The organism is Flavobacteriaceae bacterium GSB9 (genome assembly GCA_022749295.1).
In the GTDB taxonomy this organism is placed as follows: domain Bacteria; phylum Bacteroidota; class Bacteroidia; order Flavobacteriales; family Flavobacteriaceae; genus Flavisericum.
The window spans coordinates 2,364,532-2,422,202 of sequence record CP062007.1 but is presented as its reverse complement, the minus strand read 5'-3'; the positions used below and the strand labels follow the sequence as shown (position 1 = coordinate 2,422,202).

The following is a 57,671-nucleotide window of genomic DNA, read 5'->3' as shown; positions in this document are numbered from 1 at the left end:
TTTAAGGTCTTTAACAGAAACAAGGATTTTTTCTATCGTTCCAGTACGTTCAAATATGGTTTTAGAAGTGTCTCCGTCGAGTTTTAGGCTGTCGAATTTTTTTGTTGTTCCGTCGCTGTAAAACACTTCTAAATTTTCAGAATCCGACAATTGATACCCTACTGGCACTTGGCAGTAAGTAAAACACAATGCGTTCTGGTTTAACTCAATTTGCTTCTTATCGCCATTTATATCGATGTAACTGAATGTCTTTGGTTCATTTATGAGTTCGCTTTCCCTAAGTAAACATGGGTTAAAAACAATGTTACCTTCCTCCACAAAAACACCCAGTTCACCAATCCTGCATAAAATATCTTCTTTCACCTGGCCCGTCATACCGGGTTGTTGTGCACCTTTAGTTGCTGGGGTATGGGAGTAGGGATCTGTTGGAAAAGCTCCGTATAATTCTGGGGACTTATGTACCCCTATTCCAGCTTGTATTTCGTAGTAATGTTCTAATAGCCTACCAATAGTTTCATCACTTTCATTAGAGTTAATGGCCAGCAAACAGTTTTCCTGAACGGCCAAAAGTAATTTTGAAACCATGTGCCAATAAATAGAGCCTAACCCTTCGTAACCATAAAATGTGCCCGAACGGCCTGTGAATGCTTTATGGTTAAATACGTTTTCAAAGACATTTAAAATCAATTTAGATTCGGCTTCAACTAATGGTTTGTAATCGCTCGGAAGTTTATTTAAAGCTTCTTTTACATTATCAGCATTATTGAAATTACCGTTAAAGTGATAATGGCCATTTACATCCTTTTCTATAATTTGGGTATTGCCATCCTCAACCAATTGTGTTAGTAATTTTGAATGTTCTGCCTCATCACTTGAGATATTATTCTTTTTGTCAAAACGAGGTAACTCCTTATTAGGATATAAAATATAGCTGTATTGATCTGGCCTAAACAATGCACTATTTTTCAAGCCATCTAATAATTGTAAGGCGTCTTGTGGCGATAAATATCCTGAGCTTAGCACAGCCACTTGACCTTCTAACATTTCTGGTAAATAGGAAATGGAAATTTCCTTATCGTTTTCTATCGTCATTAAATTATAGGCATGGTACATGTTGTCTGCACGCTTGTTAGCAATAATAGATTGCTGCAAATAAGCTCGTGTAACCGCTAAGAATTCTAAAACATCTACTTTATTTAATGTGTCTTTTTCACCCTTAAATCCGTTGTTGTAAATGGCTAATCGGTAATCGCTTGCTGCTGTACCAAGACCATCTAAAACGGTTTTTCTATCTTCATTTGAGATAGTGCGGTTTAAAATGTCTTTATTCGCATCAAGCGTTGTACAAACCGCTTTAAAAAAGGCAAGTAATTCTGAAGACAATTGCACCGACTCGACATCCGATTTTGTTACCACATCTTCGAAAAACGTTAAAAACCGCTCTAAATAATACAGGGTTACCATAGAAACCCCATTACCAACCAAGGCATTATTCGCATCGTTCCATTCGGGGCGTTGTGTATTTAACCAAATACCTGCCTCTGGGATAAAATTGGACACTTTTGCAAGTACAGTGGCTAGCAACTTTTCAATTAAATTAACTTTGTAAATGTTGTGGTTTTGGTCTTGTAAAAGGGCGCCGTCAGCACCTAACTTCGCTTTTTTCTCATTAATCTTTTGGTCTAGTTCATAATCAAAATCAATGGTGTCTTTCGAATTCTTTAAAATATCGTTGTAACTTTTTATTTTGTAAGGCACATTGGCGTACACAAATACATTTTCATTGAATAAATTCTCAAGCGCGTTAGGGTAGTGGCTTTCAATAAATTCTAAGAACTTAAGTAAATAAATAATTTGGTGGTCTCCCCAATAACCAATGTACGACCAAGGGTCATTTTCTTCAATAACTTCCCAGTCAAAACCATCTTTGGTTACTCTGTAGGGATTATAGCCATCAAAAGTTGTAGCGTTAAGAAACTTGTGAATCATACTCTCGATAAACTCAGGGTAAGCGTGTGCTAGGGCCTCCCAGTTTTGAAAAATATCACGCCAGTTTCCTTCGTAATCCAATATTTTAGAACCGTCTACTTCACTTTGTGTGTTGATGGAAAATTTATTCCATGGGCGACTGGGGTCACCATGTCTTCTACTAAATTTAAGGGGTAAGTACTCTAAACACAAACGTTTAAAATTGGTATCGCTATCGTGCTCTGCCACCCGCTTAATGTGGTTTTGTGTGAACTGATCCGGAAGCTTCTCAAGAACTTCCTTTTTACTTTCATAAACATTGTTGTTGGCTTTTTTTATGTATTTTAAAAAATCCCATTTTTCAATGTTGTAATCATCGTCAAAAATACCACCACGCATAATGTTAAATAATGTATTCGCAAAATGGCGGGTATTGGTCATGGCATCTGCCGTGAGTTGTAAGCCATCTGCAGCCGCTGCCAGTGCCTTTAGGTTTTCGGTACCGTTATCGATATCGTTATTAACAATTTTGCCAAGATTAGCTTGGTTACTTATTTGCGCTGCAAGGTTTTCAATTTGTGTTACCGACTGATTAACATTAGCCACAAAACTCCAAGATTTGGATTCGTTACCTTTAAGTTCAATGGTTTTACTAATAAAATAGGCTCCTTTTTCAGCTTTTACATCTTCTTCTTGCTTAACATCACCACCACGCCTAAACGCATCCAATTGCATAGACGATAATAAATATTTGGGCTGCTCCAAACCTAGAGACCAAACCACATTAGCTTTAAGGGCTTCACTAGGCTCTGCCTTATCTACGATTATGGAGCTAAGGGCATAAATACCAAGTCCCGAAGGCGTTTTGAGTTCGCTCCTTTTGTAGGCATCGACCAAATTACTTCTGGAGTTCTGTAATTCGGAACCAACGCCGTAGGGTATAATATTTTGTAATCCGTCGAGAAACGTTACTTGTAAAACCTCATTAGAATTATTAATTAGCATCGACCTTTTTACAAAGCCATAAGTATTACTCGAACTCCATTGATATTTAAATATTAATCCCAAGTCTTCATTGATTTCTTCAAAAACCACTTTGTTCCCGTACACATTCTTATAAAGATTACGTTGGATATTATAAATACCGATTTGACGTATTGAAAACGGTTCCCATATTAGGGTTTTTCCATTTTTTTTAATCTGAAAAATAGACTTACTACCAGTAATATCGGCCGATTCGGTTATTTTATCGTCGGTGTAATACGGAAATAAAGCATACTCAGCATTTTTTCTTCCAGCCGTAAGGCCACCGTTACTTGAAACAAACATCCAATGGTTAGAATCTGAAACGATACTCATGAAAAATGGACGCATGGCATCGCTATTTTCAATCTTGTAATAAGTTTCGTTTTCAAAGTTTACAAGACTTCCATTGATAACTTGTTTTTCTTCCTGTTCTCTATTTTGTGTGGTTGAAATCATTACAATATTTTAATTTTTAGGCATAATTATGGCCTGCTAGATTAAATTTTGATACTCTTTTACGGTTAGAATTAACTCTTTTGATTTGGAATTTATTCGTATACCCTCAGGTAATCAACTTCCATGGTTTGTGGAAATACGGTGTTTTCTCCAACTGCTCCTACATAATTGCCGCCTACGGCAACATTTAAAATGATGAAAAACGGTTGATTGTTAAATACCCATGATTCACCATCTAAATCATCCGGTGTAATTTGGTTATAAAGCACATCGTCTACATAATAATTGATGTAATTGGACCCCCATTCTATTCCGAAGATGTGAAAACCAGTGTCGAATCTATCATTTTCAAGTTCGTAGGCTTTAGTGACAGCATTGGCACCAGAGTAACCTGGCCCGTGAATAGTGCCATTAATTAAGGTTGGTTCTTGCCCTCGGTTTTCCATAATATCAATCTCTCCACAAAACGGCCAACCAACTTCATCAATGTTTGAGCCCAACAGCCAAAAAGCTGGCCATAGTCCCTGTCCCCAAGGCAATTTAATTCGTGCCTCTATGCGACCGAATTGTTGTTCGAATAAGCCTTTAGTTAAAATTCTACCCGAGGTATAAGACGCGCCTTCATAATCTTCTTTATGTACCACAATTTTTAGCACACCGCCTTCTACTAAAACATTTTCTGCTCTATCGGTATAATACTGTAACTCATTATTTCCCCAACCGTTTTCTCCTTGCCCGATATCGTAGTTCCAAATAGCCGGATTAGGTGCTCCTTTATAATTAAACTCCTCTGCTAAAACCATGTTTTTAAAATGAGTTACCGTTTGTGTTTCATCTGGGTTGCAACTTGCTATTAAAAAAACTAAGGCTACGGATAACACCTTATAAATAAAGGTGTTACTTATATTACTGTTTACTATTCTATTTATCATGTTAAGCAAGTTTTTATTGTTCGTTATAGAAGAATATGTTGTCTAAAGCCACATTAGCAATTGTACCATCGGTAACAAACAGCATCATGCCTACGGCGTCTCTTTCACTTAATCCGATGAAACTAGATAATGGAATATCGAATTGCACCCACTCGTTACTTTTTAAATCGGCACCGGAGATTGGGAATGTTCCTGACACCTCGGTAGCTTGTGTAAAATTATTGTGTAATGAAATATTGATATAATCGGATGCCTCAACAGACTCGTTTACTCTAATGTCTATATGCAAATGGGTCATTTCAGTGGCATCTATGGGCATTACAGCACTACCTTCTCTTCCATAAAATTCTATAGCGACAAAATTCAATTCTGTATAATCTATAATGTTATTGCCATTTTCATTAATGGCTCCTCCAAGTGTGGTTTGAAAAGGCTCATAAAAACCATTATAATTATCTACAGCAACATTAGCATAGGAATCGCTGAAAATTGAAATCACCTCAATATTAACAGCTTCAACCAAAAGCGACCCTAAAGCTTGAATACCAGCCAAGCTCGCTGTAATTGTAGCTGTATTGTCTATGAGCCCAGTATCAGGATTTATTTCACCCAAACCATCGATAGAAATCTCTCCTGTTTCATCCACAGATGCTACAAAAGGATTTGAAGTTTCAAAATCGAAATATGCTGGAGCAGCTAATACGGTAACATCTTGCCCGTTACTGAGGTTTGCGGTATAAGCTAAACCCGTTACCGGTAGTGTTGTACCAACATTACCCTGTGCCGTTTGGTTTTGACCACCAAAAATTGCCGGTCTTGGTTGCCCGATGGTGCCTAATTTTTCAAATTTTAATTCGTCTATCCAAATGGTATAGCCCATACCATTGGTATTCTGCGTTCCTGCGGAAAATAAAAACATGCCTTTTTCCTGCACTAATTTTGAAGGGTCTGGGATTGGAATAATATATTTTTTCCATTTTGTAGATAACTCTATGTTTTCTGATACAACAGCATATTTGTTTTGAACAAAATCAGTTCCGAAACCCACTTGATCAATGGTTGTTGTAGTCGAACCTTTGGCCCAAAACGTTAACGCATCGTAACCTGATAAATCTCTACCCTCTCCACGGTCTCTAAAAATACCGCCAACATAACCTCCATCGGGGTCTGTGGGTGTTGGTACATCAATTCTGATGGATGTTGTTCCTTGGTAGGCCTCATTCTCATCAACACCAAAGGCTTCTGTATTGGCGCCTGTGGCCGGATCGAAAGACTCAAAAAATTGATCTGTTAATCCAACGGGGTTGTCTGTAAAAATATCTGGAGTAACAGGAAACGTAGCTAGTTCAACATCATCCGAAAGTTCTCTATCACAACTTGTAATCAACACACACATAAAGCCAATTAAAGCAAACGTGATGTTATATTTAAAATTAATTCTTTTCATAATATAGTTTGTATTATTTGCCAATATTGATATGTATGTATGTTCTAATTTCCCATTCTGAGCCGTTAGGAAACCCAACAGGACTCACTATTGGTTCTGAAGCAAATTCTGCAGTTTGATTAGGTAAGTATCGCGGTGAGTTTTCATCAAGAGAGCGCCACATACCTCTTATTCCAATTTGTGTACTAGGTAAAATAAACCAATCTGGTTTGCCAAGTGTTGTAGATAGATCTAACATTAATTGTAGCGGAAAAGTAAGGTTGAAATCGCGATGATAATCGAATGGACCCCAATCGTTAACTTTTACATGAGACATTAACTTCATCTTCTTATAAATCATTCTTATGTCTCCACCAAAACGGGTGATGGTTCTTTGCGAATCACCATTTCCTTGGCCATTTCCATAATAGAAATTACCTATAATTCCAAGGTCTGGATTAAGTTTAGAAACGATTCGTGAATGCGCCTCCCATAAATCTTCAGCTGGCGCAGATTCACCAAAGGCAAAATATTGACGATTTGCTAAAAACCCGATATGTGCATCTTGCGTAGTTGGTAAGTGACGGTATGTGAAGCCTAAGTTCATTGCAAATTTTGCGTCCTCGGCTCTATCATTGTCCCATTCATACATCCAGGTTCCTGGCGTAGGGTCGAAAGTTAGTAATAGTTCCCCAGCTGTTGTCTCTCTGTTACCTGCGCGTACAGCAAACGGATCGTCTATAACATTCCTTAAACGCCCAGGAGCACCTACACCATTTGGCATGGGATCTACTATAGGCTTTTGATACATAAAATTAGGTGCAATTTGAACTTTACCAGCCGTAAGCGCGAAACCTGTTAGGAAATTGGTCATGTTTCCGCTTCCTGAATCCTTAAGTTTCCAACCGGTAAACGTTCTCGTTTGGTCTACACCTCCATTGGCGACTAAGCCCATATAAGAACCTTGTGCATACCAATTAAAGGGTCCTTTTTGATAGGTAAGCTTAGCTTTTGCCCCCCAATTGTCTTTACTATTAACTTTGTCGACAACCACGACATCATTGTTTGGTAAGTACATTTGGAACAAACTTCCGTTTAACGGGCTTCCACCCCAAATACCTCCAAGCGTAATTCCAAAGTAACCAAAATCTCTTTCAAGAGCAAGCGTTGCTCTTTCTGTTGGCCAAGGCGGTATAACACCACTTGACACTTGATTAGGGTTTAAAATACGCCTACCTGTTTCGTCAAATTCTAAGTCAGTATTAAGATCTCTGTGATAAATTCCTGTTACATCCCATTTTAATATGTTTTTTGAATATTTAAACAACATGGTTGGATTGGCTCCCCACCATAATTGAGGTCCAAAAGCTGCTTTTAAACCATCTAAGTCGCCTTTTCCATCAAATTCTAAACCTAGAATTTCACCGTTATAAATATCTAAGTTAGGGCCATAATTAGCTTCTGGATATAGGTTAAAAAAGTCGCCTTCGTAAGCCCAATGGTAATGCCCTGTTCTGTAAAATCCCCGTACATCAGCTACTTTTCCTTTCCATTCAAACTCGGCATTATAAACCCTTACGCGATTGTTGTCTGTAATTGTAACCTCTTCCCCTTCATTATTGATTACGGTGACTGGGCGGCCAACATTTTCGTAAAAAATTTCATTTATTGGATTTGCTGCTACATTTCCTAAAATGTTAAAATTAACGTTAGCACTCATGTTGGGTGCTGGATTTGCTCCAATACCTACATAATATGATTGCATATGATCAAAACCCAATTGATTAGGGTAGGTTTGAGCATCATCAGGGTTTGCGGTTTCTGGCGTAGTAATTAAACTGCCTCCGGTATTGAAAGTGGTAAACTCGGCTCTTAAAGTACTAAGATGAAGCTTTTCGTTTCCTCCCATGGCCGCTTTATCGCCTCTGGCTCTTAGTACCGCATCCATAAGATTTATGTTCTTAAAGTAGTTGTTTAAAAAATTGGTGTCCATACCATCTGCGTAAACATCCAACTGATGTACTTCTTTAAGTGCGTAATACGCTGCACGCGGATAAAGTGTGTAAAGCCCTCTGGCGTTTGTTGGCCCCTTGGCACAAATACCAAACCACTCTTCGTTCATGTTATTTTGTCCTTCTTTATGGTCTAGGTAATATCCTCCATTTTCCCATGATGCATTATTATCATGAACATCTAAATTTTTAGTTTGCCCATACTTCCACCAGCCATCACTAAATTGAAATGTAAATCCACCTATAGCGTTGTCTGCTCCATCAAATCCAGCAACATTTCGGTAAATATCTTTCCAGTTATTTACCATGTAAAACGCTTGCGATTTTTGATCTTCTTGGTTTTCGATGACATTAAAGGCATCGGCACCAAACTCTGTAAACAGTACTGGTTTATTAAATTTCTCTTTTACTGTATCGAACAAATCAGTGAAGGTTACGCCTCTATATGCATTAACGCCCAAAATATCGACGTCTTTGCATTCTTCAGCAATGATATCGATAAAAAGTGCATCGCCGTTACATATGGCCACTGGATGTGAGGCGTCTATATTTTTCATTTTTATGGCCGCATCGTTCATTAATTTGTACATGGGCCTACCTCGCTTTTCTCCTACTTCCCTTTTTTGATCTTCTTCATCAGGAAAATCTTCGGTTTCAGCACCTGCCCAGAACAATCCATAGTTATTTTCGTTGCCCAACAAATAGAGTAATAATCCTGGGGTGTCTTTGTATTGTTCAGCTAGTTTTATAGCTTCGCTTAAAAGTAATTCCTGTGTAGCATCACCTCTATAATCTGTCACTGGCGTCCAAGCACCATTAATGGTCAATCCATAACGACCAAAAGAATGGTTGAGCATAGTGTAAATACCATAATTTTCGTAGATGTATTTGATCCACTTTGGCTGTACACCTGTATACATTCTAATGGCGTTTACTCCCATGTTTTGGAGCAGGCCCATTTCGGCATCAAGAGCAGCTTTAATTACATCATCTGACTGATTCCATAGACTATATGTAAAGTTAGTGCCAATTGGAAAATAATCCCAGTTCATGCCATTTACTATGAAGTTTTCGCCATTAACGATTAGTTTCATGCCGTCTTCATCATTTACCACGGTTACCTTATCTGCTTGCGCAAACAATACAGTAGTGAATGCAAAAAAGAGTATTCCTAAAAAAATGTTTTTCATATTCTTATTTAGTTAAATTAGTTTTGGTACCAAACTTTACTCGACAATCGAGATATAAATGTTCCGAGACTTATATTGAAATTAAAAACCATTTTTCAATCCATGGCTCGCTTGCTTACACCAAGGTAGTTGATTTTAGACTACTAAGCGGTCTCATTTTTAGCCCGCTTAGTAGTAAAATAGCCTGTATTTAAAATCTATGTTTAAGGAGTTATTACTGCTTTACGAGCTTAAATGACCAATATCCTCCATTTGCAATTTCTATATCCAGTTCTAAAGTATTTCCATCTAAAAGCGCGATATAAGTTATCGAGTCTGGTGCATCAGCCGGGTTTGCCAATTCGGCTCCATTAACAGCTTTAGCTAATCCAAGGTATGCCCCTTTTCCATTTAAGGTAATGGTTCCAGCATTTTCATCATACGTGTAAGTTGCCGAAGCACTTCCATCATGTGGAAATACTGGAGCTCCACATGCCTCAGGGTCTGTACCTTGCCATGGCTCCAGCCACGTTTCTGAGCCCAGCACATTTTGGAAGGTTCCATCTTCATTGAACACATATTCATCGTCAAATAAGCAAGCTCTATCTGTAACTGCCTCACTAGGGCTTGACCACCAAGACACATCATTTAGCGCTGGCCCTACACCAAGAGCGCCCGCTTCTGGAGCTAATTTCCAAGTGCCTACAACAGTTGGAGGAGCATCTTTTACTAATTTAAATGACCAATATCCTCCATTTGCAATTTCTATATCCAACTCCATCGTATTTCCATCTACTTTAGCGATATAAGTAATAGAATCTGGGGCATCTGCTGGGTTTGCCAATTCGGCTCCGTTTACCACTTTTGCCAACCCGAGGAAAGCGCCTTTACCATTTAAAGTAATAGTGCCTGCCATGGCATCGTATATATAGGTTGCATTAGCACTACCATCGTGAGGAAACACTGGTGAACCACATGCCTCTGGATCTGTGCCCTGCCATGGCTCCAACCACGTTTCTGAGCCTAAAACATTTTGGAAGGTTCCATCTTCATTGAACACATATTGATCATCAAATAAACAGGCTCTATCAGTAACAGCCTCACTTGGGCTTGACCACCAGGATACATCGTTTAGTGCAGGTCCTACACCTAAAGCGCCCGCTTCTGGAGCTAAACGCCAAGTTCCTGCTATTGGTGATGGTGCTGGTGGTGCTTCTTTTACTAATTTAAAAGACCAATATCCTCCTCCAGCAATTTCTATATCTATCTCCAAAGTTGTTTCATCATCTGAAAGTGTAGCTATATATGTTATTGAATCTGGTGCATCTCCTGGTGAGGCTAATTCTGAACCATTAATTACTTTTGACAAACCTAGAAAAGCACCTCTACCATTAATGGTTATTGTGCCCGCACTTGCACTAAAGGCATATGTAGCGTCTGCACTTCCATCATGAGGAAATACAGGTGTACCACATTCTTCTGCAGCTGCACCTTGCCAAGGTTCAATCCAAGTTTCTTCTCCTAAAACATTTTGAAATGTTCCGTCTTGGTTAAATACATATTCATCATCAAAAAGACAAGCTCTCGTAACTACATCTTCGGCAGAGTTAGACCACCAAGACACATCGTTTAACGCTGGCCCAACACCTAGTGCACCAGCCTCTGGAGCTAATTTCCAAGTGCCAACAATAGGTGGTAAATCACCTGGATCAACTTCAACTGTAAATACCACGGTATGCTCTTTTGTTATAGAAACATCTTCTTTACCAGACAAAGAGGCCGTTACAGTTATACTGTAAGTTTCCGATTCTTCTGGATATGTGTAGTTAACCATTGGACCACTGGTCATTAGTACATCATCGGTAGAATTTGGGTCTCCAAAATCTACTGTATAGACAATTCTACCATCTGGTGGTACTGTAGATGGTAACACTCCTACCTTGTTACCCTCAGGGTTTAGCTGGGCTACTACAAAATCTAAACCCGCTATTATATTCAAATCTTCTTCTTGCTCACAAGATGTTATAAAACCTACCAATAAAACTGATAGAACATATATTCCTTTTTTTAATAAATCCATCTTTTTAGTTTTTTATTTTAATGTTTTAGTTTAGTTATTAGTTGTATATCCTGGGTTTTGTCCCCATCGTTCTTCAGCTAAAGCTAATTGTAATTCAATCAACGGAATAGGGAAGACCTCATTTTTATTTACAGTGAAATTGATAGCTTCAAAATCATCTGGTTTATTGGCATTATAAGCATCGAACGCTGCTTTTGCTGTTCCTGTTCTTACTAGATCAAAAAATCTATGACCCTCTCCTGCCAACTCTTTTCTACGTTCTTGCCATATAGCCTCTACCAAAGATCCTTCTGCTGCAGAATAATCATGACTGGTATCTCCATAGGCACGAGCTCTTACACGATTAAGGTAAGCTTCTGCATTTGGCCCACCACTTTGGGCTTCGGCTTCTGCGGCCATTAACAATACATCGGCAAAACGTATGGCGCGGTAATTATTTTTATGCACCAACTCTGCTACACTTTGGTTTCCTGACTTGTCTGCTTTTCTAGGCATATACTTGTGGTTATAGAAACCTGTATCTTCTCTAGGCGACGAGTACAAAACACTACTATCATCTTCTTTTTTTGCTTTAAGATCTCTAAGATCAAAAATGGTAACATCCCTTCTTAAGTCATTATCATCATACAAATCGTATAATGCTTGCGATGGTAACAAGAAGCCCCAACCGGCGGCATAAACAGGGTCGTCAAAAGGAGATCTTGGACCATTAAATTGAACAAAATAAGAGCCCTCGCTACAATGTATACAATCCCAACTTGCACCTTCTACATTAGTGTATTGGATTTCGAAGACCGATTCAGGCCCGTTTTCGCCCTGAGTTAAAAACATATTTTGATAGTCTACTCCAGTAGTCAACTCATATACGTTACTATTGATAACTTGGTTAAGTACTGTTGCCGCATCACTATATTTGCTATCGTACAAATAGGCTTTTCCCAATAATGCTTGGGCCGCACCTTTAGTTACTTTATAAGGTTGGTCTTGAGTTACAGGTAAATTAGGTATAGCTTCTTTTAAATCTTCTTGAATTAAACCATAAGCAATTGAAATACTTGCTACTCTTTCCATAGAAAGTTCGTCTCCAGCCAATACCTGTGAGTCTGCAATTCTATCGACACCATTTCTTTCCTCAACCTTTAATGGAATATTTCCAAAAAATTTAACCAGTTCGAATGTATAATAAGCTCTTAAAAAGTAGGCTTGGGCAATGATTTGGTCTTTTCCGGCAAAATCAATTTTTCCTTTATTTTCCAACAAATAATTAGCACGATTCATGCCTGCATACATTAGTTGCCAAACGCTTCTTAATTGCTCTTGATCTGCAGGCGTTTGAATCATAAGATTTACATTCTGAATAACGGGCTGATCGTAGTTAAAGGCATCGCCACCTGCTCCAAAATCGTCTGAAGCTGATACCGCTACTAAATTGTTCCAAAATGTGCCCTGCAGTAAATCATAGGCTCCTATTAATGCATCTTCGTACTCTCCTTCTGTATTAAAAAAGTTATTCGCATTTGGTCCTATCGCTTCTATTTCTGTGTATTCATCACAAGAAGCTAAACTTATTAGCGCTGCGAAAAATATATACTTTAATTGTTTCATCTTTTTCATAGATTTAAAAATTTAAATTAACTCCTAGTAAGTAAGTGGCCGCAACCGGATAAAACCCTTTGTCGATACCTCCACCAATAGGTGCTCCTGAAGTAGCTGAAGGATCATAGCCTTTATAATCTGTTATCGTTAATAAATTATTACCTGATAGATATATTCTAATTTTGTCAACTCCTGTGTCTAGTAAGCTATTTGAGTCAATGGTATAGCCTAATTGAATATTTTGTAAACGCAAGAAAGAAGCATCTTCAACAACAAAATCTGAGAATAAATCTGTATTTATCGAAGCCCCTGATACGGCTCGTGGTACAAAATTACTTGTACCTGTTCCTTGCCAACGCTCTAGCATGTAGGTGCCTCTGTTAGCAAATAAATCTTTACGTTCGTAGTCTCTTATCATATCGTTACCAACCGATGCAAACGCATTCGCACTGAAGTCTAGGTTTTTGTATGAAAAGCCAATGTTAAACCCAAACGTAAAACCAGGAATGGCATCCCCTATATTGGTTCTGTCATCATCGGTAATTTGTCCATCACCATTGGTATCTACAAATTTTAAATCTCCAGGAGCAATATCTCCAACCGTACTAAAGGTTCCTGTTGGCGATGCTGCATTTAAAGCGTCAATTTCTTGTTGTGTTTGGTATATACCATTTGTTTTGTAGCCATGGAAATACCCTAAAGGCTCTCCAACCACCATTCTCGATATATCGTTTTGACTGATGCCTACACCAAACTCCCCTCCTGGAGGAACGTCGCGCCCATTTAATGAGGTCACTTCATTTTCTAAATACGTTACGTTAAAACTTGTATTAAACTTAAAGTCGTCTGAAAAGTTATCATCATAACCTATTCTAAACTCTACACCTTGGTTTTGCACCGTACCAGCATTAATAAAGGGTGAAGCCGCTCCAGGCGCTCCTACACCAATTATACCAGGTGCCTGAGGTTGGATTAATAAGTTTTTAGTTTGTTTTCTAAACACATCGGTTGTGATGCTTACTGTATTATTAAAAAGTCGTGCATCTAAACCAATATTAGCCGTTTCTTGTTCTTCCCACTTTAAATCGAGATTACCAATGGTTCCTGCTCCAACACCATTGAGTAAATCGTCTTCACTGGATGTATTACCAGAATCTACAGTAGCTTCACCATTTAACCTTGTGATATATGCAAAGTCATCTATTCTATCATTACCAATAATACCATAACTTGCTCTTAATTTTAAAGAATTAATCCAACCATCTGTATTAAAGAAATCTTCATCAGAAATATTCCAACCCAGTGAACCTGAAGGAAAGTAGCCTACATTGTTGTTGTTTACTGATGAAAATCTTGAAGATACATCTCTACGAATGACCCCTGAGATTAAATATTTACCTTTGTAACTGTATTGCACTCTTGAAAATATTGAGGATAAGCGGGAATCGAACTGATCACCGCCAACGGCTTTTGAGGCATCATTAATTCTATCTGATAGCACGCCTTCAACTCTATCTCCAATCCAACCATCAACAAAAGCATCGTTAACCGAGTTGCTTCCGTTTATTAACTGTTGGCCGCTTTGTCCATAAAAATGACCTCTTGTTCTAAATACCGAAGTACCTAATAAAACGGTTAGATCATGGTTTTCTGCGAATGTATTTGTATAATTTATGTAATTATCCCAAGTGTAGTCTGTATATAAATCACTGAAATCTTGAACTTCGTTTGTAGCTCTATTTGAAGTCTTTCCATTTCCATAATTTACAATAGGGAAAAACACATCATTCAGAACGTTTGAATAATTGATTTGAAGTTTAGAGCTTACGGTAAAATGCTCAAAAAAGGTATAGTCTAAACCAATGGTACCACTATATTTATCTACCCTTGTCATATTATGGGTATTTGCTATTTGTGATAGCGGGTTTATGATTTCTATTTGCGAGATATCATTTGCAAGTGAAAACTCGCCGTCTTCGTCATATACAGGTAAATCTGGATTCATATTTACTGCACTGTATAACACAGACCCTATACCACCTTCTGGTAAATTATTTTTTTTCGATTTTGTATATAATCCCGTTGCAGACAATTTTAGGTTTTCCAAAATATCATACTGATACCCCAATCTGGCTGTAAACCTTTCATAACCAGATTTACTGCCCCCTACAATGCCATCTTGATTAAGATACGATACTCCAAACGTGTAAGCCGATTTCTCTGTACCGCCACTACCACTAAAGTTTATATTTGAAATAGCAGCTGTTTTAAAAACTTCATCTTGCCAATCGGTACCTTTTTGAGGATATACAAAATACCTTGTTTCATCGGCCGCATCGTTTACATAAATGGCAAAATTTAATGGGTCTAATAGGTCTATTTTATTACTAGTTGTTTGAAAACCCGTATAAGCATCCAATTGAAATTTTAACTCCGAATTTTTTCTACCTGTTTTAGTGGTAATTAGAATAACACCATTGGCACCACGTACACCATAAATACCGGCAGTGGCATCTTTAAGTACGTTCATACTCTTAATATCGTTGGGGTTAATTACAGAAAGGTCTTCAATAACGTTACCATCAACCAGTATTAAGGGCCTATTGTCTCCATTAGTGGTTATACCTCGTATTCTGATGTTAGCTCCAGAACCAGGTGAACCCGAAGATGACGTTACATTAACACCTGCAATTTGACCTTGCAGTGCCTGCTCTACTTTTTGCGGATTAAGTTTTTCAATGGCATCAGAATCGACAACCGAAACTGCTCCTGTAACTTCTTTTTTTCGTTGCGTACCATAACCCACAACAACGACTTCGTCTAGTTGTGCTAAATCTTCTTCTAGAACAATGGTTAAATTTGACCCATTTGTAATAGTAAACTCTTTGGTTATATATCCAATATAACTAAAAGAAATTACCGATCCATTACTAACATCTGAAAGGGAAAAATTACCATCAAAATCTGTTACGGTTCCTTTTGTAGTGTTTTTTACTATAACATTAACTCCAGGAATAGGAAATCCTGTGTTGTCCTGAACCACACCAGATACATTATAATTCTGTGCGCCAGAATGTGCTATAAAAAATAGCATCAAAATCTTTAATAGTTTTTGTCTCATTACGAGTTTAGTTTTTAGTTTCCGTAAAACTACAGCGTAAGATTGCGATTTTGAAATTATTTGCCACAACAAAAAACATACATCTTAAAATATTAATCATTTTTTTAAGAATACTATAATAAAAACCTGTTATAATAAGCTTTTAGCAACGATTAGACTTTTAAAGAAAGTTTGTAAAAATGACTAATGTTGTGGTGATGTATAGGTAAATTTTAGAAATGTTGTATTATTAAATTTCTAAAATATAATCGGTAAGCCCAGATTCGTGCGGTAATTCGAGTTTTTTTCTTAATCGGTACCGTTTTACTTCAACACTTCTTGGTGAAATGTTGAGTAATGGTGCTATTTCTTTTGATGACAAATTAAGACGTAAATAAGCACATAACCTTAAATCGTTGGACGTTAATGTAGGGTGTTCGGCTTTCATCTTTTTTAAGAAATCTTTATCGGCGTTATTGAAGGCTTCTTCAAAGGTGTGCCAATCATCATTATTATTTAAGTTTCTATCTATGATTTTAATAACTTTTTTTACGTCCTTACCACCATCTAAATTCTTCAGCTCGCCTTTTATGCTATTTAAGAACTCATTTTTCTTAATCAAACTCATGGTCGATGTAGCCAACTCCCTGTTTTTGCTTTCTATATCCTGACGTAATTTTTCGTTATTAAAACGCATTAGCTGCTGTTTGTTTTCCAATTCTTTTAATTCCAGTTCGCGTTCAGTTTTCTTGAGTAATTTTTCGCGTTGTTTTCTATAATAACGCTTATAAACATTATGCATAAACAATGAAAAAAGTATTATAAGCAACACGTAAACCGCTATCATCTGTTTGGTTAAAAACCATGGTACCTCAATATTAAAGCTGAACGAGGCTGTGTTTTTTGAAATTTCGTTACCAATGCGCGAACGTACATGAAAGGTATAGTCCCCAAAAGGTAAATTTTCGAAAACCTCGGTAGAATTGGTTGACCAGCGACTCCATTCATCATAAATACCTTCTAATTTATATTGGTACTCGGCCACTTGATATTTATTGAATATAGGAACGCTATAATGAAACTCTAAGTTATTTTCATTGTTTTTAAACTGGCCTACGGTAGAGGCATCTATATACTTTAAATACTCAGCATTTTTTGAATTGGCGACTAATACTTGATTAATTTTTATGCTGTGTTCTCGGTTTATTAAGTTATTTAAATCGATTAACATATAACCCGATGAGGTACCATACAAATAGGTAGTTGCATTTATCTGATTTATATTTTCAAAGCCAACAACATCTTTTCTAACATCGTTTGGCAGTGGAATATTATTAATTTTTGGAACACCACTTAAACTGTTGGAAGTAATAAAATTTATACCTAGTTTATTAAAAGACCATAGTTTGTTATTGTTAGCATCAACAATCAATCTACCAGAAGTATAATTGTTGGTGTCAATCAAGTTGCTTAATATCGAATCTTTTACAAATTGATTACCTTCTAAATTATACCTAAAAACACCTTTTTTGTGCGCATACAATATGTTTTGGTTATACTTAACCAAACTGGTGCTTTCTCCTAAATTTTTAGAGTTTTTTACAGGAATTACACTAGCCTTTGTTAATTCGCTATTTAATGTAATTTTAAAAACACCCTTGTATTCGTGGTTTAAGAGGAGTGTTGTATCATTTATCATTTCAAAATATCTGCTGGACGTCTCAAAACCTTCTATTTTATTTTTTAAAGTCCATTTTCCAGACGTATCTTTTTCAAGTACATACAAACCATCATAATTACCTTGAATTAATGTATTATTTGTTTTTTTTAACGATTTAATTTCCCAAGTACCCGTAACATCGGCAATAAGATCAACACTATTGTTCTTTACTACAAAAGTTCCGGAATCATGCCCGCAAAAAAGTGTACCATTAATATTTTTTAGAGTCCAAACCGCACCTTGAGAACCACTTATAAATTTAAAAGGGGTGTTTAAAGACAGGGTGCGATAAAAAAGACCACGATTAGTACCTAAATACAAATTACCATTAAAAACTATAGATGCGTTCACAGAGCCTATTTTACCGTCGCTATCGTTAAAAATCCTAAATGGCGATTTTATATTTATACAGTTTATACCAAACTCTAACCCTAACCAGATATTATTATCTATATCCTCAAAGACCGATAGAACCGTATTACTGCTAAGGCCATTTCTCTGACTTATTTTATAATTTATTTTTCCTTCGGGGGTTAAGTGTAAAATGCCGTTGGAAATACTACCTAAAACGAAGCTACCATCTTGTAATTTTGTACTGCTGTAAATTCTATTACCCAAGAGCGTAGAAGCCGCTTCTATATTCCACCTTGACAACTCGTTATTTTTTAAAATATAAAAACCCTGGTCTTGTGTTTGTAAAAGTAAATTTTCGTTATGTTTAAACATATTAACCAAAAGATTTTCCTTTAAAATAATATCATTGGAAATTAACTTTGCTGAACCTTTTTGAATTTCATAAACCCCATCTTTAGATTTTTGAAAATAAACGCGGTTATCGACCTTAAAACTTTTACTAATTACAGTTTCTGAATCAATAATTTTATAGGTATTCTGCATTTCGTTATAAATGTATATGCGCCTTAAGGACTGAAATATTACAAAATCGTCTACATTGATAATATTCCATATTTCTTCGTCTTCAAGAAAAGGGATGTTGAGCTGTTTTGAAATTGAAATATAATTTAAAACACCTCGCTTGTCTCTCAACCAATAGCCAAATTCTCTGTAACAACCCGTATAAATGCGGTTATCAATTACATTTACAGCCCTTACAATAGTTTTATTTGGCGTTTCGTACAACCGCCATTCCTCACCATTAAATTCTAACAAACCTTTGTTATTACCTACATAAATTAATTTGTCTTGGGACTGAGAAATAGACCAATTTTGATTTTGGGAACCATAAACATCGGGGGTGAATATTTGAATAGGAGGAAGTTCTTGAGCCTTAATTTTTAAGGACATAAAAAAAAGGAACCCTATTAATAAAATCCTTAGCGGTCTCAATCTTGTTTGGTATTAGTTGTATAGGTACTAAGATAGTGAAAATATAGTCTAAAACAGTAATGGTAACGTCTTTGTATTGTTGAATTGAAACAAAAAAGCACCATAGCAGGTGCTTTAATAAGTTATTTATACTATTCTTTTACATTTACATTCGTGTAATAGTGCCGCCCAACATTTTACTTTCGTTTACTTCTTCGGGTTTTCCGTAAATGTAAATACTACCTCCAGCACGTACTTTGGCATCAACTTTTTTGGAGGCATTAACATAAGCCTCACCCGCTGCGCTAATCGATACATCGGTATTTTGGGTTTTTAAGGATTTGCCATCATACATTCCTCCTGTTAATAATGATACATTTTGCTTTTTTGAAACGCCCGTTGTAGTAACAGAACCGCCAGTAACTGCACGAACATTTGTATACTTTACATGTATAGGCACGTTAATAATACCGCCTTCTTGTGCTTTTAAATCAATTTCAAATTGCTCAATAATATCTTTAGATTCTACTTTCGACCCTTCGTTTACATCAATAATATCAATGGCTGTGTAATATAATACCACTTTGGTTTCGGCACCGTCAAAAGCTTCATTAAATTTCATTTTAATTTTTAGCTTTCCTTCGTTGTTAACAATAACAACGTCTTCTTTATTATCTCCTGTAATTATAGCTTTATTATGGTTCGCCTTTTTTAACTCTACTTGTATTAAATCAAAAACCTTGAGTTCGGTAAATTCTTCAATATCTTGTTCTATGGTATTTTGCGAAAATAGGGTGGTGGTAACAAACAGTACAAAAAATTTTACTAGTGTTTTCATGCGTTTTTGAATTGATTTATATAGTTAACGCAAAATTATCAAGAATTATTCCACAGTGCTTTTTTTTATGAAAACTTTATAATGCTATTCTAGCCTACTTTTACAGCCGTTCGTTATAAATACTAAAAGGTGGTATTGGGTACGGTTTCAAAATCAATACTTATGCCCACCGCGTGATTGGCGCTCAGTTTAATGGCATTTTCCTCTAGTTTTTGAAAGGCGTCTTCTTTAGCTTATTCGATATATCTTCTATATATTCTAAAAACTTATCTATTTTAGTTTTTGAGAATAAATATTACAATAATAAATACTATTTTGTTTATTTTACCGATGGGGCCACATGTAAAACCGATAAGACTAAATTAAAACTAAATGAACCAATTTTTAGAAAAGTGGGGAGAAGCAGCATATACCAGTTTGGGATTTTTTTGGATGGCAATGTGGGCATTTGTTCTTGGATATGCTATAAGTTCAATGATACAGGTTTTCATTACAGAAAAGGGAATGCAAAAAATAATGGGAAATAAAAGTGGAAAAAGTGTTCTTTTAGGTACTTTTTTCGGGTTTGTAAGTAGTTCTTGCAGTTTTTCAGCTTTAGCAACTACAAAGTCCTTATTTCAAAAGGGCGCAAGTTTTATTTCATCCATTGCTTTTTTATTGGCTTCCACTAATCTTGTGATAGAACTGGGAATCATAATCTCAATCTTCCTAGGTTGGCAGTTTGTTGTCGGAGAATATGTTGGTGGAATATTCCTTATTCTTTTTAGTTGGCTTCTCATTCGATTCATCAAGCCAGACCAACTAATAAAAAATGCTCAAAAAAATTTAAATGAATCTAAAAAAGAAGAGCAAACTGGACAAAAGCCTTTAATCGAAAAATTAAAATCCACTTCAAAATGGACAAAGGTAGGGAAACAATATGCTATGGAGTGGAAAATGGTTTGGAAAGATGTAACCGTAGGTTTTACTATAGCAGGAATTGTTGCTTCATTTGTCCCAGATTCATTCTTTCAAACTCTTTTTATTAACACGGGTAATGGTCAAGAATCATTCGGTTTTTTTACCTTGCTTGAACACGTTATTGTTGGACCGATTGCTGCCTTTCTAACCTTTATAGGCTCGATGGGTAATATTCCACTTGCAACATTGCTTTTCGGAAAAGGTGTGAGTTTCGCAGGAGTAATGGCATTTATATTCAGTGATCTCGTAGTGTTCCCAGTATTACGCATCAATGCTAAATATTACGGTTGGAAGATGTCCTTTTTTATACTGTTTTTATTGTTTGCATCACTTATAGCTACCTCTTTATTGTTGCATTATGGCTTCGATTTATTAAACCTCATTCCTGAATCAACTACAATTAGTATAACTGAAAAAGAACACTTTAAGATAGATTATACCTTCTTTTTAAACCTTGCCTTTGTTGCTTTATCGGGAGTTTTAATCTATTACGGTTTCTTTAAGGGAAAAGATGTGAAATACCATAAAGAGATGGCTCCAAAGAGTCAAATGCTTGAAAAAAGTTTGAAATGGGCAGCTTTTGTAAGCTATGTATGGTTGACAATTGGTATAATCTTGAAGTATGTACTCTAAATGCAAAAATTAAATAAAACAAAAAAACGATGTGCAAACTCCGGCTATTAATAAATATTTCTAACTTTCTTATCGGAAAGTCCTGCGGATTTTTATGGAACGAAACCATAACCAAACGTTGTACTCCATAATAAAAACCTAAAAAACCACTAGATAATTCTGTAACATTTTCCAATATAAAAAGCCTTTAAAAAAATGAGAAAAATTATTTTGTCTTTAACTATCGTTTTAGGCATAGCAACATTCTGTAATGCGCAAAACATTGAAATGGAGAAAGTCTTTGGTGGATACAAATACACCCAAAACGGAAGGCTCATGAAAATGAAAGATTTAGTAAAAACAATGAAGTCGAATGAGCAGGCTTTTGACTTTATAAAAAAGGCACAAACAAACTACACGATAGCTTCAATTTTTGGTGGTGCTGGTGGATTTTTAGTGGGGTGGCCCCTTGGAACTGCTATTAGTGGTGGTGACGCCAACTGGGCTTTAGCCGGTGTTGGTGCTGGCCTTATCGCTATAGCCATTCCTTTTTCATCAGGTGCAAATAAAAACGCCAAACAAGCTGTAGAACTATATAATACCTCATTAAAATCAACTTCCTTTTATGAATTTAAACCTGAATTTAACGTTATAGCCAACGGAAATGGCATCGGACTTTCAATGCATTTTTAATCTACATACAAATTTGTTGTATTTGGTTAAATTAACTATTTACCATCAATAGAAATATCGATTGTCTCCCTGAATTCTTTTAAGGGTCTCATAATAAAATGGTGTTTTAGAAACAACATGAGATGCTGAAACGAGTTCAGCATTACAAAAAAAATCAACCCTCTGGCTTTCCAACCAAATTAAAATCAAGGTGTTTTTTAACTAAATCTGTATTTTTTACTTTTACTATGACCTCTTCACCCAATTGGTACATGGTTTTGGTATTACGGCCTACCATAGCGTATAAATCTTGATCAAACGCATAATGGTCATCGGTCATATCGCGCACACTTACCATGCCCTCACATTTATTTTCAATAATTTCCACGTAAATACCCCAATCGGTAACACCTGATATAACGCCCAAAAACTCTTGGTCTTTGTGGTCTTCCATAAAACGGATTTGCATGTATTTAATAGAATCACGTTCGGCTTTGGTGGCCAGCATTTCCATATTACTGGAGTGTTGACATTTTTCTTCATAGGTAGCCTCGTTAGCACTTTTACCACCATCTAAATAATGCTGTAATAATCTGTGCGCCATCACATCGGGATAACGACGAATGGGCGATGTAAAATGACTGTAATAATCGAATGCTAAACCATAATGACCAATGTTGTGCGTGGTATATTCGGCTTTACTCATGCTTCGTATAGTCAAAGTATCAACCAAATTTTGTTCTTTTTTACCCACCACTTCCTTTAATAAATTATTAAGCGATGCTGAAGTGGTTTTACGATCCTTAAAGTTTAGTTTGTATCCAAAACGACCCACTACATTCTGTAAGCTAGCTAGTTTACTATCGTCAGGTTCGTCGTGAACACGGTACACGAAGGTCTTTTTTGGCGATTGTTTTCCAATAAATTCAGCTACTTTTTTATTGGCCAATAACATGAATTCTTCAATGAGCTTATTGGCATCTTTACTGGTTTTAAAATACACGCCCTCTGGGTTGTTATTTTCGTCTAAATTAAATTTTACTTCTACCTTATCAAACGAAATGGCGCCACTAGACATACGCTTTTTTCGCATGATTTTAGCGAGTCTATCAAGTACCAAAACGGCTTGGGCTATTTCTGGTTTGGTTTTATATGCCTTTTCGGTTAATGAAACGGCTTGTGGAATTTCAGAATTGATGGATGAGATTCCAGCCTTTGTAGGAATGATAAATTTAGGGTTGTTTTCAATAATCGCTTGGGCTTCTTCATAAGCGAACCGGGCATCGCTAAAGGTAACAGTTCTTCCAAACCATTGGTTTTTAATTTCTGCTTTATCGTTTAGTTGAAACACCGCCGAAAAAGTATATTTCTCTTCATGGGGTCGCAATGAACAGGCGTTATTCGATAATACTTCAGGAAGCATAGGTACTACGCGGTCTACCAAATAAATGGATGTAGCACGTTCATAGGCTTCATTATCCAAAACGGTGCCTTCTTTTACGTAATGCGATACATCGGCAATATGTATTCCAATTTCGTAAAGTCCGTTTTCCAAAACCTTAAATGACAACGCATCGTCAAAATCCTTAGCATCTTTAGGGTCGATGGTGAAGGATAGGTCCTGTCGCATATCACGACGTTTAGCAATTTCCTCCTTTGTAATTAAAGTATCTAAATTATTGGCATATTCCTCAACATCGTATGGAAATTCGTGTGGTAATCCATATTCAGCTAAAATAGCATGTATTTCGGTATGGTGTTCGCCAGGTTTTCCAAGTACTTTTATTACGTTTCCGTAAGGTGAATCGGCTTTTTCGGGCCAATCTTCCAGTTTTACCAGTACTTTATCACCATCTTCAGCTTTTAATGTTTTATTGATGGGTACAAAAATATCTGTGTACATTTTGGTACTATCTGGAATAACAAAGGCAAAATTTTTGTTTTTCTGCATTTGGATTACCCCTACATACTCCGATTTGGCACGTTTTATAATATTGGTAATTTCACCCTCCATACGTCCACGCTTTCGGCGTTTGTACACGTAAAATTCTACTTCGTCACCTTCTAAGGCTTTGTTGATATTATTCGATGCAATATAAATATCTTCATCGAAATCTTTTGAAATAACATAGCCAGAACCACGCGCCGATAAATCTAAAATACCAACATGGTATTCGGCAGTTACTACCGCTTTAAACTTACCTCTGTCAACCTGTTCTATCTCTTGTTTAGCTGCAAGTTTGGCTAGGGTTTTAATAATCTGGTTACGGCTACTGGCATCGTTAACACCTAATTTGGCCGCAATTTGTTTATAATTAAAAGCTTGGTTTCTTTCTTTTTTTAAAATACCAAGAATGGTATTTGTAAGATTGGAAATGCCTTTTTTTATGGATTTCCCTTTTTTCTTTTTACTCATTAATTTTTGTAATCTTAATTGAATTCCTAAAGTTAATTGAAATTCGGTTATTAAATAGCTATAATTAAGGCGAAGAATTTGCTATTTGTTTTTACAAAACTACAATTTATATGTTAAACCTAAGTTTTGTTAAGATTAAATTATAAAAAAAAAGACTTTCAAATAAATGAAAGCCTATCTTATTTTAATTTTAAAAAGATAATTACTCCACCACAATTTTTTTTGCAGACTTACCTTTACTGGTTTCCACATCCATAAAATAAACACCGCTTTTTAAGCTTTTTGTGTTGACCTTTTTGGTTCTAGACGAAAATAAATACTGCCCTTGGATATTGTAAATATTGACTTGTTTTAGTTCTAAACCATTGTTTAATTCGATGTTTAAAACGTCGTTTACGGGGTTAGGGTGTATTAAAAAACTATTTTCAGTTAAATTAACAACACCTAAGTTTTCACAATTTTCGCTAAAGCTGGCGGTTGCATCTTTTCCTGATGACCAATTGGTATCCATATAACTGCCATCATCTACTTCAATGCATTCTAGATTTAGGTTGGAAGTAGCATTAAAGGCATTTAAATTGGTATTGTTTCCATTTTTAATATTTAGACTATTTAAACCATTATTATTACAATACAACTCAATTAAAAATGTATTTGAGCCAATGTCCAAATTGCTTAAATTGTTAGAAACACAAGCTAACTTTTCTAGATTACTATTAGCAATTAAATTTAAACTACTCAAATTATTGACTGAACAATCTAAGATCTTTAAATCACTGTTAAAACTCAAATCTAAACTTGTTAAATTATTAGAAGAACAAAATAAAGTTATTAGAGTTTTACAGTTACTTAAATCTAAAGTTGCTATGTTGTTCCAATAACAATGCAATACATTTAAAGCAGGGCACGAGCTTATATCTAAGATTGTTAAATTGTTACTATGGCAATATAGCTCTTCTAAAGTGCTATTACCGCTAACATTTAAATTGCTAAGATTATTATTAGAATGACAGTACAGTTTTTTTAAATTATAACATGAACTAGCATCCAAACTACTTAAATTCATATTATAAGAACAACTTAAGATGGTTAGAGATTGGTTTGTACTAACGTCTAAATTTTCTAGGTTAACATTACTATCACAATACAACTCGGTCAGAGCAATATTTGCACTAACATTTAAGGTCCTTATTTGATTACTTGAACAACTTAACTTTATTAACGACTCATTTTTACTAACATCTATATTAGATATTTGATTAGATGAACAATATAATATTTCTAAAGCTGTAAAATCTTCAATACCAGTTAAGTCTCTAATTTCCTTATTATTAATATTTATTTTTTTTACTGCTGAAATATTTTCAGTAAGTACATAATTATCCAATACATCATCTACCCCTACATCAATTAAAAATTGTTCAAAGTTATCATCGGGTACGTAAGTTTGTTGGGCGGTTAGTAAATGACTAATAAATAATATAATAACGAGTAGGTAATTGTTTTTCATTTTGAAAACTTTTAATTATTGCTAATGCATTTATTACTCAACCACAATTTTTTGAGCCGATTTTCCTTTGTTGGTTTCCACTTCAACAAAATAAACACCGCTTTTTAAGTTTTCTGAGTCTATCGTTTTTGTTTTAACTGAATATAAATATTGGCTTTGGATATTGTAAATGTTGACTTGTTTTAACACTAAACCATTGTTTAATTGGATGTTTAAAACATTTTTTACTGGGTTGGGATAAAATGAAAAATAATTCTGTTTAAAACTTTCTGTAGATAAAACGGCCGTTAAATCGTAAACACGAACATGGCCCGAACCTTCACCATTCACGCCATCGTTACGAGAAGCTGAAATTGCCACAATGCTAGCATCGGAAGACAATGCTAAATAAACCCCAAACCAATCTCCCGCAGCTTCTCCTTCAATATCTAATCCTTTTTTTACCCAATTGCCATTATCATTTTTGTAAATGCGCACCTGACCAGCATCAACACCATTATCATCATTCCGCCAAGAACCTATTGCAACAGTTTTACCATCGGATGATAAAGAGACACTTTGTCCAGAGCCATCATAAGCAGCTTCTCCATTAATATCTTGACCTATTTGAACCCATTGCCATGTTTGATACTCATAAATCCTAACATGACCAGATCTAGCGGCATAGTCATCATTTAAAGGAGCGCCTATTGCAATGGTATTACCATCTTCAGACATAGATATGCTTGTTCCAAATTGATCCGGTTCTGCCTCACCTTCTAAATTCTGACCTATTTGATACCAATATCCTGTTTGATATTCAAAAACTTTTACACGACCTCTACTATTAGAATTACGTTGAGAACTAGCAGCTAATCTATGCCCGTCAGCAGATAAAGAAACAGCATAACCAAAATGATCAAAAAGGCCTTCTCCTTTAATACTTTGACCTATTTGCGTCCATGTTTCATTTATATTTTGAAATACACGAACATGGCCTGACAAATCTCCACCATTGTCAGTTGCTCCAATAGCTACAATATTTCCATTAGAAGATAAAGCTATAGCACTCCCAGATCGATCCTCCGCTGCTTCTCCATTGATATCTTGACCTATTTGTTTCCATGTATCATTTATATTTTTAAATACGCGTACATGACCAGACCACTCTCCATTTCCATTATTTCTGGAAGCTCCTATGGCTACAATACTTCCATCAGAAGATAAGGCAACTGGACCTGCTAGATCCCCTGCCGCTTCACCATCTATATCCTCTCCTATCTGTAACCAATTTCCAGATTCATTTCTATAAATTCGTACATGACCTGAATTTTCTCCATTACCATCATTACTTGATGCACCAATAGCTATAATTTCACCATCAGCAGACAAAGCTATTCTTCCAGAACCATCTCCGGCTGCTTCACCATCTATATCTTGGCCAATTTTCACTTGACCAAAACTCAATAAAGGGATTAAAATAAATAGTAAATTTTTTTTCATTTTATAAATGTATCATTTCCTACAATGTTACGAAATATAAATACAAAAGATGAAAAAATCTTACAATCAACCTAAAAACTAAACTTATCCACATTATATATTATAATATCTATTTCTTTTAAAATTTTAAAAAATAAAATGATGGTTATTATAGGCTGTTAATATCTGGAATAACTTTTTTAAGTTTTATTTTGATTACATTAAATTTACGTTCTGTTAAAAGGTAATTAACATGGAGAATTATTTTAAAAGGTTAATTTAGAATAGATTTCAAATTTTAATACACAGTTGTTAACAACTCAAATTAACGGTTTATAACTCATAACTTTTTTAAAATAGATGTTTATATCCATTACATTTTAGTCTGAAAACATCTCAAGAAATAATGAATTAAAAATTTGGATATTAAGCCGCTGTTTTTGTTTGAAAAAATTATTGAATAATCCCAATTTTAATTTTACAAAACTATCAACACTTATTAACAAGTAATGAATACATCCGTCCACAATGTTAATAATTGTTACCTTTGTATAAAGCGAACTTAATTTTAAAATAATGAATATTTCAATAGGTAACGACCATGCCGGAACCGACTATAAAAAAGCCATAGTTAAGCACCTTGAAGCTAAAGGATATAGCGTGCAAAACCATGGCACAGATAGTAATGATAGCGTAGATTACGCTGATTTTGTACACCCTGTAGCCAAAGATGTTGAAAACAAAGCGGCCGATTACGGTATTTTAATTTGTGGAAGTGCCAATGGTGTAGCCATGACGGCCAATAAACACCAAAAAATACGTGCTGGTTTATGCTGGAACAAAGAAATTGTACATTTAATTCGTAGTCATAATAATGCCAATATTTTGTGTATTCCTGCCCGATTTACAGCCATACAGCAAGCCGTTGAAATGGTTGATGTTTTCTTAACGACCGATTTTGAAGGTGGGCGCCACCAAAACAGAATTGATAAAATGCCAGTATCTTGTTAAATGGGGCACAGCCATTCGCATAGCCATAATCATAGCCATTCAGATTTAAAAGGTAGAAACCTTTTAATATCAATATTGCTCAACATCCTTATTACAGCTTCTCAAGTGGTAGGTGGTTTAGTTTCTGGTAGTTTGGCATTATTAAGTGATGCCCTGCATAATTTTAGCGATGTTTTATCTTTAATTGTAAGTTATGCAGCCAATAAATTAGCAAAAAAAGAAGCCTCACTACATAGAACATTTGGGTATAAACGTGCCGAAATTTTAGCAGCTTTTGTAAATGCTTCTACTTTAATAATCATTGCTATTTTATTGATTATTGAAGCGGTAAAACGTTTCCAAAATCCAGAAACCATTAAATTTGGATTAGTTATTTGGCTATCGCTGTTGGGGATTGTGGCCAACGGATTAAGTGTACTGCTGCTTAAAAAAGAAGCCAACAACAATATTAATATGCGCAGTGCTTATTTGCACCTGTTAACCGATATGTTGGCCAGTATTGCCGTTCTTATTGGCGGTCTTTTAATGAAATATTTACAACTGTTTTGGGTCGATAGTGTACTTACTTTTTTAATTGCGTTTTATTTGATTTTTGTGGGTTATGATTTGTTAAAAACATCTACTAAAATGATTATGCTGTTTACTCCTGGTCACATTAATATTGAAGAGGTGGTAGAGACCGTGAATAAACTTCAAAAAGTAAAAAAATTGCACCACGTTCATATTTGGAATTTAAGCGATAATGAGCTGCATTTGGAAGCCCACCTGGATTTGATTGAAGATTTAACGGTTACTGAATTTGATGCCGTTTTAGATGAAATAGAAAATGTTTTGCACGAACAGTTTAACATCAACCATGTTACCATTCAACCTGAGTTTAATAAAAATGATGATAAGGGCGTGATTGTTCAAGATTGATTTGTCTTTTAAAAATTTTTAGTTTTTGTCAAGTTGAAGCTAGGAGACATCACATTGTATTAATACGATTTATCACATCCGATTAAAATAGCTTAACTTTTATTTTATCTATCATGTTAACCACTACAGTTAAATCTTTCGAAGAACTCACCAAACAAGAATTATATGAGTTACTGCAACTACGCAGCGAAGTATTTGTGGTTGAACAAGATTGTGTATATCAAGATATTGACGGAAAAGACCAAAAAGCACTTCATGTTTTAGGGGTTAAAAACAATAAACTAATTGGTTACACCCGAATTTTTAAACCGGGCGACTATTTTAAAGAGGCTAGTATTGGTAGGGTAGTGGTAAGTAAAAACGAAAGGCATCACCATTACGGCCAACAGCTTATGGAAGCTTCAATTGTAGCTTTAAAACATCAATTTAATATAACGTTGATAAAAATATCGGCGCAATGTTATTTAAAACAATTTTATAATCAATTAGGATTTAAAGCGGTAGGCGAGGAGTACCTTGAAGATGGCATTCCGCATGTTGCCATGTTTGGTTCGTTTTAGCGTTTTAATGCAAAATGACCCTTTATTATTTCTTTTGTATTTAATACAATCACATACCAATAACTATCGGTAGGTAACAATTGGCCATTAAATGTACCGTCCCAACCATTGGAATTTGAAGCTAAAAATTTTATCAATTTACCGTGGCGGTCATAAATAGTAATATTGTTTATTATGTTGGTATTATCGGTAACTTTCCAAACATCATTATTACTATCGTTATTTGGTGTAAAATATTTTGGAACAAAAAAGTCAGATTCAGTAATTAAAACATTAAAACTGCTTTCGTTACTAAAACATGCGGTTTGGTTGTAAATATATATAGTTTGCGAAGTAGTAATGTAATCACCTGGATTTAAAGGCGTACCGTTACCATTGGGTTCTGAAAAATAATGTCCGTTGGAAAGTGTTGGCAATGTATAACCTTTACCGGTATAATCCTGTAAATTATCGACGTAAATAAAATTACTACAATCTTCAATTTTGTCAACATAATTTTTGAATGATGTAGGTTCCCAGGTTGTGTGGTTGGCATTAGGGTTATCAACAACAACACAATTTAAATTAGGATTATCACTAAAATTTAATGGAAACATATTGCTGTTATTGCCATTTTTTAAGTTTAATTGGCAAAGGTCATTATAACGAGCATCTAAATTGGTTAGTTTGGTGTTTTTTGAAATATTTAGTTTTGAAATTTGATTATTGGCACAAATTAAAATCCCTAATCTGTTGTTGTTGTTTACATTTAATACTTTAAGCTGGTTTTCCTCACAACTTAAATAGGATAGATTGGTATTGGCTTCAACATTTAAAGATTCCAATAAATTCTGACCACATTCTAAACGATTTAAAATAGTATTGTTAGAAACATCAATAGAAGATATATAGTTGCGTTCAAAAGTCAGTACGTTCAATTTTTTAAGGTTTGTAACATGTAAACTATTTAGCAGATTATCTTCGCACCGCAGTGAAATGAGATTATCATTATTACTAATATCTAGATTTGTGAGCTTGTTTTTAAAACACCATAAACGTATTAAATTAAGGTTTTTAGAAATATTGATGTTAGTTAACAAGTTATCGTTGCAGTACAGTTCTGTTAAATTTAGGTTACTGCTAACATCTATGTTTGTTAACTTATTAAATGAACAATCTAAATTGGTTAATGCTTTAAAGTCTTCAATTCCCGTTAGGTCTGAAATACCTTTATCTAAAAGGTACAAGTTTGTTATTTTGTTGATATTTTCTGTTGGAACGCTATTATCGATTGGAAGAGTATCATAGCCTAAGTTAATTAAAGTTTGCTCGAAATTAGCATCTGGGATATAAGTGTTTTGACAGAAGCTTTTAAAGCTTATCAAACAAAAGCTAACTATAAAAATTATTCTGTGGGGCATAAGCGCTTAGTTGGCATTGCCAACATAGGTAATAACAATTTCTACTCGTCTGTCAAATTTTGGATCGCCGCCCAATGGAAATTTTCTACGCATTCCTAAGTGTCGCATGCGTTTTTTATCTACTCCCTTTTTGGCAAAATAATCGTAAACATATTTTGCACGGGCTTCAGATAGGTTACGCTTTTTTGTGCGCCTATCTACAGCATCTCTGGTAAACTGGGTGCAGCATACATGGCCCTGAATGGTAAAATAAATATCATCACGCTCAACTAAGGCTTTAGCAATAGATTCTAATGTTTTTTTAGAACCTGGCATAACAGTGGCATATCCTGTTTTAAATAAAATATTTTTAAAAACAATTTTATCGCCTACAGCACTTTCGTTTATAAGGTCTACTGCAGTTTTTTCTTTTGGAGTTTCTGGTGCTTTTTCAACAATCGGCTTTTTAGGTTTTGGCGGTTTGGGTTTAACTATAATTTCAACTTTTCGGTTTAAACCTCTAATTTTTAAAAGGTCTTTTTCTTCAACGAGCTTTAATAGAATTTTACCTTTTCCATCGACATTAGAAATTAGGTCTTCATTAATTTCATTATTAGCAAAAATGGCCTTTATGGCATCGGCACGTTGTTGCGATAGTTTTAGGTTGTAGGTATCTGCACCTCTGTCATCACAAAAACCAAAAATAGAAATGGATTCAATATCCATATCCGCCAATTTAGAAATAAACAGCAACAAGCGGTTTTCTTCAGTGGGAGGCACTATAAATTTATCGGTATCAAAATATACTTCGTGTTTTAGTTCGCTTTGCGAAAAAGCATAAGCGCCACTTAAAGTTAATAGTATTATTACCAATAATTTACGCATAGTAGGATAATAGAAATAGTGAATAAATATACCATTTTTTAATCGAAAACCATGCCAGAAAGCATTAAAGAAGGGCGTTTTATAGCTTGAATGTGTTGTTTTGGTTTCGATGTAATTTTATTTCAGTAAGCTATAATTTTTGCAAATAATTGTTGTATATGGATGGGTTGCCTAAAATTTCGGTTGCTTTTTTTATTTCGGGGTTGTGTGTTTTATAGTATTCATAAAGTCCTTCGCGATAAACATAACGTTTTACTATTTCTTCGGTGAGCAGTTTTAAAAGGAAATCTTTATTTTCATCAACCACCGTTTTTTTAGATTGTTCTAAGTTGGCAATTAAAGTTTTATAATCAGTTTCTATATCGTCGTTAAGTTCTTCTTTTTTCGCTGTTTCAAAGGCTTTTTTAAGCGCTTTTTCGGTATCGGTTTCAAACGAAAAATTATTGGTTTTTAAATAGTTTTTAAAATCTGAAAAATCTTTGTTTGTAAGTTCAAAACCATCAATATTCTCAATTTGATGTTTATAATGATATTGAGTAGCGTAATTGAAAACTAAATTATTGTTTACAATAGCTGTTGTAATGGGCGATGTTTTATAAGTTCCCATGGGCACATCTGGATAAACGCCACCACCATCAAAAACTTTTCTTCCGTTTTTGGTTTTAAACTCGTGGTAGTTTTTTTGGTCTATTTTAACAGCCTCACCTTTTTCGTTTCTGTTCCAATAATCCAAGGCTTGAATACATCTGCCAGAAGGGGTATAGTATCTCGAAATGGTTATTTTTACCTGAGTACCATACGTGAGCTGTTTTGGGCGCTGTACCAAACCTTTACCAAAACTGCGTGCCCCAACAATAACGGCACGGTCTAAATCTTGCAAAGCACCCGATACAATTTCGCTTGCAGAGGCGCTTTTTTCGTCAATTAAAATAACCACCGGAATTTCAGTATCTATTGGTTCGCGTTGGGTAAGATAAGTACGGTTGTACTTCTTAACTTTTGATTTTGTGGTAACTACCAACTGTCCTTTTGGAACAAAAAGATTAATAATATTTATGGCCTCATTTACCAAACCACCAGGGTTTCCTCGTAAATCTAAAATTATTCTTTGGGCACCTTGTGCCTTTAAATCGCGAAGCGCATAGTTGGTTTCTACATAGGCTTTTCGGCTAAAACGACTTAAAACAATATAGCCTGTTTTATCGTTAATCATTGAAAAATGTGGTACGGCTTTTATTTCAACTTCAGCACGATTTATAGTGGCTGTTTGTGTTTTTCCTTGACGTTTATAAGTAACCTCTACCGATGTGTCAGGCGATCCTTTAAGCAATTCGCCAGCGTTTTCTTTGTAGTTGGCCACAACGGTATTGCCTACTTTTATAATTTCATCGCCAGCCTTCAATCCAGCTTTGTCTGCAGGGTAATCTTTATAAGGCTCAACAACAATTAATTTGTCTTTTAGGGTTTGTATTTTGGCACCTATGCCCGTATAATCTCCAGTGTTGTTGATTCTTGCGGCCTCTACATCTTGTTCGTTCATAAAGTTAGTGTAGGGGTCTAAATTTTCCAGCATACTTTTAATGGCGGTATCCATTAAATCTGCCGGATTGGTTTCATCAACATAGTTCATGTTGAGTTCTTTAAACAATGTTGTGAAAATTTCAATCTGTTTGGCAATCTCAAAAAAATCGTTTTTAAAGGCCGTTGTACCGAAAAAAATAGCCCCGGCCAATACAGGTATTAATATTCTTTTTTTAAATAAAACTTTCATTTTTTATGTTTTTTAATCCACCGTTTACGTATTAAAAGCCCACCTACTGCAAGAATAACAATAAAAGGCCAAATATGCAGAAGCCCTAAGAAAAATATGGAGATTCCGTTAAAACCAGCTTTTATGGCATTCCACATTTTGGTACCGTACGATTTGGTCACAGGTGCCTCGGAGGTTAATTTATAAAATTCAATTTCTAGAGTACTTAACGATACTTTGTTTTGTAGATAATTTAAACGGCCTTGCTTGGCTTCTATTTCTTCGCGAATGTTTGAGAGTTCACGTTCTATTTCTAAAATTTCTTTTACGTTTTTGGCTTTATCCAAAAGACTTAAGTAACGTTGTTCTAAAGTTTTTTTGGCCTTTAAACGGGCTTCTAAATCAATAAATTCTTCGGTAACATCTTCAGCAGAAATGCGTTCTGAGTCAAAATACGCTACATGTTCGCTAACCGCATCTAAAGTTTCTTGAAAGTTTGTGGTAGGTATTCGGATAACCAAACTGCGGGTAATGGTATTATACGATTTACGTGAATTATCATCTTGTATAAACCCTTTGTTGTCCTGAACAGCCTTTTTTATTTGGCTATAGGTTTTATCTAAATCTTGGGTTTCAAATCGAAGAAAAGAGGTCTTTATTATTTTTTGTGGTGTTGTTTCGTAACGAATGGACATATCGCCGTTAGTGGCTGAAGCTTCTTCAACACTTTCTAGTACGGCAGATTCGGCATATCCAACCGACGAATCTTTATCATTTGACGGTGCTTTTGAGCACATCATGGGAAGCATTAAAACCAATACATAAGACAGTAGCTTCATGTGTTTGCATTTTTATTATTTATCGTCAGAAAGTTTACTCAAAAACTTGGAAAACAATAGGGTCATTTTAGATTCAACTTGGGCAAAAGTGGGTTTGTCTTTGCCAATGTACAAAATCATAAACGCATGTTGTGTTTTTAAATTGTTAAAATACTCGGCTTTATTTAATCGATAAACTTCTCTTAGTAAACGCTTTATATGGTTTCTGTCAACGGCAGTTTTAAAATTGCGTTTGCTTACTGAAACGCCTGTTTTGGCCAAAGAATCATCATCAAAAACGGTTTTTAAAAATACCAAACGTAACGGAAATACAGAAACCGATTGCCCCTCTGTAAACAATTGGTCAATGAGTTTTTTACTTTTCAGCTTTTCTTTTTTTGAATAGGATGCCTTCATACAAAACGTTATAAGAGCAAAAATAGCAATAACAATTTTGGTTTTTGCTACATGATAAAAGTCATTTTAAAAATGTTTAAATAACGGTAAATTAATTTTTTAAAATTTAAAAATCGACTTTGGAATATTTAAACCTTTCTTGGTTCAGATATAAATTGTAGTTTAAGTTCAAAAATAAATTGTTTGGATATGGGAGATTTGAATGTAGCCAAATTAAAGACCAAAAAAGAGAGAGCGAATTACATCCATCATTTATTGAACGATATCAAGGCTTTAGATATGCTGGTTGAAAAGGAGCTGATAGAAGAGGAGCCTTTGCGTATAGGAGCCGAACAGGAGTTTTGCCTTGTTAACGAGGAGTTTTTACCTGAAAGCAAATCGTTAGAACTGCTTGAAGCTATTAATGATGACCATTTTACCACCGAAATGGGCAGCTATAATCTAGAAGTCAATCTGGATACTTTCCAACTTAAAACAGACTGTTTTTCAAGACTTCATCAACAACTTGATGCTTTATTGGATAAAGCCAGAAAAGTGGCGTCCCAAAAAAGCATCAAGCTTATTTTAACCGGTATTTTACCTTCAATTTCGGTGAATGATGTAGACGAAAAAAGAATGACCGCTGTGGAGCGGTATTCAGTTTTAAACGATGCCATTAAAAAAAGCAGACGCAAAAGTTTCGATATTCATATAAAGGGTGTTGATGAACTTAATTTGCTGCACGATTCGGTAATGTTAGAAAGTTGTAATACCAGTTTTCAAATGCATTTACAACTTAACCCTAAGAACTTTGTGGATGATTATAATTGGGCTCAGGCCATTGCTGGACCAATTTTAAGTGTTTGTACAAACTCGCCAATTTTGTTTGGTAAAGAACTTTGGATGGAAACAAGAATTGCATTGTTCACCCAAAGTATCGATACACGAGCAAATTCATATTTGTTAAACGAAAAACAATCGCGCGTTAGTTTTGGTAGTGCTTGGCAAACAGGTTCAATTTCCGATATTTTTAAAAACAACATTTCCAGGTTTAGAAGTTTTTTAACTACCAATTTCACTAAAGATAGTGTTGAGATGATAAAAAACAACGAAACACCTAAATTACGAGCGCTTAGTTTACACAATGGCACTGTATATCCTTGGAATAGGGTTTGCTATGGGACTAGCAATGGCAAACCAAATTTAAGAATTGAAAATAGATACCTGCCCTCTGGGCCAACAACCACCGACGAAATAGCCAATATGATGTTTTGGGTAGGTGTCATGTTGGGCAAACCAATACAATACGAAAACATCCATAAAAAATGGGACTTTAAAGATGTAAAAACTAATTTCTTTAACGCCGCCCGATACGGTAAAGCCACTCAGTTTTACTGGAATGGCAAGTATATCTCATGCCAAAATCTTATTTTGGATGAGTTGCTTCCCATGGCCTACAAGGGTTTATATCGTCATGGTATAGCCCCAAAAGATGCCGAAAAGTATTTAAAAGTTATAAAGGATAGGGTAGAAGGCTACAACGGATCGGAGTGGTTATCTATAAATTATAGAAGCTTGCTGAAAAACCATGGCCGTTTTGAAGCCATGCAAATTCTAACCGCCAACATTTTTAAAAAACAAGAAAAAGGTTATCCCATTTCCAGTTGGAGCATGTTAAATGCTAATGAGAATGGAGACTTTATAAAAAACAAGGTGGTGAAACACGCCATGAGTTCAGATATTTTTTCGGTGAACAAAAAGGACAGCATAGAACTGGTGCTGCAAATCATGAAATGGAAAAATATTCACCACATGCCCGTAATAAATAATGATAGCACCTTGGTTGGTTTATTAACTTGGCATGATGTGGAAACCCATTTAAATAATCCCGAGTCACAATATTACAGCGTTTCAAAACTAATGAAGACCGAACTCATTACTACAGATGAATATACACCTTTGGAAACCGCTAAAAGTTTAATGGATGAGCATGCTATTGGCTGCCTTCCTGTGGTTAAAAATAAAAAGCTAATAGGATTGATTACAAAAAACGATTTGCACTAACTCATCTTTTAAGTGTGTAATATACCATTGTAAAAATTACCAAAATCCAATTATGATAGATTTATACAGTAAAGCTTTAAATAAAAGTTTAAAAATCGATAGAATAATAGGTAAAATTAAGGGTGCACAACCGGGCCCAACCGTGGTGTTTTTTGGAGGAATACACGGTAATGAAAATTCGGGTGTATTTGCTTTAAAAGAAGTTTTATACGGTTTAAACTCGGCCCATGTAAAAGGAACAGTGTATGGTATTTCAGGTAATTTACAAGCGCTAAGAAAACAGAAACGATACATTAAACAAGATTTAAACCGGCTTTGGACGAAGGCCAATATCGAGCTCATTAAACTAAAAAAGGACTTATATGCAGATGAGTCTGAACTTTTGGAACTTTTGGAACTTTTAAAAGACATTTTAAAAAATAACAATCCCCCATTTTATTTTATCGATTTACATACCACTTCGAGTAAGACCTTACCTTTTATAACCATTAACGATGCGTTAATAAACAGAAAATTTTCTCAGCAATTTCCTGTACCTATTGTTTTAGGTATAGAGGAATATTTAACAGGGCCACTTTTAAGTTACATCAATCAATTGGGTTATGTTTCACTTGGGTTTGAGTCTGGTCAACACGACGATTTTTCATCAATAATAAATCATATTGCCTTTGTAAATTTAGCATTGGTATTTTCAGGAGCTGTAGAAAAAGATTCAATTTTAGATTTTTCAAAACATTACGAACAACTCAAGCGGCAAGCCCAACAAACTTTTGATGTTTTTGAGATTGTTTACACCTATAAAATAAAGCCAAACGAAAACTTTAAAATGCTAAATGGTTTTAAAAGCTTCGAAAGGATTAAAAAAGGAGTGCCTTTAGCCATAAGTAACGATTTCAATATTACATCGCCTTATAAAGGAAGTATTTTTATGCCACTGTACCAAAAAAAGGGCGCTGAAGGCTTTTTTATTATAAGACCTATAAATTCTTTTTTCTTGAAATTATCGGCCATTTTAAGACGATTAAAAACAGATAGCTTTTTAGCAATTTTACCAGGTATTACATGGGTTGATAAAAATGAAGGTGTTTTACAGGTAAATTTAAATGTTGCTAAGTATTTTGCTAAAGCTTTATTTCATTTATTGGGTTACAGAAGTCGTCAAATTACTAAAACGCATTTAAGGCTGAATAACCGAGAACGTGTTGCTAAAACGTCTATGTATAAAAAAGAACCTTGGTATTAAAATAGCATTAACTAACCGAACTGTTTTCCAGCTTTTCTTGAATTAACGAATGGGCTTCTTTAAACTCTTTTAGTTTACCCGTTTGAAACACCGTTTGACTTTGCCCATTTTTCAATAGAAACACAATTCTATTTTCATTGTACAAAGTTTGGGCATCGGCATCAGCAATTGGACTTCGACCACCAAATATTAGAAACTGTCTCTTTAAAAAAACCGCTCTTTCAATATCACTAAAGCGAATTCTAATAAATTTGTTGAATTCGGATACTATACTTTTTGATTCAAATTCAACAAATTCATTGTTAATTATCAAACAATTTTTTGATGAAAACAAAGCGAACAATGCACCAATAAATATTATAATCAATCCAAAAAAAGACAGGACTTCATAATTTTTGATAAAAAAAGGCAAAACTGAACATAGGAAGCCAATAATAAAAAGAACATTTTTAAAATTAGTTATCTGTTTGTTTTTAGAAACAATTTTAAAGGTTGTATTTTCCATTAAACTCTCAAGGCGTCATTAATTCTTCTTTTTCATAGCCCTAAGCCGTTTTACATAATCTTTATACAATTGTCTCCAACTGCGGCCATTGTTATTTAAGTATTGTTCGTTTTTGGTTTTATAAATTTCAAAAATGGCCGATATCTGTTTCATTTGTTTAAAATCTACCGCAATTTCTCGTGCTTCTTTTAAGTTCTTTAAAAGCTCAGCATCTTCTTTTGGTGTCATATCGGTTACAATTTCACGATAAGCTTTCATGGTAAAAGTGACTTTACCAATAGTATATTTATCCAGAATAGCTTCTACCTGCTCTTCAGTTAAATGGCCTCTAAGTCCAGACATCAAATTATCATGAACACTACTCGGCATGGCCGAATCGGCGATAATCGAACGGTCTAAATCAGATAATTTTTCACCTGTTTTAGGGTTTATTCCAGCAGGTACCGTTTCAAAAGGGTGGTTATTATGCCAATGTCTAACTGCAGTTAAGTGTGTAGCGATAATATCGGTAACGGATTGCTCCTTAGAGGTATTATCTAGGTTCAAATCCTTAACCCATTCGCTTGCTTTTTCTGTTAAATCAGCATCTTTTTTAGCTTGTGAAAAGCCCAGATTTGCACTTAGAAAGAGTACAATTAACCCCAGTTTTAAATGATTCATGTTTTTTAGGTGTTGTGGATTTAGCATTTTTAATAGTTGAATTATATTTTGAACCCTTAAAGGTATATTAAAACGGTTGTAATCTCAAAATTCTATAGGGAAAACATCTTGATTGTAAACTCGGAATTCTTTTTGAAACGAAACGCCTTTTCAGAATGGATTTATGTTACTGCCAATTGTGTTCCCAATCTTTCCAAACAGGTTCCAGACCGTTGTCCTGTAGCATTTTTGCAATGACTTCGGTTGAGCGCTCATCAGATATTTCAAACTGTTCTAACGATTGTGGTTCCACCACATAACCACCCGGATTGGTTTTTGATTCGGCGCTTAACGATGTCACGCCTAAGTTTACAATATGATTTCTAAAGGTTTCACTTTCGCGTGTGCTCATCGAGAGTTCAACATCTTCATCCAATAACCTAAAGGCGCAAATGGCCTGTACCAAATCCCTATCGGTCATTTCTACTTTGGGTTCTAAACCGCCACTATGTGGGCGCAATCGCGGAAAGGAAATAGAATATTTGGTTTTCCAATAGGTCTTTTGAAGATATTTTAAATGCAAAGCTGTAAAAAAACTATCGCCACGCCAGTTTTCTAAACCAAATAAAGCGCCTATGCCTATTTTATGAATGCCTGCTCTGCCCAACCGGTCGGGTGTTTCTAAACGGTAATCGAAATTCGATTTTTTTCCTTTCGGATGGTGTTTTTTATATTCAGCTCTATTATAGGTCTCCTGATACACTAAAACAGCATATAGATTGGCTTCAATTAATGTTTCATAATCTTCTTGGTCCAGAGGCTGAACCTCTATGGTGATATTCGAAAATTGGTTTTTTATCAATTCCATAGCATTTTTTATATAAGGTACACCAACCGTTTTATTGGCCTCACCGGTAACCAGTAAAATATGATTGTAACCTTTAGCTTTTAAGAAGCGGACCTCTTTTAAAATTTCGGCATCGGTTAAGGTGCGACGCGGAATTTTATTGGTCATACTAAAGCCGCAGTAGGTACAAATGTTTTGACATTCGTTAGATAAGTACATAGGTACGTACATTTGAATTGTATTACCAAAGCGTTTTTTTGTGATACGACTACTTAATTGAGCCATCTGCTCTAAATAAGGTTTGGCGGCAGGTGAAACCAAGGCTTTAAAATCTTCTAAATCACGTTTGTTTTTAGAGAGGGCAAGCACAACATCTTCAGTGGTTTTAGTGTTGATGCTCGCTAGTGTATCTTCCCAATCGTACGTATTAAGCAGATTTTTAAATGAGGTATTCATAAAAAGGTTTTTAGTTTAAGAAATCGGTTAATGGACTACTAGCTTCGGCGTGTTGTTTTACCATAGCAAGTTTGGCATTGAATGCCATACGACCAGCTTCAACAGCCATTTTAACAGCTTTTGCCATGGTTATAGGGTTTTGCGATACAGCAATAGCGGTATTAACCAAAACGGCATCGGCACCCAATTCCATAGCGTGAGCGGCATGCGACGGACTGCCAATACCGGCATCGACAATAACAGGAACATTACTTTGGTCGATAATGATTTCTAAAAAATCTGAGGTTTTTAGGCCTTTATTTGTACCAATTGGTGCGCCTAAAGGCATAACGCATTGCGTGCCGACATCTTCTAATCGCTTGCATAAAACCGGATCGGCATGAATGTATGGCATCACCACAAAGCCCAATTTTACGAGTTCTTCTGCTGCTTTTAAAGTTTCAATCGGGTCGGGCAATAAATATTTTGGGTCTGGGTGAATTTCCAGTTTTATCCAGTTCGTTTCCAGAGCTTCTCGAGCTAGTTGTGCGGCGAAAATAGCTTCTTTGGCATCGCGAACACCAGAAGTGTTGGGTAGTAAGTTAATATGGGGGAGCTTGATGCTTTGCAACATATTGTCTTGTTCGTTATCGACATCGACCCGTTTTAACGCTACGGTTACCAATTCACTTTCAGAGGCTAAAATGGCATCGGCCATAAGTTGGTTGGAGCTGAATTTTCCCGTACCTGTAAATAATCGTGATTGAAAGGTTTTATCTGCTATAGTTAGTGTATTGTTCATCATTTAAAAAGTATGTTTTTGTTCGTGTACTACGGATGCCTTCAACAATCTGTTAAGGGTTGAAATGGTATTGAAGTTTTGAGTAATGGCTCCAGACATGGCGATGCCGTGAACACCGGTATCTAAAAGGTTTTTTATATAGTTTTCTACAATGCCGCCGATAGCGATAATGGGCGTTTGTGTGTGTAATGCTTTGATTATGTTTTGGTAGCCTTCCAAACCTAAAATCGGACTTAAATTGGCTTTGGTTGTAGTAAATCTAAACGGACCCAAACCAATATAATCGACGTTTTTATCAATTAGTTTTTTACAATCGTCAAGGCTGTTGGCTGTGCCCCCAACCATAAACCATTTACCTAAATACGCACGGGCAATGGTAGGGCAAGCATCGCTTTTACCTAAGTGAACACCATCGGCATTAACAGCTTTGGTTATTTTATAATGGTCATTTATAATTAATCGTGTTTGAAAATGTGAGGTGACATCCCGTGCTTTTTCGGCGGTTTTCAAGATGATGTCTTCAGGCGCGTCTTTAAGCCGAAGTTGCACCAGTTCGGCACCGTACGTACAGGCCTTTTGAATATTTTTTAAGTGGTCTTCAGGTGTGTTGCCCTGCGATATATAATGTAATTTAGGGATGTTCATCGTGTTATTTTTTTATTGGATAATTGTGGTAACCGAGCAGACTAGGATTTGAATTTAAAAACTGTTCGGTATAATGTTTGGCGTATTTACAGGCATCTTCCAAGGGTAATTCTAAAGCGATATTAGCCGCTAAAGCTGAAGATAACACACAACCACTGCCGTGTTTTTCAAAAACATTTTGAATTTGTGGTGGCATATTCACCTGAACAATTCGATTATAGTACAATGTGTCCCAACCTTTTTTGTCAGCTCTATGTCCCCCTTTTAAATAAATATGGGTTAAAGCACTTAAACGTTCGATAGTATCTTCAATACTTAAATAGGGATACAGGTTTTTAATTTCATCGTAATTAGGCGTGATAATATGGCATAGCTTCCAGACGTTATCGAGTGTATCTTGATTATCGGTTGAATGAAAATCGAAACCTGCAGATGCTTTAAAAATAGGGTCTAACACAATTTTAATATTGCTATTTAATTGGTGCAGTTTATCTAGTACAAGCAATAACGTGTCCCAAGATTGAATGATTCCAATTTTAACTACCGAAATATCAAATCGTTCAAAAAGGGTTTCTATCTGAGCTAAAATCATTTCAGGGCTTGTCCAAATACACTGTTTGAAATCGGTATCATTCTGAATGGTAATCGCTGTACAAACCGATAAACCATAGAGGCTATGAGCTTCAAAGGTTTTAATATCCTGAGTGATTCCCGCGCCACTACTCGGGTCGAAACCCGCTATGCTTAATATGTAATTTTTATCGTTTTGCATACTTTTTATTTGTCATGCTGAATTTGTTTAAAGGGCTCTCGGGTTGCTGGATGTCTGGACTCCGATCGAAATGACATTTTATGATTTTAAAATTTTCAACAGGTGTTTTACTTTGCCAAATACCACCTAAAACCCCGACACCTTTATAGCCCAACCTATCAAAGTCATTAAGGTTTTTAGTGCTTACACCACCCATGCCGATGATTGTTTTGTTAATGTGATTCACATCGAAACCTCGACCTAGATAACCTTGTTTTGAGATGGACGAAAATACAGGACTTAGCAAATGGTAATCGAATTCAAATGCTGATGCTTCTAAGTCTTCTGATGAATGAAACGAACTACTGATACTAATGTTTTTTTGTCTTCTCATGTGTTTTAATGTGTCTAATGAAGCCTCTCGCCGTTTCACTTCTTGAAAATGAATACCTTTAAGCATGTAATCTTCTACGAGCTCATGAAAATGATGAACCACTATTCTGTTATGATATTGCGAATCGATTTGTTCTAAATACTCAAAATACGCTTTATAATCCTTATGTGGTTTTCGCAAATGATAGTATTGTAACCCTTCACGAAATAACTCGTGAAGGATTTCAATTTCATTTTTAATATCACGTTCTGGAGCAATTAGAATGACCATTTCCGTTTTTATAAATAGACTTCAGAACCTTTATCTTTAAATTCCTTCGATTTCTCTTCCATGCCTTTTTGAATCACTTCATTTTCCACAATTTCATTTTCTTTGGCAAAGTCACGAACTTCCTGTGAAATCTTCATCGAACAGAATTTCGGTCCGCACATCGAACAGAAATGTGCTATTTTGGCCCCGGCAGCAGGTAAGGTTTCATCGTGATACTCACGCGCCCGTTCGGGATCTAACCCAAGGTTAAACTGATCTTCCCAACGAAACTCGAAACGTGCCATACTTAAGGCGTTATCGCGATGCTGAGCACCTGGGTGTCCTTTGGCTAAATCGGCTGCATGAGCTGCTAGTTTGTAAGTAACCACACCTACCCTAACATCTTCTTTATTTGGTAAACCTAAGTGCTCTTTTGGTGTTACATAGCACAGCATGGCACAACCATACCAACCAATCATAGCAGCACCAATGCCTGAGGTTATATGGTCGTAACCTGGAGCAATATCGGTGGTTAACGGACCTAAAGTATAGAATGGAGCTTCGTCGCACACCTCGATTTGCTTTTCCATGTTTTCTTTAATCATGTGCATCGGTACGTGACCAGGACCTTCGATAAAGCACTGTACCTCATGTTTACGAGCAATTTGTGTTAATTCTCCTAGAGTTTCCAGTTCGGCAAATTGGGCTTCGTCGTTGGCATCGGCTACCGAACCCGGACGTAAACCATCACCTAATGAGAAGGCCACATCGTAGGACTTCATAATCTCACAAATTTCTTCAAAATGGGTATATAAGAAACTCTCTTTGTGATGGGCCAAACACCACTTCGCCATAATGGAACCTCCGCGAGATACAATTCCCGTAACGCGTTTTGCGGTCATTGGTACATAGCGTAACAAGACACCGGCGTGAATGGTAAAATAATCCACCCCTTGCTCGGCTTGTTCAATAAGGGTGTCGCGGAAAATGTCCCAGGTTAAGTCTTCGGCCACGCCATTTACCTTTTCTAAAGCCTGATAAATAGGTACCGTTCCAACAGGTACTGGTGAGTTACGAATAATCCACTCTCGGGTTTCATGAATGTTTTGCCCGGTAGATAAATCCATAATGTTATCGGCACCCCAACGACATGCCCAAACGGCTTTTTCAACTTCTTCTTCAATAGACGATGTTGTAGCCGAGTTACCTATATTGGCATTGATTTTCACTAAAAAGTTTCGACCTAAAATCATGGGTTCAGCTTCCGGGTGGTTGATATTTGATGGAATAACAGCACGTCCGCGAGCCACTTCTTTACGAACAAATTCCGGAGTGATTTTATTAGGAATAGACGCCCCGAAATCCTGACCCGGATGTTGTTTTCTTATCTCGGTCATTTCATCGATACGTTGGTTTTCACGAATAGCTATGTATTCCATCTCTGGAGTAATAATCCCTTGTTTAGCGTAATGTAATTGAGTAACGTTCTTCCCTTTTTTAGCGCGTAAGGGTTTTTTAAGATGCGCAAAACGCATGTGGTCTAAACTCGAGTCGTTTAGGCGTTCGTTGCAATATTTTGATGAAAAACTATTTAATTGTTCAACATCACCACGATCTAAAATCCATTGCTCACGTATGCGTTCAATACCGTTATGTACATTTATGTTTTTATTTGGGTCGGTATAAGGTCCCGACGTATCATAAACCGTTACAGGTTCGTTTGGGGTTACTTTACCGGTCATAGAATCTTTGGTATCACTCAAAGAAATTTCACGCATGGCTACTTTAATCTGTGGGTGGATTTTTCCTGGTATGTAAATCTTTTTAGAATTTGGAAAGGGCTGTCTGGTAATCTGACCTTCTTTTGGTGCTGTGTCTTTATTTTTCATGATTTCTGTTTTTTCAATTTTTATTATCCCCCTTGTGTTGCTTGAATAATTAATACTTTATCGCCATCTTTTAGCTGTTGGTCTCCCCAATGGTTTTTAGATACAATTTGTTGATTGATGGCTACTGCAATACCCAATTGAGGATAATTATTTTGATGCAGTAATTGCATGATATTGGTATTGGTATCAATATCCAGCGAACGGTCGTTAAGGTGAATAGTTATCATTTACAATACATTTAGTTATTGTAAACTGTAGAGGTAATAAAGCTTTGAAAAAGATACTTCCAGACTAGAAGTATTTAAGAAAAGGTGCGCTAGCATATGTTGCAATACACTATTCAACTTTTCCCTTCGGCGGTACTAACCGCATCAGGTTCAAAGGGTATGTCTCAGTTCTAATTTAATGGATAGAACACCCCTAAAGTTTACACAGCGAAGGTATTAAAAATAAAATGAATGACCATGGGGTTAATGTAAACAATGATGTGAATTGAAATTTTATTAAACAAGTTCTCGATACGATTTTTTCGCTCCTTAAAAATCACTCGAACTGACGAAGAAACTCAATTTTGACCAATCGTTAAATTTTGAACGTTACGTCACTTCGAGTGATTCCGAAGTATGAGGAATTGTTCGCGATAGCTATCGGGAGAGAAGTTTCGAATACAGGCATTTTTATTCATAAAAAAAGACTTCCTAATTCAATAGAAGCCTTTTTTATAGTAACCTGAAAAGTAAATAATTTACTTTTTATTATTCTCTTTATCAATATCGGCCATCATATTTTTGGGGTCGATTTCAACCGATTTTACATCCTTTGAAGTTTCAAATGTATAAGTAGGGTAGGCCCAAGCCCAATCTTTTATCATAGTGGCTTCGGTTGGTTTTTCACCGCGCATCATTTGTAAGGGAATGTAGAAATCTTCGCTGGTGCCATCGGTGTAAGTCACGGTAAGGTCAATAGGCATAGGCATTAAACCAATGCGCTTTAATGTAACTTTATTATTTTCAATAGATTCAACACCATAGTCAATGGTATTGATGGTTCGGGTCCAATCGTTTAAGTACCAATCTAATTCCAAACCAGACACTTTTTCAGCAACTCTAATAAAATCAGTTCGAGTAGGGTGTTTAAAAGCCCACTGATTAAAATATTGCTTTATGGTTTCCTTTTGATTTTCATCACCAATTATGTAAGCCAATTGGTTTAAAAATACATAACCCTTATAGTAAGCCGAAATGGATGAAGACTGGTTATAATTAAACCGATCGGCGTGGGTGGTTTGGGGTTGCTCGGCACCAGAATTTACGTAATAATAGTAGATATCGTAAACGCGTTTTGTAGGCTTTTCAAAAGGTTTATTGAAAATTTTGCATTCGGCGAGTTCACCGTAGTATTCGGTAAAACCTTCATCCATCCAATAGTTGGTGAGTTCGTTGGTAGCCAATAAAAACTGAAACCACGAATGTGCCATTTCGTGTGCGGTTACACCAAATAGTCCGCTAAAATTGCCTTCGCCTGCAATTAGGGAGCACATGCCGTATTCCATACCACCGTCGCCACCTTGAATAATAGAGTATTGATTGTATGGATACTGGCCAATATTTTCACTGTAAAATTGCATGAGCTCTACGGCTTTAGGCTGTAGTTTTTTCCAGTTGTTCAATTTGTCTTTTGGCATATTGTTTTTGTAAAGGAAATGCAAAAGTGGTCCGTTTGGAACTTGTATAGTATCGTGCTTATAGTTTGGATCTGCAGCCCAGGTGAAATCGTGCACATTAGGTGCCACAAAGTGCCAAGTGAGTTTTTTGGTATTTGGTTGTTTTAAGGTATCGGTTTGGTAACCGTGTCCAATTTCATTGGGGTTTTGCAAATATCCGGTACCGCCAATGGTATAGGTTTTATCGATGGCTATTTTTACATCAAAATCGCCCCAAACACCATGAAATTCACGACCTATATAAGGGTCGGCATGCCAGCCCTCGTAATCGTATTCGGCTAATTTGGGATACCATTGTGCCATTGAAAGCGCTACCCCTTCGTTATTTTTTCTGCCCGAACGACGTATTTGCACAGGTATTTGTGCATCAAAAAGCATATCGAAGGTGACACTTTCACCGGGTTTTATGGCATTTTCTAAATTTACCTCTAGAACAGTACCTACAGTTTCATAGGTTAAAGGTTCGCCATTTTGTTTTAAAGAATTTACTTTTATATACCCAATTTCGTCTGGTTTTAACTTACTTATGCGGTCTTTAACTCGGCTATCGGGATCGGGAATATTGCGAGAACGTACATCCATTTCGCTTCCGGGCTGAAAGGCATTAAAATACAAGTGATAAAAAACTTTATTTAAGGTGTCAGGAGAGTTGTTCGTGTAAACTAAAGTTTGCTTGCCTTCATATTGGTAGTTCTCTACATCCATATTTATTTCCATTTTGTAATCGACATGCTGTTGCCAATAACAGTGGTTGGATGAAAATTCAACTTTAGGAGGTTGAGGTGGTTCAGGAACGCTGGGGGTTTCTTTGGGAGTTTTAACAGTTTGCGAACTTCCGCATGATAAAATAAAGGCGAAGGAAAGAATATAAATATAAATTCTATTCATGAATATTAAAATTAAAAATAAGGCTGTTCAAATAAAAACTTTATGTTGAACAGCCTTTTAAAACTTAAAAAACTATTTAGACATTTTAGCGGCCATTATCAATGCGTTGTATGCATTAACCATTTTTGAAGATTTGGTTAAATCGGCAAACGGACGAATATCACTAGTATCGCCACCAACAATAACCTTGGTTTTAATGGGCAATCCAGAATCCATTAAAATTTGCTTGACTTGGGCTGCTGTTAAACTCGGGTAATATGATCTAATTAGTGCAGCCACGCCAGCAACAGCAGGAGCAGCCATTGAAGTTCCGCCTTTGGTGTCATACTCATTTTCGGGTGTTGTAGAGTAAATATCATCACCGGGAGCAAAAACATCAACATTATTTTTTCCGTAGTTGGAGAACGAAGCCACCATGCTGGATCCATATTTGGGTGCCAGTGCACCAACTCTTATGTAATTGTTTGATATTTCTTTACCGTTAACATTATCGTCAGGGTAATTGGGTTCAACATCAACGTCTTTACTATCGTTTCCTGCGGCATGAACAAAAAGGACATCATGTTCACCCGCGTAGGCAATCGCATCGCGAACCCAGTCGCTGTGCGGAGAGAAGCTTTTACCAAAACTGCCATTAATAATTTTAGCACCATTGTCTACGGCATATCTAATGGCCAAAGCCACGTCTTTATCATATTCGTCGCCACTGGGCACCGTTCTAACCGTCATAATTTCAACGTTGTTGGCTACGCCATTGGCACCTTTTCCGTTATTGCGTTCTGCAGCAATAATTCCGGCAACATGCGTACCATGGCTTTCTTCTTTTTTAACAGGTTTAACATTTCCGTTGCCATAGTATTTGGTCGACATATCTTCGGGGTCGTCTCCGTTTACGCGACCCTTAAAATCTGTATTGAGCTTGTAATTTAAAAAGTCGTTGATGGTTTCTAAAACACCTTCAATTTCTTCTAAAGCCCCAGTTAAAGTATCGCCATTGCTAAAAAGGTACTGCGCGATTTGTTTAGCCTGGCTTAACGCTTCACTATCAGGCGTAATGGCATTAACTTCTTCTTGGGTGTAATCTTCTTTACCAAGATGTTTTACCAAGGTTTCATGGGCACCTTTTATTTGTTGGTATATTTGTTCGTGCTGTGTTTTGCGCTGCATCCATTTTTCATATTCTTTTTCGTATTCAGCTTTTGCACGCTCATAATCAGGGTTACTGGTGTCGCCACTGGCTATAATTCTAACGTATTCTAACTGCTCGTTGTAGCCGTCGCCCAAGAAATTCCAACCGTGAATATCGTCTATGTAGCCGTTGTTGTCGTCGTCTTTTCCATTGTTTGGAATTTCATCTTTATTGGTCCAAATCACATCATCTAAATCTTCGTGGTCTATATCAATTCCAGAATCTAGCACAGCAACAAGTACTTTTTGGCCTTTTTTGTTTTTTATAAGTTCAGAATAAGCCTTGTTAACGCTCATCCCCGGAATGGTGTCTTTAACAAGGTCTAGATGGCCCCATTGTTTTTTTTCAGATTCGGTTAATTCTGACACCTTTAAGGGCGAGGTATCAATGTTTTCGACTGGGGTGGATAAAATATCTGCAGTACTTCCGCAGCCATATATTAAGGCCGATAAGAATATTGAAGCAACAAGTATTTTTGTGTTTTTCATTGGTATTATTTGAATTAGTCTATTTGTATTAAAAATTAAATATATCCTGTGTAGTAAATGTTTCGTTTAGCCTAACACCTTTTTCGGTGTTTTTTACAGTAATGATTTCATTATGGGCGTCGTGCTCTAAAAACAGGTAGAAATTGTTTTTTGCGGCTAAGTTTAAAAACTTTTCTTTTTCGTTCAACGTTAGTAGTGGTCTAGTATCGTAACCCATAACATAGGGTAGCGGTAAGTGGCCAACGGTTGGTAACAAATCGGCCATAAAAGCTATGGTTTTATCTTTATATGTAATGAGCGGAATCATTTGTTTGTCTGTATGCCCATCGGCAAAGAAAATATCGAAACCTAACTCTGAATGTTTTAGCATATCTCGATTAGGAAGCGATGTAAATTTTAACTGCCCACTGGTTTCCATGGGTAAAATATTTTCCTCTAAGAACGATGCTTTTTCCCTTCTATTGGGTTCTGTTGCCCATAGCCAATGGTCTTTATTGCTCCAAAAGTGTGCGTTTTTAAAAGCGGGTTCGTAACCGGTTCTATCTTTATTCCACTGAATACTACCTCCGCAATGGTCAAAATGCAAATGGGTTAAAAAAACATCGGTAATGTCGTCGCGGTGGAAACCATATTGTGCCAATGACTTATCCAAACTAAAGTCACCCCACAAGTAGTAGTAGCCAAAAAACTTATCGGATTGTTTATTTCCCATTCCGGTATCGATAAGTATAAGTCTATTTCCGTCTTCAATAAGTAAGCAACGTGTGGCTATATCAATCATATTGTTGGCGTCTGCGGGATTGGTTCTATTCCACAATGTTTTGGGAACAACACCAAACATAGCACCACCATCTAGCTTTAGGTTTCCTGCCTGTATGGGGTATAATTGCATTGAAAGTTTTTAAGTCTTGCAAATTAATAAAAGCATTAAAATTATTGAGGCAAAGCTTTAAATTATAGCTTTATTTTAACACTTGGCGCAAACATTTTTTTGAAACCCCTTAAAAATAAATTAAATTTAAATGGACAAAAAATTAAAAACTATTAAATCGAATACCAAAAAATGGACATTATAATAACATTTGCCATTATCCTGTTTGGTGTTATCCTTTTTGTAAGGGATTATTTTTCTATAGATACAACATCTATACTTATAATGGCCATGTTTATCGTTGCTGGGGTATTAAGTCCGGAAGAAGGTTTTTCGGGGTTTAACCATCCTGCAACCATTACTTTGGGTTGCATTTTTGTGGTTAGTGGCGGTATTTTTAGCTCTGGTATTTTAGAAGGATTGAGCCACCGAATTATAAAATTGGCTAAAATACATTACAGCGTGGCTTTAGTGGTTTTTTGTTCCATTTCGGGTTTGTTTTCAGCTTTTATAAACGATACGGCTGTTGTAGCGCTTTTGCTTCCTATTGCCTTAACCGTTTGCAGAGAAACAAAAATTAGTCCGAGTAGGTTGCTCATGCCCATATCGTTTGCCGCACTTTTTGGGGGTACTTGTACGCTAATAGGTACATCCACCAATATTTTGGTAAGCAGTTATGCCAAAAAATATGGGATTGATGAGTTTGGAATGTTTGAGTTTAGCTTGGCAGCCCTATGTTTGTTGGCTCTAGGTTTTACATATATCTTTGTTTTGGGCCCTATTTTATTGCCAAAAAATAGAGGCGGTAATGAAGAATTTACCAGAAAAGCAGAAACATACATCACCGAGCTTTTTGTGGAAGATAACTGTAGGGATATTGGGCAATTTATCTCAAAATCGGTTTTGGTTAACGATTTTAACGTTAACATACTTTCCATTTTACGTGATGGTGTATTAAAGCATAATTTTGATACAGATACTAAAATATTACAAGGCGATATTTTAAAAATTATCGTTCCTCCAGAAACCTTATCGCGCTTGTTGGATGTTGAGGGCTATAGTATTAAAGGGAGTAAGCGCATGAAGAAAGCCGAAGAAAAATATAAGTCTTTCAATTTATACGAAGTGATTATTCCATTTGGATCGGGTTTGTCTGAAAGCTCATTGAAAGAAATTAATTTTAGAAGGCAATATAATTCTTCGGTTATCGCCATCCGGCAGCGCGGAGAAATGAAATACAATAAACTCACCCATATAACTTTAAAAGAAGGTGACATGATGCTTATGTTGGGGCAACCCGAGGAAATAAACAACTTAGAGTCTCAAAGTCTTATTGTTAAACTTTCAGAATATGTAAAAAAGAAAACCGACTATAAAAAAGCTATTCCTGCGGTTTTAATTGGTATTGGAGTTATTATGGCGGCATCGCTTAATGTAACATCTATCTTAATAAGTGCTATGGTAGGTGCTCTGTTAATGATACTTATTGGGGTTTTAAAACCTATGGAAGCGTACAAAGCGGTAGAGTGGAAGGTAATCTTTATGATGGCCGGTGTACTTTCTATGGGTACGGCACTCGAAAAAACAGGAGGTGCCGATTTAATAGCCAATTACATTATGGATACACTTGGGCAATACAATGCCTATTTTACTTTAAGCATTATATATTTAGCGGCATTTATATTAACCAATTTAATTTCAAGCAAGGCCACGGCTGCTTTGATGGTGCCTATTGTGATTACTTTGGCCCAAGCGATGGGCATTAGCGAACGCCCGTTTTTAGTAGCCGTTATGTTTGCATGTTCCTTAACGTTTATGACGCCCATGAGCTACCCCACAAATACCATGGTTTATGCGCCCGGAAATTATAAGTTTTCAGATTTTTTAAAAATGGGAACGCCTTTAAACCTGCTTATTTGGTTGGCGGCTTCGTTCGTTATCCCTTATTTTTTTCCTTTTAATCCTATTTAAAAAAAAGCATCAATTTTGGTTTTTTAAAATAACCTTTTTCAACCGTTTTCCGTAATCAAAAATCGCCTTTATTTCTTTTATACTTGCCAAGCGCTCCCGGCCAAAAATAAGCAAGGCGTTGCCGTCTGATTCTACGTGGTAATAGGGGTTACTTTCAAAAAAGTGGGTTACATCGTCGTCAAAAAATTCGGCAATTTTGGTTTCATTCTCGCCCAATAAATAAAATCTTCTTGAAAAATCATCATGGTTTTCAATGGGTATATCTTTAAAACCGGCAAAAGCGGATACTTTTTCTAAAAACCCTTCCCTATCTAAAGTAAATTTGGGTATGGTTTTATTAAAATTGATGTAAACCATGGTAGTGCGAACTACTTCTTTGGCTATAAACTCACCTTCGGTAAATTCAATATCGAACATTTTTATGGCACTTTTTTCGTGCGATAAAATATTATAGATGTGGTCTATATACTTAGTTGAAAAAAACGAAAAGTTGTTTAAAAAGGAAACGTCCTTTACATGTTTAGGGCTGTAATTAAGTTGATAATCGTTTGCCAAGTTCTCCATATAGGTTTGGCGTCGCGTTAGGCTTTTTTTAATGATGTTAGGCACAGGCAATAACCGTCTTGATGCAAAAGGGTGTTTGGAGTCTGTATCATGCATATCGAGGCCTATAACATCAAAATGCCCACCGCGCTTAGCAAAAAGCACTTGGTAGTCACTCATATTTTCCAAAACGGTATCGTCAACAAATTCGCAAAGTGAAAAATCGACAATAACATCGGAGTTTTCAGGAACAACACCTAATTTTTCCTTTAACCTAAAATAATTTAAAAAGCTGCAAAAATGCTTTACGCTTATGTAGTAATTGTGCTTACTATCTTGCTCTTTGTACATGAGTACGTTGGGTTTTAAAATATTTCTGAAAAACAAACCAGCACTTTTGTTAACTACAATATGAATAATGAGTGTAGCTAAAACACCGGCCAAAATACCCGTGATTAGGCCTACTTTTAAGGTAACGATTAACGTTACGAAGAAAATAATGAGTTGCTCTTTTCCAATCGACGACATTTTTGTTACAACCTTGGGAGAGGCCAATTTATAACCTGTATAGACCAATATGGCCATAAGTGCAGGTAATGGAATTCGCGTAAGTTGTGAGCTAAAGAATACAATAAATATGATTAAGAATATGGCATGAAAAAAGTTAGACGATCGGTTACTGGCGCCATTATTTACGTTTACCGAGCTTCGTGCTATAACAGTTACCACGTTTAACCCGCCCAAAAAACCACTGCCAATGGTTGCCAAACCTAAAGCTTTAAGATCTTTGTTTACGTTAGATCGCCGTTTTTCAGGATCTAATTTGTCAACCGCTTTAATGCTTAAAAGCGACTCGATGCTAGAAATGAGGGTTAAAGCCAAAACACTTCCCCAGAACGGAAAGCTCCAAATACCACTAAAATTAGGTATTGGTAATTCGGCTATAATTTGCTGAATTTCCGGTATTCCAGAAATCATGTATTCTCTGGCAATGGGATTGGGTTCGTGCAAGCCAAACTCAAAGTAATAGCTGAAGCCTATAGACAGTATTACAATCCACATAGGTGCCGGGATAAGCTGCAAATATTTATTTCTGATTTTTGAATAGAACACCATAATGCCTAGGCTTATAACACCTGCGATAGCAGCATAAATCAATCCGCTTCTTCCATAATGTAAAGCATCATTAATGGTAAAGGGAATTTCAAAAAGGTAATCTACGGTATCTTCCCTTTTAATTTTATGGGCCAACATGATATGAAACTGCTTTCCTAAAATAATTAACCCGATGGCCGCTAGCATTCCTTGAATAGCTGCAGATGGAAAAAAATCGGCCAATTTCCCCATTCTAAACACACCCAAGAGCACCAATAAAACACCCGAAAATATAATGGCTATATATGCATTTTCTAAACCTAAGGTCGTAATTGCTACAAGAATAACACCTACCAACCCGTTACCTGGACCGCTAATAGTTACGTGGCTTCCTCCTAAAATGGACACAACAATTCCTCCAACAACGGCAGCAATAACACCAGAAATAGCAGGGGCATCGCTAGCCATGGCAAGCCCTAAGCCAAGAGGTAAAGCAATGAGGCTGACAACAAACCCCGAAAATATATTTTTAGGTAAGGCTTTAAAAAACAGTTTTATGTTATTTTTTTTTGGACTCATTGTAAAATCAATACATCGGTTGGCAACTCGGTTAAAATGTGCTCGATATCGTGCGGAAATAAACGGTCCCAAAAGGTGGCTTTTCTTGGGGCATTCATAACCAGTAAATCAGCTCTAGCTATTTGTGCGTAATGCCCAATAGAATAGCCTTGCTTTCCAAAAATAGGTTGCAACTTAATCGTTTTGTTTGTTAAATAGTCTTCCGGAATATGGCTTATTATTTCTTTAATTCTTGAGTTTTCGCGCATTCTAATGCGTTCTTTAATAATATTAGCGCGGCGCAACGATTTATCGTCCTCAACCTTTACGGCAATCTGATCCTGTTTTATTTCTTCAACAATGGTTATTTTTTCGGCATTTAGTTTTTGGGCTACGTAAAAGGCTGTGGTTATCGTTTGTTCGGTCTTTGGATCTTCTAGTCCGTTTACCACAACATGTTGGCAAGGTAATCGCTCTACCGAAGGTTTAATAAGTAACAATACAGAACATTTTGCTTTACGGGTAATCTTTCTGGCAATAGAACCGATGTAATATTTAAAAAACCGTTCGCGTTTAAGTGCGCCCAGAATGAGCAGATCTATATTTTTTTCTTCGGAAGTTGATAGGATAACATCAACGGGGTTACCCGTTTTAAACACGATTTCGTAATTGAGCTTATCTTTTTCAAAGCTTTTTAAAATAATGTTCAGCATTTTTGTTTTTTCTTCAGAAACCTCACCCACATGTATTAAATACAACTTGGCTCCAAAGAAAACAGACAACCTTGCTGCTTCAAAGAGGTTGGCCTTTAAGTTGGGAGAATAAGCTATACCAATTCCTATACTTTTAAATGGCTTTAAACGCACGTGCTAACTAAATTTTTTGTAAGATTTGAAAGATAACATTTTTTTAAAAACATGACGCTTTATGCCAAAAACAATAATGAGAAACCTTTAAAATCATCTGTTTTTATTTAAATTAGTCATTTTTATAAGCATTTACGTATGATAGAATTAGCGGGAATCATTATTTTGGGGATATTGGCACAGTGGGTAGCTTGGAAATTTAAAATTCCAGCTATTTTGCCTCTAATATTAATTGGTTTGTTGGTAGGGCCTATTGCTGCTGAGTTTTTAAGCGAAGATGGTTCTAAGTGGATTGAGCCTATTTGGAATGGTAAGGAAGGGTTGTTTCCTGGCGAAAGCCTTTTTTACTTTGTGTCGTTAGCTATTAGTATTATTCTTTTTGAAGGTGGGTTAACCTTAAGAAAGGGCGAAATAAAAAATGTTGGGCCAGTAATTACAAAGCTTATTACTATTGGGTCTATAGTTACATTTTTTGGAGGCGCTCTGGCGGCTCATTTTGTGTTCCATTTAAGTTGGGAAATATCATATCTGTTTTCATCGCTTATTATTGTTACGGGGCCAACTGTAATTACTCCTATTTTAAGAAATATACCTTTAAAAAAAGATGTTTCTGCTGTTTTAAAATGGGAAGGTATTTTAATAGACCCCATTGGAGCGTTGGTAGCAGTACTAGTATTTGAGTTTATTAGTGTTGGCGCAGGGGGCGAATTCACCAAAACGGCTCTTATAGAATTTGGTAAAATTGTATTATTTGGTACTACTTTTGGTTTTACTTTTGCCCATGCCCTGAATTTTTCAATTAATAAAAAATGGATACCGCACTATCTTTTAAATGTTTTTGCTCTAGCATCGGTTTTAGGGGTTTTTGTTTTATCCGATAGTTTTGCCCACGAGTCGGGATTGTTAGCTGTTGTGGTCATGGGAATGGTTTTAGGTAATTCTAATTCGTCGTATTTAAAAGAGCTGCTTTATTTTAAAGAATCGTTAAGTGTATTGCTTATTTCTATCCTGTTTATATTACTGGCGGCAAATATTAACATGGAAGACTTACTCCTTGTTTATAACTGGAATGCTGCGATACTATTTGCTTTGGTAGTTTTTATTATCAGGCCTGTAGGCGTTTTTCTCAGTACACAAGGGTCTAAGTTAAAATTAAAGGAAAAACTTTTTATAAGTTGGGTAGGGCCCAGAGGTATTGTGGCGGCCGGTATTGCTTCGCTGTTTGGACTAACATTGGCAGACAAAGGTGTTGTTGACGCAGAGTACATAACCCCTTTGGTTTTTATGATAGTTTTAGGAACAGTTTTGTTAAATGCAACTACCGCACGGCTTTTTGCACAATTAGTAGGTGTTTTTCTAAAAAAGTCAGGAGGGATTTTAATTATCGGGGCATCAAAAGTGTCGCGCTTATTGGGGCATTATTTAGAAAACAACGGTCGCCATGTGGTGCTTATTGATAGTAACGAACGCAATATTGAAAAAGCCAAAGAACTTGGTTTAGAAGCCATAACTACCAATATTTATTCCGATACCTTGATGGATAATATTGAACTAAGCGATGTGGGTTACTTAATGGCACTTACAGGAAACCCCGATATTAATAAATACGCCATCAAAAAATTTAGTAAACAGTTTGGTGAAAATGGATCTTTTAGGTTGGTAACAACGCAGGAAATGTTAAATGAAGAAAACACCCCAAAAGAAGGTTTGTTTTCGCATAATGATGATTTCAATAGCTTATCTGAATTGACTGAAAAATACCCCTCAATACAGGAAATCAATCTAGAAAATAAAGAACACTATGAAAAACTGATTAAAATTTCAAATGGCGATGACGACATTATCCCTTTATTTGTGAAAGATGATGAAGGCGAGCTACATATTATATCCTCATATAATCTAGAAGTAAAAGATATTCAAGAAGGTTACCAATTGGTATATCTAGGAAAACCTTTTGATGTTGAAGAAGTGCCTACGGCCGAAACTAAAGCTTCTAAGGAAGATCAATAAGTAAGGACA

The 57,671-nt window shown here is 35.9% G+C and carries 40 protein-coding genes and 1 riboswitch (1 of these 41 running past the window's edge); of the genes, 9 read left to right on the top strand and 31 right to left on the bottom strand.

Going from position 1 to position 57,671, the window contains the following annotated elements:
* The 9 genes from GSB9_02116 to GSB9_02108 all read right to left on the bottom strand — a co-directional run.
* Positions 1–3,450, bottom strand: partial view of a hypothetical protein gene (locus GSB9_02116; protein UKM65546.1) — the 5' portion only. Its footprint begins 3 nt before the window's first position; 3,450 of the gene's 3,453 nt are visible here — the first part of the coding sequence; the start codon lies at positions 3,448–3,450; the stop codon falls past the left edge of the window.
* A gap of 92 nt (positions 3,451–3,542) precedes the next feature.
* Positions 3,543–4,382 carry a glycoside hydrolase family 16 protein gene (locus tag GSB9_02115; protein ID UKM65545.1) on the bottom strand — a complete coding sequence of 280 codons (840 nt, stop codon included), beginning with the start codon at positions 4,380–4,382 and terminating at the stop codon, positions 3,543–3,545.
* 13 nt (positions 4,383–4,395) lie between these two features.
* A complete protein-coding gene (locus GSB9_02114; GenBank protein UKM65544.1) occupies positions 4,396–5,829 on the bottom strand; it encodes a carbohydrate-binding protein in 1,434 nt (477 codons plus the stop codon).
* Positions 5,830–5,842: 13 nt separating this feature from the next.
* Positions 5,843–9,010, bottom strand: a complete 3,168-nt coding sequence (locus tag GSB9_02113; protein ID UKM65543.1) for a glycosidase — start codon at positions 9,008–9,010, stop codon at positions 5,843–5,845.
* 214 nt (positions 9,011–9,224) lie between these two features.
* Positions 9,225–11,069 (bottom strand): hypothetical protein, encoded by a 1,845-nt coding sequence (locus tag GSB9_02112; GenBank protein ID UKM65542.1) that lies wholly within the window; start codon positions 11,067–11,069, stop codon positions 9,225–9,227.
* A 30-nt stretch (positions 11,070–11,099) separates the two neighbouring features.
* Positions 11,100–12,674 (bottom strand): RagB/SusD family nutrient uptake outer membrane protein, encoded by a 1,575-nt coding sequence (locus GSB9_02111; GenBank protein UKM65541.1) that lies wholly within the window; start codon positions 12,672–12,674, stop codon positions 11,100–11,102.
* 13 nt (positions 12,675–12,687) lie between these two features.
* A complete protein-coding gene (locus GSB9_02110; protein UKM65540.2) occupies positions 12,688–15,786 on the bottom strand; it encodes a TonB-dependent receptor in 3,099 nt (1,032 codons plus the stop codon).
* A gap of 229 nt (positions 15,787–16,015) precedes the next feature.
* Complete coding sequence (locus GSB9_02109) at positions 16,016–18,790, bottom strand: LuxR C-terminal-related transcriptional regulator (GenBank protein UKM65539.1); 2,775 nt, start codon at positions 18,788–18,790, stop codon at positions 16,016–16,018.
* 187 nt (positions 18,791–18,977) lie between these two features.
* Positions 18,978–19,649 (bottom strand): DUF2807 domain-containing protein, encoded by a 672-nt coding sequence (locus GSB9_02108; GenBank protein UKM65538.1) that lies wholly within the window; start codon positions 19,647–19,649, stop codon positions 18,978–18,980.
* A 372-nt stretch (positions 19,650–20,021) separates the two neighbouring features.
* Between GSB9_02108 and GSB9_02107 the strand changes: the two genes are divergently transcribed.
* Both GSB9_02107 and GSB9_02105 read left to right on the top strand, forming a co-directional pair.
* A complete protein-coding gene (locus tag GSB9_02107) occupies positions 20,022–21,242 on the top strand; it encodes a permease (protein UKM65537.1) in 1,221 nt (406 codons plus the stop codon).
* A gap of 195 nt (positions 21,243–21,437) precedes the next feature.
* Positions 21,438–21,914 (top strand): hypothetical protein, encoded by a 477-nt coding sequence (locus GSB9_02105; protein ID UKM65535.1) that lies wholly within the window; start codon positions 21,438–21,440, stop codon positions 21,912–21,914.
* Positions 21,915–22,068: 154 nt separating this feature from the next.
* On the opposite strand, the gene GSB9_02104 is transcribed toward GSB9_02105, so the two are convergent.
* The 3 genes from GSB9_02104 to GSB9_02102 all read right to left on the bottom strand — a co-directional run bounded on the left by GSB9_02104 (position 22,069) and on the right by GSB9_02102 (position 27,301).
* Positions 22,069–24,309, bottom strand: coding sequence for an RNB domain-containing ribonuclease (locus GSB9_02104; protein ID UKM65534.1), 2,241 nt, complete (start codon positions 24,307–24,309; stop codon positions 22,069–22,071).
* A 202-nt stretch (positions 24,310–24,511) separates the two neighbouring features.
* Positions 24,512–25,819, bottom strand: a complete 1,308-nt coding sequence (locus tag GSB9_02103) for a T9SS type A sorting domain-containing protein (GenBank protein UKM65533.1) — start codon at positions 25,817–25,819, stop codon at positions 24,512–24,514.
* Positions 25,820–25,852: 33 nt separating this feature from the next.
* Positions 25,853–27,301 carry a T9SS type A sorting domain-containing protein gene (locus GSB9_02102; protein UKM65532.1) on the bottom strand — a complete coding sequence of 483 codons (1,449 nt, stop codon included), beginning with the start codon at positions 27,299–27,301 and terminating at the stop codon, positions 25,853–25,855.
* A gap of 555 nt (positions 27,302–27,856) precedes the next feature.
* Between GSB9_02102 and rpiB the strand changes: the two genes are divergently transcribed.
* From rpiB to GSB9_02099, 3 genes are all read left to right on the top strand, one after another.
* The gene (gene rpiB / locus GSB9_02101) at positions 27,857–28,291 is read left to right on the top strand and encodes a ribose 5-phosphate isomerase B (protein ID UKM65531.1); all 435 of its coding nucleotides are present in this window, start codon (positions 27,857–27,859) and stop codon (positions 28,289–28,291) included.
* Entirely contained in the window at positions 28,292–29,209 is a 918-nt protein-coding gene (locus tag GSB9_02100; protein UKM65530.1) for a cation diffusion facilitator family transporter, read from the top strand.
* A gap of 113 nt (positions 29,210–29,322) precedes the next feature.
* The gene (locus GSB9_02099) at positions 29,323–29,769 is read left to right on the top strand and encodes a GNAT family N-acetyltransferase (GenBank protein ID UKM65529.1); all 447 of its coding nucleotides are present in this window, start codon (positions 29,323–29,325) and stop codon (positions 29,767–29,769) included.
* Here GSB9_02099 and GSB9_02098 read toward each other — a convergent pair.
* The 5 genes from GSB9_02098 to rnpA form a co-directional block, all read right to left on the bottom strand.
* On the bottom strand, positions 29,766–31,169 hold the full coding sequence (locus GSB9_02098) for a T9SS type B sorting domain-containing protein (protein UKM65528.1): 1,404 nt from the start codon (positions 31,167–31,169) through the stop codon (positions 29,766–29,768). The genes GSB9_02099 and GSB9_02098 overlap by 4 nt on opposite strands.
* Positions 31,170–31,175: 6 nt before the next feature.
* Positions 31,176–32,033, bottom strand: coding sequence for an OmpA family protein (locus GSB9_02097; protein ID UKM65527.1), 858 nt, complete (start codon positions 32,031–32,033; stop codon positions 31,176–31,178).
* Between the two features lie 130 nt (positions 32,034–32,163).
* Positions 32,164–33,804, bottom strand: a complete 1,641-nt coding sequence (locus GSB9_02096; protein UKM65526.1) for a S41 family peptidase — start codon at positions 33,802–33,804, stop codon at positions 32,164–32,166.
* Positions 33,801–34,622 (bottom strand): DUF4349 domain-containing protein, encoded by an 822-nt coding sequence (locus tag GSB9_02095; protein UKM65525.1) that lies wholly within the window; start codon positions 34,620–34,622, stop codon positions 33,801–33,803. The genes GSB9_02096 and GSB9_02095 overlap by 4 nt, the downstream gene beginning before the upstream one ends.
* Positions 34,623–34,637: 15 nt before the next feature.
* Positions 34,638–35,018 carry a ribonuclease P protein component gene (gene rnpA, locus GSB9_02094; protein ID UKM65524.1) on the bottom strand — a complete coding sequence of 127 codons (381 nt, stop codon included), beginning with the start codon at positions 35,016–35,018 and terminating at the stop codon, positions 34,638–34,640.
* Positions 35,019–35,207: 189 nt separating this feature from the next.
* On the opposite strand from rnpA, the gene GSB9_02093 reads away from it, so the two are divergent.
* A complete protein-coding gene (locus GSB9_02093) occupies positions 35,208–37,061 on the top strand; it encodes a CBS domain-containing protein (protein UKM65523.1) in 1,854 nt (617 codons plus the stop codon).
* Between the two features lie 52 nt (positions 37,062–37,113).
* Positions 37,114–38,304, top strand: coding sequence for a succinylglutamate desuccinylase/aspartoacylase family protein (locus GSB9_02092; protein ID UKM65522.1), 1,191 nt, complete (start codon positions 37,114–37,116; stop codon positions 38,302–38,304).
* A gap of 7 nt (positions 38,305–38,311) precedes the next feature.
* Here the strand turns inward: GSB9_02092 and GSB9_03330 are convergent, their stop codons facing one another.
* The 12 genes from GSB9_03330 to GSB9_02080 all read right to left on the bottom strand — a co-directional run bounded on the left by GSB9_03330 (position 38,312) and on the right by GSB9_02080 (position 50,640).
* A complete protein-coding gene (locus GSB9_03330; GenBank protein UOR30050.1) occupies positions 38,312–38,617 on the bottom strand; it encodes a hypothetical protein in 306 nt (101 codons plus the stop codon).
* Between the two features lie 210 nt (positions 38,618–38,827).
* Positions 38,828–39,469 (bottom strand): DUF3826 domain-containing protein, encoded by a 642-nt coding sequence (locus tag GSB9_02090; GenBank protein ID UKM65520.2) that lies wholly within the window; start codon positions 39,467–39,469, stop codon positions 38,828–38,830.
* A 166-nt stretch (positions 39,470–39,635) separates the two neighbouring features.
* Positions 39,636–40,751 (bottom strand): 2-iminoacetate synthase ThiH, encoded by a 1,116-nt coding sequence (thiH, locus tag GSB9_02089; protein ID UKM65519.1) that lies wholly within the window; start codon positions 40,749–40,751, stop codon positions 39,636–39,638.
* Between the two features lie 10 nt (positions 40,752–40,761).
* Entirely contained in the window at positions 40,762–41,532 is a 771-nt protein-coding gene (locus GSB9_02088) for a thiazole synthase (GenBank protein ID UKM65518.2), read from the bottom strand.
* Between the two features lie 3 nt (positions 41,533–41,535).
* The gene (thiE, locus tag GSB9_02087; protein UKM65517.1) at positions 41,536–42,177 is read right to left on the bottom strand and encodes a thiamine phosphate synthase; all 642 of its coding nucleotides are present in this window, start codon (positions 42,175–42,177) and stop codon (positions 41,536–41,538) included.
* A gap of 4 nt (positions 42,178–42,181) precedes the next feature.
* Positions 42,182–42,949, bottom strand: a complete 768-nt coding sequence (locus GSB9_02086) for a hydroxymethylpyrimidine/phosphomethylpyrimidine kinase (GenBank protein ID UKM65516.1) — start codon at positions 42,947–42,949, stop codon at positions 42,182–42,184.
* The gene (locus GSB9_02085; protein ID UKM65515.1) at positions 42,936–43,592 is read right to left on the bottom strand and encodes a thiamine phosphate synthase; all 657 of its coding nucleotides are present in this window, start codon (positions 43,590–43,592) and stop codon (positions 42,936–42,938) included. The genes GSB9_02086 and GSB9_02085 overlap by 14 nt, the downstream gene beginning before the upstream one ends.
* Positions 43,593–43,600: 8 nt before the next feature.
* Positions 43,601–45,460 carry a phosphomethylpyrimidine synthase ThiC gene (gene thiC, locus GSB9_02084; GenBank protein UKM65514.1) on the bottom strand — a complete coding sequence of 620 codons (1,860 nt, stop codon included), beginning with the start codon at positions 45,458–45,460 and terminating at the stop codon, positions 43,601–43,603.
* 23 nt (positions 45,461–45,483) lie between these two features.
* On the bottom strand, positions 45,484–45,687 hold the full coding sequence (thiS, locus tag GSB9_02083) for a sulfur carrier protein ThiS (GenBank protein UKM65513.1): 204 nt from the start codon (positions 45,685–45,687) through the stop codon (positions 45,484–45,486).
* Positions 45,688–45,791: 104 nt separating this feature from the next.
* Positions 45,792–45,892, bottom strand: a riboswitch (TPP riboswitch).
* Between the two features lie 313 nt (positions 45,893–46,205).
* Positions 46,206–47,900, bottom strand: coding sequence for a M1 family metallopeptidase (locus GSB9_02082; protein ID UKM65512.2), 1,695 nt, complete (start codon positions 47,898–47,900; stop codon positions 46,206–46,208).
* A gap of 243 nt (positions 47,901–48,143) precedes the next feature.
* The gene (locus GSB9_02081) at positions 48,144–49,748 is read right to left on the bottom strand and encodes a S8 family peptidase (GenBank protein UKM65511.1); all 1,605 of its coding nucleotides are present in this window, start codon (positions 49,746–49,748) and stop codon (positions 48,144–48,146) included.
* 28 nt (positions 49,749–49,776) lie between these two features.
* A complete protein-coding gene (locus tag GSB9_02080) occupies positions 49,777–50,640 on the bottom strand; it encodes an MBL fold metallo-hydrolase (GenBank protein UKM65510.1) in 864 nt (287 codons plus the stop codon).
* A 171-nt stretch (positions 50,641–50,811) separates the two neighbouring features.
* Between GSB9_02080 and GSB9_02079 the strand changes: the two genes are divergently transcribed.
* Positions 50,812–52,590 carry an SLC13 family permease gene (locus GSB9_02079; protein ID UKM65509.1) on the top strand — a complete coding sequence of 593 codons (1,779 nt, stop codon included), beginning with the start codon at positions 50,812–50,814 and terminating at the stop codon, positions 52,588–52,590.
* A 9-nt stretch (positions 52,591–52,599) separates the two neighbouring features.
* Here the strand turns inward: GSB9_02079 and GSB9_02078 are convergent, their stop codons facing one another.
* Both GSB9_02078 and GSB9_02077 read right to left on the bottom strand, forming a co-directional pair.
* On the bottom strand, positions 52,600–54,807 hold the full coding sequence (locus GSB9_02078) for a SulP family inorganic anion transporter (GenBank protein UKM65508.1): 2,208 nt from the start codon (positions 54,805–54,807) through the stop codon (positions 52,600–52,602).
* Complete coding sequence (locus tag GSB9_02077; GenBank protein ID UKM65507.1) at positions 54,804–55,652, bottom strand: universal stress protein; 849 nt, start codon at positions 55,650–55,652, stop codon at positions 54,804–54,806. The genes GSB9_02078 and GSB9_02077 overlap by 4 nt, the downstream gene beginning before the upstream one ends.
* A 138-nt stretch (positions 55,653–55,790) precedes the next feature.
* Here GSB9_02077 and GSB9_02076 point away from each other — a divergent pair, with 138 nt between their 5' ends.
* Complete coding sequence (locus GSB9_02076) at positions 55,791–57,662, top strand: cation:proton antiporter (GenBank protein ID UKM65506.1); 1,872 nt, start codon at positions 55,791–55,793, stop codon at positions 57,660–57,662.
* Positions 57,663–57,671 lie beyond the last annotated feature (9 nt).

What these genes read in the sequence shown, in the direction of transcription:
- GSB9_02113 (UKM65543.1), bottom strand. Translation starts at nt 9,010, where the DNA reads ATGAAAAACATTTTTTTAGGAATACTCTTTTTTGCATTCACTACTGTA.
- rpiB (UKM65531.1), top strand. Translation starts at nt 27,857, where the DNA reads ATGAATATTTCAATAGGTAACGACCATGCCGGAACCGACTATAAAAAA.
- GSB9_02085 (UKM65515.1), bottom strand. Translation starts at nt 43,592, where the DNA reads ATGGTCATTCTAATTGCTCCAGAACGTGATATTAAAAATGAAATTGAA.
- GSB9_02114 (UKM65544.1), bottom strand. Translation starts at nt 5,829, where the DNA reads ATGAAAAGAATTAATTTTAAATATAACATCACGTTTGCTTTAATTGGC.
- GSB9_02082 (UKM65512.2), bottom strand. Translation starts at nt 47,900, where the DNA reads ATGGAAATAAATATGGATGTAGAGAACTACCAATATGAAGGCAAGCAA.
- GSB9_02093 (UKM65523.1), top strand. Translation starts at nt 35,208, where the DNA reads ATGGGAGATTTGAATGTAGCCAAATTAAAGACCAAAAAAGAGAGAGCG.
- GSB9_02105 (UKM65535.1), top strand. Translation starts at nt 21,438, where the DNA reads ATGAGAAAAATTATTTTGTCTTTAACTATCGTTTTAGGCATAGCAACA.
- GSB9_02088 (UKM65518.2), bottom strand. Translation starts at nt 41,532, where the DNA reads ATGAACAATACACTAACTATAGCAGATAAAACCTTTCAATCACGATTA.
- GSB9_02111 (UKM65541.1), bottom strand. Translation starts at nt 12,674, where the DNA reads ATGAAACAATTAAAGTATATATTTTTCGCAGCGCTAATAAGTTTAGCT.
- GSB9_02092 (UKM65522.1), top strand. Translation starts at nt 37,114, where the DNA reads ATGATAGATTTATACAGTAAAGCTTTAAATAAAAGTTTAAAAATCGAT.
- GSB9_02098 (UKM65528.1), bottom strand. Translation starts at nt 31,169, where the DNA reads ATGCCCCACAGAATAATTTTTATAGTTAGCTTTTGTTTGATAAGCTTT.
- GSB9_02103 (UKM65533.1), bottom strand. Translation starts at nt 25,819, where the DNA reads ATGAAAAACAATTACCTACTCGTTATTATATTATTTATTAGTCATTTA.
- GSB9_02078 (UKM65508.1), bottom strand. Translation starts at nt 54,807, where the DNA reads ATGAGTCCAAAAAAAAATAACATAAAACTGTTTTTTAAAGCCTTACCT.
- GSB9_02086 (UKM65516.1), bottom strand. Translation starts at nt 42,949, where the DNA reads ATGCAAAACGATAAAAATTACATATTAAGCATAGCGGGTTTCGACCCG.
- GSB9_02107 (UKM65537.1), top strand. Translation starts at nt 20,022, where the DNA reads ATGAACCAATTTTTAGAAAAGTGGGGAGAAGCAGCATATACCAGTTTG.
- GSB9_02102 (UKM65532.1), bottom strand. Translation starts at nt 27,301, where the DNA reads ATGAAAAAAAATTTACTATTTATTTTAATCCCTTTATTGAGTTTTGGT.
- GSB9_02110 (UKM65540.2), bottom strand. Translation starts at nt 15,786, where the DNA reads ATGAGACAAAAACTATTAAAGATTTTGATGCTATTTTTTATAGCACAT.
- GSB9_02095 (UKM65525.1), bottom strand. Translation starts at nt 34,622, where the DNA reads ATGAAGCTACTGTCTTATGTATTGGTTTTAATGCTTCCCATGATGTGC.
- GSB9_02076 (UKM65506.1), top strand. Translation starts at nt 55,791, where the DNA reads ATGATAGAATTAGCGGGAATCATTATTTTGGGGATATTGGCACAGTGG.
- GSB9_02109 (UKM65539.1), bottom strand. Translation starts at nt 18,790, where the DNA reads ATGTCCTTAAAAATTAAGGCTCAAGAACTTCCTCCTATTCAAATATTC.
- GSB9_02090 (UKM65520.2), bottom strand. Translation starts at nt 39,469, where the DNA reads ATGAATCATTTAAAACTGGGGTTAATTGTACTCTTTCTAAGTGCAAAT.
- thiC (UKM65514.1), bottom strand. Translation starts at nt 45,460, where the DNA reads ATGAAAAATAAAGACACAGCACCAAAAGAAGGTCAGATTACCAGACAG.
- thiS (UKM65513.1), bottom strand. Translation starts at nt 45,687, where the DNA reads ATGATAACTATTCACCTTAACGACCGTTCGCTGGATATTGATACCAAT.
- thiH (UKM65519.1), bottom strand. Translation starts at nt 40,751, where the DNA reads ATGAATACCTCATTTAAAAATCTGCTTAATACGTACGATTGGGAAGAT.
- GSB9_02079 (UKM65509.1), top strand. Translation starts at nt 50,812, where the DNA reads ATGGACATTATAATAACATTTGCCATTATCCTGTTTGGTGTTATCCTT.
- GSB9_02097 (UKM65527.1), bottom strand. Translation starts at nt 32,033, where the DNA reads ATGCGTAAATTATTGGTAATAATACTATTAACTTTAAGTGGCGCTTAT.
- GSB9_02104 (UKM65534.1), bottom strand. Translation starts at nt 24,309, where the DNA reads ATGAGTAAAAAGAAAAAAGGGAAATCCATAAAAAAAGGCATTTCCAAT.
- GSB9_02099 (UKM65529.1), top strand. Translation starts at nt 29,323, where the DNA reads ATGTTAACCACTACAGTTAAATCTTTCGAAGAACTCACCAAACAAGAA.
- GSB9_02115 (UKM65545.1), bottom strand. Translation starts at nt 4,382, where the DNA reads ATGATAAATAGAATAGTAAACAGTAATATAAGTAACACCTTTATTTAT.
- GSB9_02081 (UKM65511.1), bottom strand. Translation starts at nt 49,748, where the DNA reads ATGAAAAACACAAAAATACTTGTTGCTTCAATATTCTTATCGGCCTTA.
- GSB9_02096 (UKM65526.1), bottom strand. Translation starts at nt 33,804, where the DNA reads ATGAAAGTTTTATTTAAAAAAAGAATATTAATACCTGTATTGGCCGGG.
- GSB9_02112 (UKM65542.1), bottom strand. Translation starts at nt 11,069, where the DNA reads ATGGATTTATTAAAAAAAGGAATATATGTTCTATCAGTTTTATTGGTA.
- GSB9_02080 (UKM65510.1), bottom strand. Translation starts at nt 50,640, where the DNA reads ATGCAATTATACCCCATACAGGCAGGAAACCTAAAGCTAGATGGTGGT.
- rnpA (UKM65524.1), bottom strand. Translation starts at nt 35,018, where the DNA reads ATGAAGGCATCCTATTCAAAAAAAGAAAAGCTGAAAAGTAAAAAACTC.
- GSB9_02100 (UKM65530.1), top strand. Translation starts at nt 28,292, where the DNA reads ATGGGGCACAGCCATTCGCATAGCCATAATCATAGCCATTCAGATTTA.
- GSB9_02108 (UKM65538.1), bottom strand. Translation starts at nt 19,649, where the DNA reads ATGAAAACACTAGTAAAATTTTTTGTACTGTTTGTTACCACCACCCTA.
- thiE (UKM65517.1), bottom strand. Translation starts at nt 42,177, where the DNA reads ATGAACATCCCTAAATTACATTATATATCGCAGGGCAACACACCTGAA.